The following is a 57,671-nucleotide window of genomic DNA, read 5'->3' as shown; positions in this document are numbered from 1 at the left end:
TCGACCGACGCCCGTGCGGTTATCGCGTTGGTGTGCGCCCTCTCGAGCTCCTCCAGCGCGATGCAGTCGAACGACACGCGCGCGTCGTGGATGGCGGCTTCGAGTTGACGTGCCGCTTCGTCCAGGCTCATGTTCTCCCCTTCGCTACGACCGGCAACGTCCGGCGGGAAGCAGGCGCCTTACCTCGGCTTTCCCCTCGCTTCCCTTCGCGCACTAACTCGCGCGTTAGGGGGGTCTACCCGAGTGCACCATATCCCATGTCAGGGGCGGAGAGCCGACTTCGTGCCTTGACTTCCTCCCCGGCCTAAAGGCCGGGCCATCCTCCGGGAGGAATCGGTGACAGCACGGTTCGCCCTGGTGCGCGGCCGGCACCATCACGCCGTGGGCGACGTTGTAAGCGGTACGCGCCTGTACTGTCACAGGCCACACCTATGATTACCGCGAGCGAGGAGATACAGGGGGCGCGCCCATGCGCAATCGCTATCCCGGAACCTGCACCACCTGCGGTGCCGACGTTGCCGTCAGGACCGGCGCGGTGCTCAAGGAGGACGGGCGCTGGCGCACCTACTGCTCCGAACACGAACCCCGCCCGGCTCCCCCGCCACGCGGTGACCACCCCGGCTGGCACACCCGGCCCCTCTTCGGGTACGACTGCGAGACCTCGTCGAACGACCCGTCCGAGGCGTTCCTCGTTTCGGCGGCCCTCGTGGACGCCTCGGGCACCGCCCGTACCTGGCTCGTCGATCCGGGCGAGCGCGAGATCCCGGCCGAGGCCATCAGCGTCCACGGGATCAGCAACGAGTACGCCCGCTCCGAGGGGATCCCCGTTGAGGAGGCGCTGCAGGAGATCACCGAGACCCTCACCGGCCACCTGCTCGCCGGAGACGGGCTGGTCATCTTCAACGCGCCCTTCGATCTCGGCGTCCTCTCGGCGGAACTGCGGCGGCACGGAATGAAACCGTTGACCGAGTGGCTGTCCGGGCTGCCGAGCCCCGTTATCGACCCTCTGGTCATCGACCGCGGGATCGATCCCTACCGGAGGGGTCCTCGCAACCTCGCGGCGATGTGCGATTTCTACGGAGTCGAACTGACCGGCGCCCACACCGCGCACGGCGACGCGACCGCGTGCCTGGCGCTGGCGCGGGAGATCGGCGCGCGCCACCCCGGCATCGCCGGGCTGGCCCTGTCCGAACTGCACGACCGCCAGGTGGAATGGGCGCTGGCCTATGCCCGGAACCGCCAGGAGTGGCTCGACAGGCAGAAACCCGGTCACGGGACCGTGGTCGACGGATCCTGGCCGTGCTCGCCCGGGTAACCCCGCGATCTGCCTGTCCATCTGCGACCCCTTAGCCTTGGAGATGCCCGCAGCGCTGCTCCGGACCCATTGGTCTGCCCTGATCAGGGGTCCGGCCGGACGCCCGCCGGAGGCCGCGGTTTCCGCCGCGTCCGGAGCAGGCGAGCGCACGCGTTCATCGCCGCACCCCGAAACGAAACGGCGCTCTGTTCGCCCCTGCCCCACAACCGGAGAGCAGAGTAAGGAGGAGGCGCGCCTGAAAACGGGGCGTGGAAAACTGTGGCGGTAGACAACGGCAACTCCAACAACGGCGAGATCAGCACCGAGGACCTGCTCTGGGAACCTCCCGAGACGTCCAAAGCGGACCGTGCACCCAAGACCAACCGCACCGTCTTCGGAACCGCGGCGGTTCTCGGAATCGCCTTCCTGCTATGGGGCGCACTCCGCCGCGACTCGCTCAGTGACATCTCCGCCGGTGCGCTGGCGGTGCTCATCCACAACGGTGGCTGGGCGTTCGTCCTGGCCGCGTCCGGCTTCGTTGTGTTCGCCCTCTGGCTCGCCTTCAGCAGGTACGGCGGCATCAGGCTGGGACGCGACGACGAGGAGCCGGAGTTCAACTCCCTGTCGTGGATCGCCATGATGTTCGGTGCCGGCATGGGGATCGGCCTGGTCTTCTACGGGGTCGGCGAACCCGTCTCGCATTTCACCGAGTCTCCTCCGGGAACCGCGGGAGGGAGCGTCGAGCACGCCATGGCGACGACGCTCTTCCACTGGACGCTGCACCCATGGTCCATCTACGCCATCGTCGGCCTGGCCATCGCCTACGGCACCTTCCGCCGCGGTCGCGGCCAGCTCATCAGCGCCGCCTTCACCCCGTTGATTGGTGAGCGGCACGCCAACGGCGTCGCCGGATGCGTCATCGACGTCTTCGCGCTGTTCGCCACACTCTTCGGCACCGCGGCATCGCTGGGCCTGGGCACCCTGCAGATCGCCGGCGGCCTCCAGGAACTGGGCTGGATCGGCGGCACCAGCAACCCGGTGCTGCTCAGCATCATCGGCACGCTGATGTTCTGCTTCCTGCTATCGGCGGTCTCGGGCGTGGCCAAGGGCATCAAATGGCTGTCCACCACCAACCTGGCTCTCGCCTTCGCCCTTCTGGTCTTCCTGCTCACCATGGGATCCACCGTCTTCGTCCTCAACCTGATCCCGACCGCTCTCGGCGGCTACTTCAACCACCTGTTCGCCATGTCGTCCCGCACCGCCGGCCTCGGCGGCGCCGACACCGAGGAATGGCTGTCGGCCTGGACGGTCTTCTACTGGGCCTGGTGGATCTCCTGGTCCCCGTTCGTCGGCATGTTCATCGCGCGCATCAGCCGCGGCCGGACGATCCGCCAGTTCATCGGCGGCGTCATCCTGGTTCCGAGCACGCTCAGCCTGGTCTGGTTCTGTGTCATGGGCGGCTCGGCACTCAGGCTCGAACAGGGCGGCCACGCCATCTCCGCCGCCGGTGGCGGCGAGGCCGAGGCGCAACTGTTCGCCGTACTGCAGCAGTTCCCGGCCACCACGTTCGTGACCCTGGCGGTGATGGTGCTCATCGGGATCTTCTTCATCACCGGCGCCGACTCCGCGTCCATCATCATGGGGACCATGTCGCAGCACGGCGCCATCGAGCCCAATCGGCCGATCACGGTCTTCTGGGGGGTGATGATGGGCGGTGTGGCGGCCGTCATGATGCTGATCGGCGGGACCGACGCGCTCACCGGACTGCAGAACCTCACGATCATCGTGGCGGCCCCCTTCGCGATCATCATCATGCTGCTCTGCGCGGCCCTGGTGCGCGACCTCAGGCGCGACCCGACGGTGCTGCGTTCGGCCAAGGGCGAGGAGATCGTCACGGCAGCGGTCATCGCGGGGGCCCAGGACCACGACGGTGACTTCCAACTGGAGATATCGCCGGCGGACGAGTCAGGGGATCCGGACGGCGGCACCGAGAGCAGGCTCACCGGGACCTCCGTCAACGGCCGCAGTGCGCCTAACGGCAACGGGGCGGGCGACCGGAGCTCGGACAGCGCTGCCGCGAACGGCTGACCGCCGGCTTCAGCCGTGGGGAGGAAGTCGACAAGGGCATGTTCGGACTCGCCGTGGTCGCGGCCGTCAGCATCGGCTCCTTCATGCTGGTCAGCCGCTTGACGAACGCGGCGAAGCAGCGGCTCTAGCCGGCGCCGTGCCCCTCCTGCCGGTCGCATACCGCGGTCAACGGGAGGGTATGCCCTCCCAGAGCATGTCCTCCACCACCGGAAGGAGTCGCCATGCTCGGGTTCATCCTGTTCCTGCTGGTGCTCTGGCTGGTTCTGGCCGTACTGGGCATCATCGTCGAGGGCCTGTTCTGGCTCACAGTCATCGGTGTGATCCTGTTCCTCGCCACGGCCGTCTGGGGGTGGCTGAAGAGACAGCGCTCCTGACCGGACTCCGCCGCCCCGGCGGGACCGCCGGGGCCGTACCGGGTCGGCTAGTGCCGCAGCCCGATCGTCGCGCTAGCCCGCCGCTGCTCGGTGGGCAGCCACGGCATGGGCACGAGTTCGGAGAGGAACGCATAGTCCCGGGCCAGCCGCCGTTCGGACTCGCTCTGCCCGGTGTGGGCACGCACCCACCAAGCGGCGATGTCCGCCCACCCCGGGGCCGACAGTGAACCACCGGTGTGCTGCACAGACAGTGCCGCTGCCAGGTTGGCGAACCGCAGCCGCTGCTCCAGCGGCCATCCGGCGAGCGTCCCGACGATGAAACCGGCACCGAACACGTCGCCCGCCCCTGTCGTGTCGATGGCCTCCATGACGAGCCCTTCGACCTCGGCGCTCTCGTTGGTGAGCTGGTCGGTGGCGAGCGCGCCGCGCGGGCCGTCGGTAACCACCGCCACCGGCACGTAGTCCATGAGCCGCGCCAGCGCCGACGCCGGGCTCCCCGTCCGCGTGTAGGACATGGCCTCAATGGCGTTGGGCACGAAGGCGTGGCAGTGTTCCAACTGCTCCAGGACCGAATCGCACCACGTCTGGCTCTCGTCCCAGCCGACGTCGGCGAAGAGCTTCGCTCCGTTGCCCGATTGCGTGAGCGCCCATTCCGGCAGGTCGCGGTCGGGGCACAGGCTCACGAACGCCGCGCGGGCCTGCGGCAGTCCGCGCGCCATCTCCCACAACGGGATCGGCGACGGGTGCTCGTGCGTCACCAGGCTGCGGTCGCCCCGGTAGGCGAGCGAGACCGTGAACGGCGAGTGCCAATCCGGAATACGCCGGGACGCCGAGAGGTCCACCATCTCCTGCCGTTCAAGGGTCTCCCAGGAGAAATCACCGTAGACGTCCTCGCCGAACGCGGCGGAGACCGCCGTGCGCAGCCCGAGCCGCGACGCGGCGACGGCGAGATTGGCCACGCCTCCGGGGCACGACCCCATCCCCTCGGCCGGCACCTCGGTCCCCGACGCGGGTGGCGCGGTCAGTCCGGTGAGAACGATGTCGAAGAACACCGTGCCGCTGAGCACGAGGTCAAGAGCGGGGCTGTCCGGTTCCCGCGCACCCGCGAGCACATCGCGCGGTTCACCGACCAGCGGAGTGGACTCCAGCTTGTCGTATCCCTGCTCCGCCTCGTGCTCCTCCCCGTCCGCGCGCGCCTGAGTCGTCATGTCGAACCCCTGCCCCGATCGAAAGCGGTCTTAGAAGTGCAGGGTATGCAAAGAAGCCGGTGATGAGGCGTCCCGACGTGCACCGCTTTCCGGCGTACCGCGCGCACTAGGGTGATTGCACGGGGATCGACCGGGAAGGGGGCGGCCATGCGGCTGACGATCCTGGGCGGGGGCGGATTCCGGGTCCCGCTGGTGCACCGGGCGCTGCTCGCCGATACGCTGCGCGAGGACAGAGCCGAAGGCGGTGGCGCGGTCATCTCCGAGCTGGTGCTGTTCGATACCGACGACCGCCGGCTGCGCGCCATCGGCGCCGTACTGGCACGGCAGCGCGAGGCGCACCGCACCGCGCACGGTGAACCGAAGCTGGCGGTGCGCGTGGAGAGCAGTCTTGAGGCGGCATTGCACGGCTGCGCCATGGTCTTCTCGGCGATCCGCGTCGGCGGTGTGCAGGGCCGGGTACTGGACGAGCGCGTGGCGCTGGACGCGGGCGTGCTGGGCCAGGAGACCGTCGGCGCCGGAGGGATCAGCTACGGGCTGCGCACCCTCCCGGTCGCCAAGTGCCTGGCACGGACGATCGCCGAGCACGCCCCCGGCTCATGGGTGGTGAACTTCACCAACCCGGCCGGACTGGTCACCGAAGCGATGTCAGCGGTACTCGGCGACCGCGTCATCGGAATCTGTGATTCCCCCATCGGTCTGGGGCGGCGGGCCGCGCGCGCCCTAGGCACCGATCCGGCAGGCGCGCGCTTCGAATACGCGGGACTGAACCATCTGGGGTGGCTGACCGGCCTCTGGGCCGACGGCCGCGACCGGTTGCCGGAACTGCTCACCGATGAGAACTCGCTGACCTCGTTCGAGGAAGGCCGACTGTTCGGCGCCGAGTGGATACGCGCGATCGGCGCCCTGCCCAACGAGTACCTGCACTACTACTACATGGCGCGCGAGGCGCGCGGCGCAATCGCCGAAACGGTGGCCGGCGGCGGGCAGACCCGCGGCGAGCAGTTGGTCGCCCAGCAGGACTCCTTCTACCGGGAGGCCGCCGCACGGCCGATCGGGGCCCTGGACCTGTGGGAGCGGGCCCGCCTGGAGCGGGAGCAGAGCTACATGGCCGACAACCGGCGCGTCGCGGGAGATGTGCAGCGCGCCGAGAAGGACCTCGACGGCGGCGGCTACGAGGAGGTGGCGCTCGCCGTCATGCGGGCCATCGCGCACGACGAGCCCTCCCGGCTGATCCTCGACGTGCGCAACCGGGGCGCGATCCCCGGACTCGACGACGAGGCGGTCGTGGAGGTCCCCTGCCTGGTCGACGCGAGCGGAGCCCGCCCCCTCACGGCGGGGCCGCTGACCGGGCACCGATCAGCGCTGGTGCACGCGGTGAAGTCGGTGGAGCGGGATGTGATCGAAGCGGTGCGCGCCGGGTCCCGCACGCCCGCCCTCCGCGCGTTCGCCACCCATCCCCTGGTGGACTCCGTCACAGCGGCACGCACTCTGCTGCGGGGGTACATGAAGGCGTTCCCGGAACTCCAGGACGTCCTCCCCCGGCCGTGAACCGCACACGACGGCTGGGCGCTCCCGCTGCCGGAACCGGTTCAGAGCCGCCCGTCGCGGATCCAGGCCACGACCTCCCGGGCCCGCTGCACGTCCACACCGGTCTGCGCCTGCACGAACCTAATCGCGTCGAGTTCCTGCCCCTCGGCGACCAGTTGGCGCACGCGCGCGACGGTGGCCTCCGGGAGCAGAGGCGGCGGTTCCTCGGCGACCGCCCCCGAAAGCAGCGTGTACCCGCCGACCTGTGTCGGACCGTTCTCCGTGGCCGGAGGGGGCCTCTGCGGCCAGTCGACCTGCCGCGGCCCGCTCCCCTGCCGCAGGCGGTCCATCACAAGGGCTCCGAGGCCGAGCACGGCCACGGCTCCGATCAGCGCCAAGAGCATCAGCAGCAGGCTCATGTCGTGCCTCTACCCATATCTCCCTCTTTCCAGGCGCAGGGGGCCGCCATCCGCTTCCCGTCCACGAGGCCGCCGCGGGCCGACGGCACGCTTTTGTCGCCGCCGTAACGCAGGGGGCGGAGCCGCGAGGCGAGGGGTTCGCATGGGCCGGTGGGGTCGGTCAGGGGAGTGTACGTGATAACGTCCCTCCCTGGCGGAGGCTAGCCACGGCACCGCCTCACGGAGCAGAGTCGCCGAGCGTTCACGAGGCCACTGCATGGCTCCCAAGCACAAGGGCGTACTCAAGGCCCCTCAACAACCAACCAGGGGAGCATACCCAGCGTTTCGCCCTTTCTTGGTGCGGCAACGCGGTGACCGGTTGGAGGCATGAATGCACTCAGTGCATACTGACCACGTCCCTGAACTCGACTCGTTCGCTCCCGCCCCGCGCTACGACGACGGCTTGGAACAGCATGGCGGAGCAGGGTCGTGCGGAGTGTGCGCCGAACTGGCAGAGTCGTTCAGGGAACCGAGAGGAGCTGCTCCGGCGGCCGGGCTCCCTGGGGAGTCGCCATGTGGAAATCCCCCGACCGCCACGAGTAGTACGGCCCTGTCAGGCCGCCACAAGCTGACAAGCAAGGTCGGAGAACACTCCAGCCAGAACGGCGGGATCGCGCCCCGACCGGAGCCGCTTCGCGCTCACCGGCATCGACATGCTCGAGGGTGAGGTGGCTGAAACCAGGTCATCACGCCGGCGGGATATAAGGAACGCCGCCAGCCGCAACAACACAAATGTGTACTTTTTCCGCACCAATGACAAGAAGTCGCTATCGTGATCTTGTTGTCGACCGGGCCCTCACCTATCGAGGACGCTTATGTCTGAACTCCCCCCGACTTTTACCGCCGAACGCCGGCACGTCCGGCGGCATGGCAGGCGCTCCGCCCGATACACGCATACCCCGAGCGGCATACCCGCCCTCCATATGCGGGTTTCCGTGCTTCCCGCGGCCTTCATGGCGCTCCTGGGGGCGGCGGCGGTGGCGTTCCTCCTTCTCTCGCCCTCTTCCGCCGCTGCCACTGTGATACCGGCCGTGGCCGGAGCGGGAGCCGTGATCATCCTGCTCGTCGCCGTTTACGGCGCCAAGCGCGCCACCGCCCAGGTGCACGACCGGCTCGATGCCCTGAGGTTCTCCAGTGCCCGAGGCCAGGAGAACCTCCAGCGGCTGGTCGAGAGGGTGCGGAACGGCGAGTACTTCGCGCCGTCCAGCGTGGGCGCCCCGCCCGATGAGGAGAGCGAGCCGTTCGTGCTGCTCGAACACGAGCTGCAGAAGGGCCAGTGCGCCGCGCAGAACGCCGTCCTGCACGTAGCGGCCGTCAAACCCAACGGCGGCGTCGAACGGCGTGTCTCCGCCGAACCGCAGGAGTCCGGACAGCAGGAGTCCGGACAGCAGGTGGAGGTGTTCGTCAACGTCGCCCGGCGGATGCAGTCACTGGTCCACCGGGAGATCGGCCTGCTCGACGAGCTGGAGGCCCAGGTCGAGGATCCCGATCTGCTGAAGGGTCTGTTCACCATCGACCACCTCGCCACCCGTATGCGCCGCCAGTCGGAAAGCCTCGCTGTGCTCGGCGGTGCCGCATCGCGGCGGCAGTGGAGCAAGCCGGTGAGCCTGTACGAGGTACTGCGCTCGGCCGTTGCCGAGGTCGAGCACTATTCACGCGTCAAGGTGGTGCCCCCGATCGAGGGCACCCTGGACGGCAGTGCCGTTGTTGACGTCATTCACCTGATCGCCGAGCTCATCGAGAACGCCACCAAGTTCTCCCCGCCCCACACCCAGGTGCTGCTCCGCACCGACACCGTCACCGCCGGCGTGGTCATCGAGGTCGAGGACCGCGGCCTGGGGATGCAGCCCTCCGATCAGCGCCAGATGAACAACCTGCTCGCCGACCCCGAGCAGATCAACCTCAGCGAGCTGCTGCGCGACGGCCGGATCGGACTGTTCGTGGTCTCGACCCTCGCCCGCAAGAACGGCGCGAAGGTCCAGCTTCAGCCCAATGTCTACGGCGGCACCCAGGCCGTCGTCGTACTGCCGAAGAAGCTGGTCGGCTCCTCGCCCCAGGACCACGAGGTCCAGGCACGAACGCAGCCGGCTCGTTCGGAGCAGCCCGCCCGTCCGGAGCAGTCGGCCCGCCCGCACCTCCCCGCCCGTCCGGAACAACCCGCCCGTCCGGAACAACCCGCCCGTCCGGAACAACCCGCCCGTCCGGAACAACCCGCCCGTCCGGAGCCCGTTCCGGCCATGGCGGTCGCGGCACCGGCCGCCTCCGCCCACTCCGCCTCCCCTCCGCCACACTCGGCGGAGCCACCCCCCTCCTCCGTCTCCGGCCACAGCTCCGGCTCCGGACAGCCTCCGGCGAGGGACTACCACCAGTACGCCGCTGAGAACCGCACCAACGGGTCGTACAGCAACCACTCGGACCCCCCGTCGCGTCCCCCGCTGCCCGAACGGGAATCCGGCGCCCAGCGCCCGCAGAACCCCAACCAGACCGTCCGATCCGCTCCCGCGGCTGATCTCCCCTCCCACGATCGGACCGACCGCAGCGAACGCCCGCCGTTGCCACAGCGTCGCGTGCAAACGCACCTGGCGCCTCAGCTGCGTGATTCCCCCACATCCCGACGCGATGAAGCAGACACCGATCACTCCCCTGGTCTAATGGCCGCTTTCCGGGGAGGCGTCAGCCGCGCCGAGGAAGAGAAGGAGAACGAGAACGGCCCCTCGGGTCGTCCCGACAACACCAGCTGACCAAGAGCATTCCATGCCCCCGAAGGAGAGCCATCCACAATGGTGAGCGCTGTCCCCCCAAGCCAGGAATCAGACCTCGCCTGGTTGTTGAGCAACCTGGTCGAGCGTGTTCCGTATACCCGTAGTACCGTCCTGCTGTCCTCAGACGGTCTGATGAAAGCCGTCCACGGCTTGGATCGTGCCGACGCGGAGCAAATGGCCGCGATCGCCTCCGGGCTGTTCTCCCTTTCACGCGGCGCCGGAGCCAAGTTCGGCGGCAGTGACATCGTCCGGCAAGTGGTGGTGGAACTCGAGAACACCCTGCTTTTCATCTCGTCGGCCGGCTTCGGCTCGGTTCTGGCGGTGCTGGCAGACCGGGAGACCGACGCCGGCGTCCTCGGCTACGAGATGTCGCAACTGATCAAGAGCGTCCGTCCGTTCCTGGCCACTCCTGCCCGGACAATGACTACCTACTCTGGTGCCCATGGCGGTTCATGACGACGAGTTGTGGCTCGATGAGGACGCCGGACGCTTGGTGCGCCCCTATACGGTAAGCAACGGACGCACGAGCCCTACCAAGAGTCTGGATCTGCTATCCCTGGTGATGGCCACCGGCCAGATCGCCACGACGCAGCTGGCCCCGGAACATGCTCAGGCGCTTGGTCTGTGCAACGGTCCGACTTCGGTGGCGGAGGTCGCGGCGCATCTGCGACTGCCCGCGATGGTCACCAAGGTTCTCCTTTCCGATCTGGTCGACTGCGGAGCGGTGACCACGCGCTCCCCGCACGCCGCGGCCAGCCCCACTGACAGAAGTGTGCTAGAGGCGGTGCTCGATGGCCTACGAAAACGACTCTGACCTGTTCCCCACTGCGGTCAAAGTCCTGGTCGCGGGCGGCTTCGGCGTCGGGAAGACGACCTTCATCGGATCGGTGAGCGAGATCGAGCCGTTGAGCACCGAGGAGCTCATCACCGCGGCCAGCATCGGCACCGACAACCTGGCGGGGGTAGAGAACAAGGCCACCACCACCGTGGCCTTCGACTTCGGTCGTCTCACCCTCGATCCCCGGTACGTCCTCTACCTGTTCGGAACACCCGGCCAAGACCGTTTCTGGTTCATGTGGGATGAACTCTCCACGGGGGCACTGGGTGCGGTCATCCTGGTCGACCCGCGTCGCCTGGAGACCAGTTTCGAAGCGGTCGATTTCTTCGAACGCCGGGGCATCCACTTCCTCATCGCGATCAACGAGTTCGATGGGGCCTTCCGATACGACTCCGAGGAGGTGAGAGCCGCCCTTAAAATCGGGCCCCACGTGCCCGTCGTGCTCTGCGACGCGCGTGGCGACCGTTCCGCGACCTCCGTACTGGTCTCCTTGGTCCAGTATCTGCTCACCGCCATGTCTTCTCATTCCGCATAGTCCGATCGAAGATCTGCCAGATATGGAGCTCCGTCGTGACCCAAGACTCCCAAGGCCACCTACTGACCCCTATGGACCGCGAGGTGCCCCAGCGCATGGCGCGGCTGCGTGAGCTCGGCCTGGGGGAAACCCCTGACCAGGAATTCGATCAGTTCGCGCGCGACCTCGCCCAGACCACAGGCGCCCCGTTCGCGATGGTCAACTTCATCGACGAGGAGCGCCAGTACTTCGCCGGACTGCACGTCGGCCCCACACAGGCCAATTCCGCACTGGCGGACTCCGCCCCCAGCGTGGAACCGGACCGGATGATGCCTCGCGACCACGGCTACTGCCCGCATGTGGTGGCCCGGCGCCTCCCGCTGGTGCTGGACGACGTCTGCGACTATCCCCGGTTCGCCGGCAACCCGGTGGTCGACAAGATCGGCATCCGCTCCTACCTGGGCGCCCCTCTCATCGACCGAACGGGGACGACTCTCGGCACGATCTGCGTCGTGGACCGCGAGGTGCGCCCTTGGGGCCGCCCCGGCCTGGAGCTCATCAAGGAGAGGGCCGCCGAACTGATCGATCTTGTCCACCGGCGTGAAGGACGCGCGGAGTAGTACCGCCGGACGGTGCCATGAAAAAGAGGAACGCGGAATTGCGACCGCGTTCCTCTTTTTTGTGGCTGAGGACTTGTGGGAGGGGGTCACCGGTTCCGCTCAAACCGCGAGCGGTGCACCGCCCGACCACTGGGTGTCCCTGGTCAGGGGACGGGAGCGAATTCACTCTCGGCTTCCAGGGGAGCGGCGAACCGCTGCGACCACTGCCTCTTCTCCGTCCCCAGCGCTACTTCGCTGAGCCGGAGAAGCTGGACGTCGGAGGTACCGGCAGGGGCGAAGATGTGGTGCGCGTCGCGCAGGTACCGTTCGATCGGCCGATCGGTGTAGAGCCCGCAGGCGGCGTGCGCCTCCATCGCGTTGCGCGCGGTGTCCAGGGCGTTCTCGACGTTGATGAGCTTGGCGTTCATCAGCTCCGCGTCGCAGGGCAGTCCCTGGTCCAGTAGGTGTACTGCATGGTAGAGGGCGAGGCGGGAGATCATCAGCCGAGACTGCATCTGACCCAGCTTCAGCTTGATCGAGGGGAGTTCGCACAGCGGCTCACCGTAGCGGTGCTGCGTGGTGACGTACTTGCTGGTCTCGTCCAGCAGCGCCTGGTGGATACCTAAGGAGACCGCCGCGAGGTTGGCTCTTCCGTACAGGATGCTGGAGGAATAGGCCACCGCCAGACCGTCGCCCTCGGACCCGAGCAGGTTCGCCGCGGGGACGCGGCAGTCGTCGAAGATGAGTTCGCCGAAGCTGAACCCGTGCAGGCCCATGGTCCCGGCGTGCGGACCGAGCGAGAAACCGGGGCGGTCCGCCTCCACCAGGAACGCCGATAATCCCTTGGAGCCGGGCCCGGTGCGGACGACGACACCGTGCAGGTCGCCGACGTGGCTGTTTCCGACGAACACCTTGCGGCCGTTGATGATGTAGTCGTCACCGTCGCGCACCGCACTCGCCGTCATACCAAGGACGTAACCACCGGACTCGCGCTCGGTCACGGCGATCGTAGGCAGGCAGTCTCCGTCGGATATGGCGGGCAGCCAGGTCTTCTTCTGCGTCTCGTTGCCGTAGTGCAGGATCTTGGCCACACCCAGCTGAGAGGCCTGCACCATGGCCCCCATGGCACCGCTGACCCGCGCCAACTCTTCGATGATGATCGTCTTCGACAGGTGCCCCAGGCCCATCCCGCCGTGCTCGCGACCGATTGTCACGCCGATCCAGCCCTGCTGGGCGATCAGCCGGGCCAACCGGTGTTGGATGGCGCGCGACCTTTCCATGTCCGGTACTCGGGGGAGCACCTCACTCTCGGCGAAAGCCCGCACCTCCTTCCGTAGACGCTCATGACGCTCCGTGGTGATCGCACCGACCATGCGGATTTCCTCACGATTCGTTCGCTAGTTCGGGGACGGCCTGCACATGATGCGCCAACGCCCCTCTCGTCCCGCCCTTAACGACCTGCATGATCATGGTGAAGACAGCAATCCTAAAACTCAAGTCACGTTTGGCTTACCTTGATCAGCCACAGGCGTGATAGGAGCCACTTCCAGACAGAGAGGTCGATGACCTGCACGATAACCGAGATGGGAATCGTTCCGCCTTCGGCAGACTACAGGCGTTTGCTCTCGCCGAGAGCGGGAAACCTGCACGTTCTCAGCGTTGAATGGGGGAGCGCAGCGCCGATATTCTGGCAATCACATAAAGTAGCTTTGCCAACACGTAAAGGATTCGGAAACTACTCCGGAGACGAGGTGGCATCGAAAGAGGATCGCACGGTCGTGGACGGCCGGCAGCGCTCCCCCGGTCCGTCAGGAGAGCACGGAGCCTCGCCGGAGCTTTCCGAGGCCGGGAAAGCCGGCACGGCGCCGAGTCCTCACACCCCGTACCGGACACCATCAAGGCCGGTCAGAGCCACGGTCTCGATTTCGGAGCCCTCCAGGCGACTCCCTCTCCCAGACGAGGAAGCGCAAGGGCGCCTGTGGCGACGACCGCTTGCGGGCGGAGCGTTCCGGAAAAGACCGGTCTCGTTTTGAGACACTCCGCGGCGAAGCGGAAACCGCGCGGCACCGCCGTACCGGGGCGAAGAACCTCGAGACCTCATCGTCGAAAAGGAGGTCCGCGGGGCCCTGCCCTAATCGGCGCGGACTCGCGGAGATCCTGGAAATCCGCTTTTCGGAAGCCGGGCGCCGACGAACCCGGAAGGCTTTGCCGCCCGCGCGTCCATTGGACGTTTTTCATCGTGATTCGAGTGGGAGGAGACGGAACAGATGGGAGAACTCGTCGCACGGTGCCCGCGAAGGCCCCGGTCAGGTGCCGACGTAGGCCGCGAGGTGCTCGCCGGTGAGGGTGGAACGGGCGGCGACGAGGTCGGCGGGTGTGCCCTCGAAGACGATCCGGCCGCCGTCGTGGCCGGCGCCGGGGCCGAGGTCGATGATCCAGTCGGCGTGCGCCATGACCGCCTGGTGGTGCTCGATGACGATGACCGACTTGCCGGAGTCGACGAGCCGGTCGAGCAGGCCGAGCAACTGCTCGACGTCGGCGAGGTGCAGACCGCTGGTCGGCTCGTCGAGGACGTAGACGCCGCCCTTCTCGGCCATATGGGTGGCCAGCTTGAGTCGCTGCCGCTCGCCGCCGGACAGCGTAGTGAGCGGCTGGCCGAGGCTGAGGTAGCCGAGCCCGACGTCGGCGAGCCGGTCGAGGATCTTGTGCGCGGCCGGCGTGCGCGCCTCGCCGACGCCGAAGAACTCCTCGGCCTCGGCCACCGACATCGCGAGCACCTCGCTGATGTCGCGGCCGCCGAGGTGGTATTCCAGCACCGATACCTGGAAGCGCTTCCCCTCGCACTCCTCGCAGGTGGTGGCGACGCCAGCCATCATCGCCAGGTCGGTGTAGATGACGCCGGCGCCGTTGCAGTTGGGGCAGGCGCCCTCGGAGTTGGCACTGAACAGGGCCGGCTTCACGCCGTTGGCCTTCGCGAACGCCTTGCGGATCGGGTCGAGCAGTCCGGTGTACGTCGCCGGGTTGCTCCGTCGTGAGCCGCGGATCGCGCCCTGGCCGACCGACACCACACCCGCGCCGGCGGGGATCGACTCGTGCACGAGCGAGCTCTTGCCGGAGCCGGCGACGCCGGTGACGACGACAAGCACCCCGAGCGGGATGTCGACGTCGACGTCGCGCAGGTTGTGCGACATCGCGCCGCGCATCTCCAGCGTGCCGGTGGGCGTCCGCACCGTCTCCTTGAGGGCGGCCCGGTCGTCAAGATGGCGGCCGGTGAGGGTGCCGCCGGCCCGAAGCTCCTCGACCGTGCCCTCGAAGCAGATGGTGCCGCCCGCCGTACCGGCGCCGGGGCCGAGGTCGACGACGTGGTCGGCGATCGCGATGGTCTCCGGCTCGTGCTCCACGACGAGCACTGTGTTGCCCTTGTCCTGCAGCCGCAGCAGCAGGTTGTTCATCCGCTGGATGTCATGGGGATGCAGGCCGATGGTGGGCTCGTCGAAGACGTAGGTGACGTCGGTGAGCGAGGAGCCGAGGTGGCGGATCAGCTTGGTGCGCTGCGCCTCGCCGCCCGACAGCGTGCCCGACGGCCGGTCGAGCGAGAGGTAGCCCAGCCCGATCTCCACGAACGAGTCGAGCGTGTGCTGCAGCGTCGCGAGCAGCGGCGCCACCGTCCCCTGCGCGTGGCTGACGCCACCGTACGCGCGGGCGGTACCCCCCGGCTCGTCGAGGCCGCGAACCCACTCGGCGAGGTCGCTGATCTGCATCGCGCACGCGTCGGCGATGTTGATCTTCTTGATCTTCGACGACCTGGCCGCCTCGCTGAGCCGGGTGCCGCCGCACTCGGGACAGGAGGTGAAGGTGACCGCCCGCTCCACGAACGCCCGGATATGCGGCTGCAGCGCCTCCTTGTCCTTAGACAGGAACGACTTCTGGACCTTGGGGATCAGCCCCTCGTAGGTGAGGTTCACGCCCTCGACCTTCACCTTGGTCGGCTCCCGATAGAGGAAGTCGTGGCGCTCCTGCTCGGTGTAGTCACGGATCGGCTTGTGCGGGTCGAGGAAGCCCGACTCGGCGTACGTCCGAACCGTCCACCAGCTGTCCGACTTCCAGCCGGGGATGGTGAACGCGCCCTCGGCGATCGACTTGGAGTCGTCGTAGAGCTGGGTGAGGTCGATGTCGGAGACCGCGCCCCGGCCTTCGCAGCGCGGGCACATGCCGCCGGTGCGGGTGAAGGTCTGCCGCACGGTCTTGCCGGCACCGCGTTCGATGGTGATCGCCCCGCTCGCCCGGACCGAGGGGACGTTGAAGGAGAACGCGTTGGGCGAGCCGATGTGCGGCTTCCCGAGCCGGCTGAAGAGGATGCGCAGCATCGCGTTGGCGTCGGTGACGGTGCCGACGGTGGAGCGGGGGTTGGCGCCCAGCCGCTCCTGGTCGACGATGATCGCCGTCGTCAGCCCCTCCAGCAGGGCCACCTCCGGCCGCGCCAGCGTCGGCATGAAGCCCTGCACGAAGGCGCTGTAGGTCTCGTTGATCATCCGCTGCGACTCCGCGGCGATCGTGCCGAACACCAGCGAGCTCTTACCCGAGCCGGAGACGCCGGTGAACACCGTCAGCCGGCGCTTCGGGATCTCGACGCTGACGTCCTTGAGGTTGTTCTCGCGCGCGCCCTGCACGCGGATCAGGTCGTGGCTGTCGGCGACGTGCAGCGCGGGCGACTGCGTGTCCGTCCTCGTGGCCGTGCTCATCGTTTCTCCATCTGTTGGGCGGGGGCCGCCTGCGCGGTCTCCGTCGGCGTCGCCTGGCTCGATCTAACCAGCTTCGAGCAGTACGTCCGGTTCTCCTTCGTCGGCGCGGTCGCGGCAACGGTCCGCTGTCCACCTGATCGGCGGGTGTCGGCCGGGGTGACGCGGCCCCGTCCGGCGCAAGAACCAGGCGTCCACACCGCTTCGGCCCGTGGCGTCTCTGGCCGCCGGCCACGCGGCGCGCCCTGCCGAGGCGTCAGACCAACCAGCGGCCGCCGCGCATCAGCTCGCGGCCGGGCATCTCGTTCACCTCGCGCCAAGCCTGGATTCGGCGCGGAGAGACGCGGAACCAGCGGTACGGCGTGGCCAGCGCACGCGGGTCGAAGCCGGTGTGCGCGACGAACCGGTCACCCCGCTCCCGCGGCAACGCGTCGATCTCGATGACCTCGACTTCACCCTCGATCATGGACACGTCGCGGGTGTGGCCCAGCCCCAGCCGAACGGCCCGGGTGGCGGCCAGGTTCCTGCCGGTCGGGCTGTCGGCCGGCGTGGCCATCAGCAGTGCCTCGCCGTCCCAGTCGAAGGACAGCGGCACCAGGTACGGCGCACCGTCCGCCGAGGCACTGGCCACCCAGACGTCTTTGTCGTGGGTGAGCCGATGTTCGGTGTCACGACGGCGCTGAGCACGGGAGCGGGGGTCGGTACTCATCGGTCCTGAATCAGCTCGGGGACGTTGCCATCGGGATCGGTGACGGTGGCCCCCCGGGCGGCCGCCACCGGCGTCGCGTGGGCGCCTTCACAGCGCCGTCTGTGCAGTTCATTGCCGCGATCGTCGGACGGGCTCAGTGCCGCTCCTGGATGCGGATCATGTTGCCCGCGGGATCGCGGAAGGCGCAGTCGCGAACGCCGTACGGCTGTTCGGTCGGCTCCTGGACGACCTCGGCGTCGCCGGCCTGCAGCCGCGCGAAGACGCCGTCGAGGTCTTTGGTGGCTAGGAGGAGCATGGCGTAGGTGCCCTTGGCCATCATCTCGGCGATGGTGCGGCGCTCGTCCTCGGTGACGCCGGGGTCGGCGAACGGCGGGTGCAGGACGACGGACGTCCCGGGCTGGTCGGCAGGACCGACCGTGATCCAGCGCATCCCGCCGTACCCGACGTCATTGCGGACCTCGAAGCCGAGGGTGTCACGGAAGAAGGCCAGGGAGGCGTCCGGGTCGTCGTGCGGAAGGAAGCTCGCGTGAATGGTGATGTCCATGCCAGTCACGTTAGGTGCGGCGCGGGGGCCGGTGCTTCTCGATTCCTGATCGGTCTGGTCACCTGCTTCGCCACACACGACGGCATCCCCGCCGTCGCGTGCGCCGCCTGGCGCCGGTAGACGCTGGGCGGCACACCGACCAGCTCGGTGAAGCGACTGCTGAAGGTGCCCAGCGACGAGCAGCCGACCGCGAAACAGACCTCGGTGACGCCGAGGTCGCCACGGCGCAGCAGCGCCATCGCGCGCTCGATGCGCCGCGTCATCAGATAGGCGTACGGCGACTCGCCGTAGGCGAGCCGGAACTGGCGGCTGAGGTGCCCGGCCGACATGTTCACGCCTCGGGCGAGCGCCTCGACGTCCAGCGGCTGCGCGTACTCCCGGTCGATCCGGTCGCGGACGCGGCGCAGCAGCGCGAGGTCACGCAGATGCTGCGCTGCGGCGGGTCTGCTGGTCACCTGCACGATCGTGCCATGTCGCGCCGACGTTGCCTAGTGCCGCCGGCGTCCCACCCCACTTCGCGGCCGCCGGGAAAGGAGGGAACACCCGGAAGTCCCATCGGACTCGCGGAGGCCGCGCTCCCCGCACTACTCCTCTCCGAGGAAGTCGCCGAGAAGGGTGGCGACCTGTACGGGGGCGTCCTCTTGAACCAGATGCCCGGCCTCGGCGATCATCTCCAGGCGTGCGCCCGGAATCTGCGAGGCCAGGGCGCGGCCGCGCTCCGGCGGAAGCCAGGTGTCATCAGACCCCCACCCCACCAGCACAGGCAGGCCCAGCTCGCCGTACCGTCCCTGGATCTCGTCGGTGTAGCGCTGGTCGTTCTGGGCGATCTGCCGGTAGAAGGCCGACTGCCCGAGTTCGCCGAGCCACGGCTCGACCAACCGGTCAAGGACGTCCGGCCGCAGACCGCGACTGCTGGCCGAGGTCACGTACTCGCGCACCAGCGCACGATGCAGCGCCTCCGGCAGTTGGCCGAACACGTCGGCGTGCTGCGCGACGAGCCGGAAGAACGGGGAGCCCCAGGGAGCCACCGCCACCGCGTCGAGCAGGGCCAGGCGCGCATACAGCACGCCGTGCAGCAGGTGTGCGCGCAGCGCGACCGCGCCCCCGAAGTCGTGCGCCACCACCCGCGGCCGGTGCAGTCCCCAGTGCGCCAGGAGATCGACGAAGAGGCGCCCCTGCGCCGCCAGGGAGACGTCCTGGTCCCGACGCATCTCCGACTGGCCGTAGCCGGGCATGTCCCAGACGAACACCTGGTAGCGGGTGGCGAGCGCCGCGGCGATGTCGCGCCACACGTACGAGGAGAACGGCGTTCCGTGCAGAAGTACGACAGGGCTTCCTCCTCCCCAGCTCTCCCAGCGCACGATCCCCTGCGCGGTCTCGTGGCGCTGCCCCAACGTCCAGTCCATGCCGCACCCCTCTCATTGTTACCAGTAAACCGAGCTTGATAGTAACCACTCCGGTTACCGGCGTAAAGCATCTGGGGGTAATCCACAGGGGCGGCGATCCGCGACCGCCGTGGGGCAACGGCGGACCGAGGAGGCCGGAGTGTTCCGCGGCAGCTCGCGGCACGACCGCGCACACGGGTATCCGCCGGCCGCGGCTGAGGTGTCAGGCTCCCGAACGCGCCACAGCGGTCCCGCCCAGCGGGGAGCGGTATACGAAACCACCCGGCTCCTCGCCCCTCATGCGGGAAAGGGCCCACTCGCGGTACGGGATGGTTTCCCGCCCACCTGCGCGTCCTCAGCGGCCCTCGGCTCGGCCGGCTCCTCCGGGCCGGTCGCGAGGCCCACGGCGCACGGGCCCAGGGTTGGTACCGAACGCGAACGGAGTGTTCTCGTCCAACTCGCTCAAACTCGTGCCCGAGCTCGATCGAGGCGGGCCCCAGCAGCATCACGTGGGAGCAGCCGTGGTCCTCACCCGATACGTCCCCGTGCCCGCGGTCCAGGTCGCACTTCCGGCGAAACCAGCCGTCCTAAACGCGGCCGGTCACAACAACACAACGTGTACCTCCGCGTCTCCGCGGGCGTACCGCCGCCTTCGGAGCTCGGACAACACCTGCCGTCCCTGCAGATGCCCGGCACCCATCGGTACACCATCGCGCGCTTCCCGCCCCGGTGCACCACGATGATCCGCGGAATACGAAAACGGACAACAAGAAATACAAAGGCCTTCAAGGGCCGGGCAGCCCATTTAAACCCTGTCCAGAATCTGTCAGGGGGTCATCCAAAACTCGTGGACAACAGAGCTGGGAATTCTACTCTTTTGCCAGCGTACCGCCACTGAAGGGCTCTTATGAGGGAAAACGGCACGACACCGATAAATGTTGCGTATCGCCGATGGAATCCGAGGTGAAAGGGGTTTGATGCCGCAACCCCCGAGGGACGACATTTGAGGCTGTCTGGTTTGGGACAGCTTGTGGCGTGCCCAACACACAGGAGGTGGCAGATGGGAGGGGCCGACGATCATGCTGTGGTCCTCGGAGCCGGTATGGCGGGGCTACTCGCCGCACGGGTACTGGCCGACACCTACGAGCGGGTGACGCTCGTCGAGCGAGATCGACTCCCCACGACAAGCGAACACCGGGGAGGCGTTCCCCAAGGAAAACACACGCACGGAATGCTCCCTCGGGGATCCCAGGCTCTCGACGAGCTCTTCCCGGGGCTGCTGAGCGACCTCGCGGCCGGAGGAGCTCCGGTCGTCCACGACTACCGGGAATTCCCCTTCGCGCCATCCGGTCAACTGCTGTCCACCGACATGCAGCCCGGTGTACCGACCTATCTGGCCACCCGCCCCTACCTGGAACACCACATTCGCACCCGGGTGCGGACGGTGCCCAATATCACGATCGCCGACCAGTACGACGTCGTCGACCTGGTCACCACCGAGACCCGCGACCGGGTGACCGGGGTCCGGGTCCGGCACCGCGCTGACGGCAGTGAGGAGGAGGTCTTCGCCGCCGACCTCGTCGTCGATGCGATGGGACGCGGCGCCCGCACACCCGCATGGCTCGCGGAACTCGGATACGAGCGTCCGCAGGAGGAAGAGCTGGTTGTCAAGGTGGCCTACGTCACCGAGCCCTTACGACTGCAACCGAATGCCCTGCAGGAAAAGTCGATCATCGTCGGCGCGACACCCGACCGCCCGACCGGTGGGGCACTGATCCGGCAGGAGAACGACACGTGGCTGTTCACCACCTATGGGTGTGTGGACCACGATCCGCCCGCCGACTTCGACGCCAGGGTGGCTTTCGCCGCGGAGTTCCTGCCGCCGCACGCCATCGAGGCGATCCGCAACGCGGAACGACTCGATACGGTGTCGATGTTCAAGTTCCCGGCGAACCGGTGGCGACGCTACGACCGGCTGCGCCGTTTCCCCGAGGGACTGCTCGTCGTCGGCGACGCACTGTGCAGTTTCAACCCGATCTATGGGCAGGGAATGTCGCTCGCCGGGCTTGAGGCCTTGGCGTTGCGCGACTGCCTGAAACACAGCAAGCACAACCTCCCGCACCGGTTCTTCCGGGCCGCGGCCACCCCGATCGGAGTGGCATGGCAAAGCGCGGCAGCCGCCGACCTGGCGCTGCCCGGGGTGGAAGGGTCTCAGCCGCTGTCGATGCGGGTCCTCGCCCCCTACCTCCGCCGCCTGCAGGCGGAAGCCTCGCATGACGCCGTCCTCGCCACCCAGTTCATCCGCGTCGCGTTCCTGCTGGACCCGCCCGCGCGGCTGTTGCGGCCGGCCATCATGCTGCGCGTCCTGACCGCCGGGTGGCGCCGTCCAGCGGCGTCCACCGTCACTGACAGCACGTCCGGCGCGATTCTGCACAAGTGAGACCTGCGTGACGGTCGTGTGAGGCCTTCGGTCGAGCACACCGGAACACCGCGCTCCACCAGACCCTTGGAAGGTTCCATGGCGCAGGAAACTCCCCACGATGCGACCCCCAACCCCTCTCAACCGGATGCTTACGCCGGCGCCGCCATTTACAGCAAGCTGCTTCTCGCCATCTACGACCTTTATGTGCTCCGGTTCTCCATGAGCTGGATCTGGCGCTGCCCACGCCGCAATATCACTGCCCAGTACCGGCGCAACGTCGGAGACCGGCACCTGGACATCGGGGTGGGAACCGGATACTTCCTGAAGAAGGCTCAGGTCGACAAACGGAGCTCCGAGATCCATCTGCTGGATCTGAACCCGGTTCCGCTGGCCCGGGCGAGCCGCCGGGTCGCCGGACATCCAACGAAGACCTACGAGGCCAACGCACTCGAAGAATTCCCGATCCCCGAAGGATCACTCGATTCGGTCGCGATGTCGCTGTTCCTGCACTGCGTCCCGGGCGACTTCACACAGAAAGGCGTGATTTTCGACCACATCAACCGTGTGCTCCGGCCCGGAGGCCGCTTCTTCGGGACCACGGTTCTCGCCCACGGCGTGCCGATCACCTCCCAGGCCCGCCGTCTTATGGCGGCGTATCAGGGGAAAGGTCTGTTCAACAACGCCGGCGACTCTCTTTCCGACCTCCGGAACGAATTGGCGAAGCGCTTCGACGACTTCACGCTCACGACCCGCGGATGTGTCGCGCTCTTCGAAGGAACGGCCAAATGACCGCACCGGATCACCGGAATCCAGGTGATCCACCTGCCGGACCCCTCAGGCGTTCACTGAGGGTGCGGCACCTGCCCGGATCGCCGGCTCCCGTGTAGTTCACCTCTCAGGGGCCTTCGGGAATCTGGACGGCTCTCCGCCGCCGACCACCGTATCCCTCGTGGTCCCGGAGCCCGGTCGCGATCTTGCGCTCCTTTCCGGCGTGCGCCACGTCAGGTGGCCAGGCCCGGGCAAGGAGCGCAAGATCGCGACGAAGAGTTCACCGTTGTTCGAGCCAGGTGTGCAGCGCCAGCGCGGTCGACTCGGCGTGCTCCTCCATCATGGTGAGGTGGTCCCCGGTGACCTCGAGCGTCAGATGCGGCAGGTCCCAGGTGAAACGCCAGTCGTCGCCGCCCGGCAGCAGCCCCGTGTGGTCGCGGACCGGTTCGTCCGGGAGGATCATCAGCGACGGGGCCGAGACCGGCTTCGGCGACCATTCCGCGAACAGCCGCAGGTAAGCCCCCATCGCGTTGACGCCGTCCAGGTCCATGGAGCCGAACTGCCGCTCCCGTTCGAGCATGCCCGCCCCGAGGACGGGGAGAACGGCCTGGTCTTCGGGCAGCGGAGTGTCCACCAGTACCAGCACCTCGGGCCCGACTCCCGCCTCCTCAAGCCGCTCGGTCACGGCATGGGCGACCCACCCCCCGGAGGAGCGGCCGACGAGGACGAACGGTTCGCCCGCTGCGCAGGCACAGAGTGCTCGCACCTGTACGTCCACGACCGCTTCGATACTGGCCGGGAGCGGTTCGCCGGGGGTGAACCCCGGTTGCGGGATGACCTGGACCTCCCGCAGGTCGCGCAGCCCGGCGGCGAAGCGCGCGTACTCCTGCACCCCGGAAAGCATCACCAACGACGGCAGACAGATCAGGTGCGGCCGTGCCGGGCCCTCTGAGAGGCGGACCGGGCGGGGCGGCGCCCCGAACCCGGCCGCGTCGGTGAAGGTCGGCCGGAACCGGGACGCCGCCTGGATGAGCTCGATCCCTTCGCCGATCCTGCCTGTGCGGCAGGATCGCCGAAACAGCTCGACCACTCCGTCCGCCGCCTCGTCCGGGGAAGTATCCGCGATCTCGGGCTCCCCTGGTTCGGTACGGAGTCGTTCCTGAAGCTCACCGTCCAGGTGCCGGGCCAACTCGGCCGGTGTGGGGTGGGAGAAGGCCGCGGCCGCGGGCAGGCGCAACCCGGTGACGGTGTTCAGTTCGTTGCGGAGTTCGAGCGCGGTGAGGGAACTGAAACCCAGCTCCAGGAAAGTCTGGTCCGTGCCGATATCCTCCGCGGCCGGGCGTCCCAGTACCCTGGCCGCCCCGGTGCGCACCAGGTCCAGCAGGACGGCCGTGCGCTCGGCGTCCGGGCGTCCGGCCAGGCGCTCCGTCAGCGCTGAACCGGCTGCCGCCGGATCCGCTGTAGACGACGGGTCCGGTGCGCGGATCGCTGCGGTGGGGTACCCCGTGGACGCGAGCGGCTCCAGCCAATAGCGGCGGTGCTGGAAGGCATACGTCGCAGGTCGACCCGCCGTGCGCCGTAGGGTGCGAAGACCGGTTTCCAGCCTACCGGGAGGCCACGCACGTGTGCCTCGGCGAGCGAGGTCAGAAAGCGCACCGGGCCGTCCTCGTCCCGGCGCAGTGTGCCGAGAACGGACGCGTTCTCCCGGCCTGCCGCCTCCAGTGTCTGCTCGACCCCGTAGGTCAGGATCGGATGTGGGCTCACCTCGATGAATGCGCTGCTTCCGTGCTCGTGCAGTGCGCGGATGGTCGGCTCGAACAGCACGGTGTTGCGGAGGTTGCGATACCAGTACTCGGGGCCGAGACTCCGCCCTTCGACACGTCCGCCGGTCACCGTCGAGAAGAACGGGACCTCGGCGTGCTGCGGGCTGATCCCGGAGAGTGCGTCCACGATCCGTTCCCGCAGCTTTTCCACCTGCGGAGAATGCGAGGCGTAGTCGACATCGATGCGGCGCGCGTGCACCCCCTCCGCCGAGCACTGCGCGAGCAGGTCCTCGATAGGCTGCCGGTCACCGGAGAGCACCACCGTGTCGGGCCCGTTGACCGCGGCGATCGTCACTTCGGCGGCGATGCGCTCCAGTCGGGCCGCGGCCTGTTCCGCGGACAGCGCCAGCGTCATCATGGCACCCGCACCGGACAGGGCCGAGGCAAGGCGGCTGCGTAGGGCGACGATCCGGGCGGCGTCCTCGAGGGAGAGCGCACCGGCCACACACGCGGCGGCGATCTCCCCCTGGGAGTGCCCGACCACCACGGAGGGGTGCACCCCGTGGAAGCGCCACAGTTCGGCCAGGGACACCATCATCGAGAACAGCACCGGCTGGACGATGTCGGCCCGGTCGAGTGCGGGCGCGCCGGGCTCCCCCCGCAGCACGGCAGTGAGCGACCAGCCGACGTAGGGCGCCAGCGCCTTCTCGCACGCAGCGATGCGGTCGGCGAACACCGGCGCGGTGTCGAGCAGTCCCAGTGCCATCCCGGCCCACTGGGAGCCCTGTCCCGGGAAGACGAAGACCGCCCGCTCCCCCTCCCTCGCCTTCGCACGCGTGACCCCGGAGGCACGTTCTCCGGCGGCGACCGCTTGCAGACCTGCCAGGAATTCCTCTGTGCTGCGACCGATCACCACCGCGCGGTGCGCGAGGTCGGTCCGGCCGGTGGCCAGGCTGTGCCCGATGTCGGCCGCGTCCGTATCCGGTGCGGCCCGCACGTGCTCGTACAGCCGCAGCGCCTGGGCACGAAGCGCCTCCTCGCTGTGGCCGGACACCATCCACGGCAGGGCCGCGGCTCCGGCAGGCGCCGGGGGACTCCCACCTTCGGACGGGTCGGTGTCGGCGGGCGTCTCCTCCAGGATGGCGTGGGCGTTGGTCCCGCTCATACCGAATGAGGAGACCGCCGCCCGGCGCGGCCGACCGGTCTCGGGCCACGGTGCCGCCTCGGACAGCAGTTCCACCGATCCCGCCGACCAGTCCACGTGCGGAGTGGGCGCGTCGATGTGCAGGCTCCGCGGCAGGACGCCGTTGCGCAGGGCCAGCACCATTTTGATCACACCGCCGACTCCGGCGGCCGCACTGCTGTGCCCGATGTTGGACTTGAGCGAGCCGAGCCGCAGCGGCCGGTCGGCGGGGCGATCCCGCCCGTAGGTCTCCAAGATCGCCTGGGCCTCGATCGGGTCACCAAGGGTGGTGCCGGTGCCGTGCGCCTCCACCGCATCGACATCCTCGGGGCCGATCCGGGCATCAGCCAGCGCCTGGCGGATCACACGCTGCTGCGAGGAACCGTTCGGAGCGGTCAGGCCGCTGCTCCTGCCGTCCTGGTTGACCGCGCTGCCGCGGATCACCGCCAGGACCGGGTGGCCGTTGCGGCGGGCGTCGGAGAGGCGTTCGACCAGGAGCATCCCCACGCCCTCGGACCAACTGGTCCCGTCTGCCGCCGCGGCGAACGGCTTGCACCGGCCATCGGGTGCCAGACCGCGCTGCCGGCTGAAGGCGACGAACGGCCCGGGGTCGACCATCACGGTCACACCGCCGGCCAGCGCCAGGGAGCACTCATCGCGGCGCAGGGCCTGGCACGCGAGGTGGAGTGCGGTCAGGGACGAGGAACAGGCGGTGTCGACACTGACCGCGGGTCCTTCCAGCCCCAGGGTGTAGGACACCCGCCCGGCGGCGACGCTGGCGGCGTTGCCCGTCAGCAGGTAGGTCTCCATTCCCCCCTCAGCCTCGTGCATCCGGGGCCCGTAGTCCTGGGCCACTACCCCGACGAACACCCCCGTCTGGGAACCGGACAACGAAACCGGATCAATACCACCACGCTCAACCGCCTCCCACGACGTCTCCAACAACAACCGCTGCTGAGGATCCATCGCCACAGCCTCACGCGGACTCACACCAAAAAAATCCGCATCAAACTCCCCCGCCCCATAAAGAAACCCCCCCTCACGCGCATAACTCCTGCCCCCCACATCAGGATCAGCATCGAACAACCCCGCCAGATCCCACCCCCGATCGGCAGGAAACCCCGAAACCGTATCCACCTCCGCACACAACAACTCCCACAAACCCTCAGGAGAACCAACACCCCCCGGAAAACGACACCCCATCCCCACAACAGCAATCGGCTCGTGTTCCCTCTCGCTCATCTCGTGCACGCGGTTGCGCGCGTGGCGCAGATCGACGGTCATCTTCTTGAGGACGTCACGGAGTTTCTGCTCGTTGGTCATCTGTACCTTCGGGGCGGCTCGCCCGCTTCGGGCGGATGCCCCTTCCTCCGTTCTGCTGCGGGATGTCGTTGCCTGGCACCTGCCTCCGGGCGGCTGAGGACACACGGGTTCGGCCCTTGCGGAAGTGCGAGCAGTGCGACGGAGCTCAGGAGATCCCGAACTCCTCATCGATGTAGTCGAGAAGCTGGTCGTCCGTGGCGTGCGTGAGGTCGTCGGCCGTCTTGTAATGGTGGGTCGCGGGATCGTCGAATTCGGCCAGGACCTTGCGCATACGCTCCACCACTCTGTTCCGGGCGGCATCGCTCATGGCGGGGTCGGAGAGGGCGGCGTGCAGCTCGTCGAGTTCTGCCAGTGCACGTGCGGATGAGGATTCCGCTTCGATGTCGGTGATCTGGGTCGTGAGGTAGCCGGCGAGCGCGAACGGGGTGGGGTGGTCGAAGACCACAGTGGTCGGCAGCCGCAGGCCGGTGGCGACTTCCAACCGATGGCGGAGTTCGACCGCGGACAGTGATTCCACTCCCATTTCCATGAACCCGCGGCCGGCGGCGACCGCGCTCAGGTCGGAGTGGTCCAGTACCGCCGCGGTGTTCGTCCGGACCAGGTCCAGCAGTACGTGCTCCCGCTCGGCTTCGGACAGGCCGGTCAGGGTCTGCCGCAGGTCCGACGCGGCGGACGCGGGGTCATTGGACTGCGCCGGGACCGGCGCGAGGATGTCCTGAACCTCGGGAAGATCGTCGAGCAGCCGACAGCGCCGTACCGCGGTCCAGGCGACGGCGAACCGCTCCCAGTCCACATCGGCCATGGTCAGGAAGGCCTGCCTCTGACCCGCGGCCTGCAGCAGCGCCGTGAGCGCCGGATCCGGCGGCATCGGGGTCAGCCCTGATCGGTGCAGCAGCTTCGCCCTCGCCGGGTCGTCCTCAGCGGTGTCCTCCTCGCTCCACGGTCCCCACGCGACCGAGGTCGCCGCCATTCCCCGGGCCCTGCGGTGCTGGGCGAGCGCGTCCAGGGCCGCGTAGGCCGCGGCCTGACCCCCCTGGCCTTCGGCTCCGAAGACTCCCGCCATGGAGGAGAACAGCACGAACGCCGACAGGTCCAGGTGCTCGGTGAGTTCGTGGAGGTTGAGCGCACCGCCCACCCTCGCCCGCATCAGCCGGTCGAGGCGTTCGAGTGTGAGTGGGGAGAGGTCGCCGTCGTCACTCGTCCCAGCGGCGTGCACCACGCCTGTCAGTGGCTGGTCAACGCTGCCGGAAAGCGTGCCGAGCGCCCGTGCCAGCGCATTCCGGTCGGCAGGGTCGCAGTCGAGGAAGGTGACAGCGGCGCCCAGGCCGGCCACATCGGCGGCGAGCGTGCGCGCCCCCTCGGCCTCGGCTCCCCGGGGAACGACCAGTACGAGGTTTCTGGCGCCGTCGCGTGCCAGCCGGCGTGCGGTATGCGCACCCAGGGGTTCGGTCGCGCCGGTGATCAGCACGGCCCCCTCTGGCTGCCACGGCGTGCCGTTCATCGCCTGCGCGGCTCGGGCGATGCGGCGGTGGAACACCCCTGACGGCCGTACGGCCACCTGGTCTTCGCCGGCCGCGTTCGCGAGCACGCCTCCCAGCAGCCTCCGCGTCCGTCGATCGGGGGTGTCGGGAAGGTCGACCAGCCCGCCCCACCGCTCAGGGTGCTCTACGGCGATGACCTGCCCCAAGCCCCACACCTGTGCCTGCGCCGTGCCGGATCCTCGATCGGAATCGGTCACCCGCATCGCGGCACAGGTGGCGCACCACAACGGTGCCTCGACCTCGGCCTCGTCGAGGGCCTGGACCAGGGCCAGCGTCAAGGCGAGACCGCGCGGTGTCGACGGGCGCTCGGGGTGCGGGCTCTCCGCCAACGCCAGCAGCGACAGCACCCCGGTGGCCGCGTGGCCACCCGCCGAAGCGCTGCGGAGCGCGTCGTACACCTGCCCGGCGAGCGCATCATCGTCGACGTCGCCCAGCGTGATCTCTTTAACACGGGCGCCGTGCCTGGTCAGCACCGCGGCGCATCCCGCCACCCACGGGTGTCCGGCGTGTTCACGCGGAACCACGAGCACCATGTGCCGGACAGCGGTTGTTCGAGGGCAGGGGGCGCCTGCCGTCCGGGCTTCCACTCCATGGCGTACCCCCAGTCGGCCACCTGCGACCGCTCGTCAGATCGCCGATGCCAATCGGACAGCGCCCCGAGCGCCGTCTCCAGGGCCGGGCGCAGGTCCTCGCGATGGCCGCTGATCTGCGTGGCGGCCATCAGCGCATCGAGATCCCGGCGGTCGACGGCCTCCCAGAACCGCTGCTCCGCGGCGTCCCGCCCGCTCAGCGCCGGTTCCGGGGACGGTTCCGCCGGTACCAGCCAGTAGCGCCGGCGTTGGAACGGGTAGGTCGGCAGGTCCACGGTGCGGGCCGCGCGGAACAGGGGGGTCCAGTCGACCGGGACGCCGTGGACGAAGGCCCGCGCCAGCGCGTCGATCAGGGAGCTGGACTCTGAGCGGTCACGATGCAGGACGGGGATGAGCGCAGCGGCGCCGTCCGCTCCCTCCGGTCGGCCCGGCGCGGTCTCGGCCTGCTCGGCGAGGCAGTCATCGACCATCGGGGTGAGGACGGCGGCAGGGCCGAGTTCCACGAAGGTGCTGACCCCCTGGGCGTGGAGGCCGGTTATTCCGTCGCTGAAGCGAACGGTGTGCCGAACGTGCCGGACCCAGTACTGGGGATCCGTCGCTTCCTCCGCGGTGAGAGGCTGACCGGTGAGGTCGGATATGACGGGGATACGGGGGGCCTGGAAGGAGAGCTTCCCGCAGACGCGGTGGAAGTCGTCGAGCATCGGGGCCATGCGCGGCGAGTGGAAGGCGTGGCTGACCCGAAGGCGTTTGGTCCGGTTTCCCCGCGCCTCCCATTCGCGGGCGATCTCCGCAACGGCATCCGCGTCACCGGAGATCACGGTCGATGCGGGATCATTGACAGCGGCGACCGCGGCATGGTCGCCGCGCCCCTCCAGGGACGCCTGGACCTTGTCTTCGGGCGCCTGCACGGCGATCATCGCACCGCCGGGCGGCAGCTCCTGCATGAGCCGGCCCCGGGCTGCGACCATGGTGCAGGCGTCGGGCAGTGTCAGTACACCGGCGACGTGAGCGGCCGCGATCTCACCGATGGAATGCCCGAGCAGGACGTCGGGAGCCAGGTCGTGCTGCTCCAGCAGCCGGTAGAGCGCGACCTCCAGCGCGAACAGCGCGGGCTGAGCGAAGGCGGTCTGATCGAGCAGGTCCGCGTCTGGTGTGCCCGCCGGAGCGAACATGACCTCACGCAGTGGGCGGTCCAGATCGGGCTCGAAAAGCGCGCAGATCTCGTCGAGGGCGCCGGCGAAGACGGGGAAGGCCGCGTAGAGTTCCCGGCCCATCCCCGGACGCTGGCTGCCCTGACCAGTGAACAGGAAGGCGGTCCTGCCCGGCTGCGTACCGGGGCCTTGGACGGCACTGGGCGCGGATTCGCCCCTGGCCAGCGCTTCCAGGGCGAGGAGGTACTCCTCGCGATCGCGGGCGACCACCACCGCACGGTGTTCGAAGCGCGAACGTGTGGTCGCTAGCGAGTACCCGATGTCGGTCGTGTCCAGATCGGGACGATTCCGGACATGCTCCCGCAGCCCCAGGGCCTGGGCTCGCAGCGCCTGCTGGGTACGGCCCGAGAACGCCCACGGCACTGCGGGCACGGATCCGCCGCTCCGCTCCGGGGTATCGTCGTCCGTCTCGTGCTGGGGCGGGGTGCCGATGCGACCGGGGGCCGCCCCATCGCCGTCCTGCGCCTCCTCTTCGGGCGGCGCGCTCTCGACGATCATGTGGACGTTGGTGCCACTGATGCCGAATGAGGAGACCGCCGCCCGGCGCGGCAGGCCGGTCTCGGGCCACGGCGCCGCCTCGGACAGCAGCTCGACCGCACCGGAGGACCAGTCGATATGGGGTGAGGGCCGGCCGATGTGCAGGCTCCGCGGTAAGACGCCATTGCGCAGGGCCAGCACCATCTTGATGATCCCGCCCACCCCGGCGGCGGCCTGCGTGTGTCCGATGTTGGACTTGAGCGAGCCGAGCCGCAGCGGCCGGTCGGCGGGGCGATCCCGCCCGTAGGTCTCCAGGATCGCCTGGGCCTCGATCGGGTCACCAAGGGTGGTGCCGGTGCCATGCGCCTCCACCGCATCGACATCCTCGGGGCCGATCCGGGCATCGGCCAGCGCCTGGCGGATCACACGCTGCTGCGAGGAACCGTTCGGAGCGGTCAATCCGTTCGACGCGCCGTCATGGTTGACCGCACTGCCACGGATCACCGCCAGGATCGGGTGGCCGTTGCGGCGGGCGTCGGAGAGCCGCTCCAGCAGCAGGACGCCCGCGCCCTCTGAGAAGCCCGTGCCCTGCGCGTCCGCCGAGAAGGACCGGCACCGGCCATCCGGTGACAGCCCCTGTTGCCGCGAGAACTCGAGGAACAGCCCCGGGCTCGACATCACGGTCACACCGCCCGCCAACGCCAGAGTGCACTCCTGCCGCTGCAGTACCCGGCATGCCTGGTGTACGGCCGTCAGCGAGGACGAACACGCGGTGTCGACACTGACCGCGGGTCCTTCCAGCCCCAGGGTGTAGGACACCCGCCCGGCGGCGACGCTGGCGGCGTTGCCCGTCAGCAGGTAACCGCCGTGGTCGTCCCGCGTCTGGTGCATCCGTGGTCCGTAGTCCTGGGAGATCACCCCGACGAACACCCCCGTCTGGGAACCGGACAACGAAACCGGATCAATACCACCACGCTCAACCGCCTCCCACGACGTCTCCAACAACAACCGCTGCTGCGGATCCATCGCCACAGCCTCACGCGGACCCACACCAAAAAAACCCGCATCAAACTCCCCCGCCCCATAAAGAAACCCCCCCTCACGCGCATAACTCCTGCCCCCCACATCAGGATCAGCATCGAACAACCCCGCCAGATCCCACCCCCGATCAGCAGGAAACCCCGAAACCGCATCCACCTCCGCACACAACAACTCCCACAAACCCTCAGGAGAACCAACACCCCCCGGAAAACGACACCCCATCCCCACAACAGCAATCGGCTCCGGCGACGCTTCGATAAGTTGCTCATTCTGCTTGCGCAGGCGTTCGGTCTCCTTCAGAGACGAGCGCAGCGCCGTGACGAGTCGTTCGTGGTCCATCGTCATCTCAGTCTCCGCTGTCGGCGTCGTCGTTGTGCAAGGCGAGCTTCAGCAGGTCCTCGACCTCCATCTCGTCGATGGATTCGTCTTCGTCCGGTGGTTGCGCACGTCCCTTCTCGTCCGAGGAGTTGTCGGCGAGTTCCAGAAGCGCATCCAGCAGGCCCGCCTCCCGGAGCCGGTCCAGTGGGATGGAGTCCACGGTTCTGCGGAGCTCCTCCTCGTCGCGGGCGGGCTCGGTGCTCGCCGGCGGGCCGGGCAGGAGATCGTCCCGCAGTCGCGCGGCGAGCGCGGTCGGTGTCGGGTGGTCGAAGAGCAGTGTGGCGGGGAGCCGTAGACCGGTGGCCGCGCCAATGCGGTTGCGCAGTTCGACGGCAGTGAGTGAGTCGCATCCGTTCTCGACGAAGGAGCGGCCGGGCTGGACGCTTTCGGGGTCGCCATGGCCCAGGACGCGAGCGACATGGCCGCGGACCAGGTCCAGCAAGAAACGATCGCGGTCGGTTTCGGGCATGTCACCGAGTCGTTGGGCCAGGTCCGGTCGGTCGTCGTCGGCTCCGGTGGCCGATGTGTGCCGGCTGGGAAGGAGGTCGCGCAGCACGGAGGGCTGCGGACCGGGGTCCGCACTCAGGGCCGCCGCGTCCAGCCGCGCCGGGACCAGGAACGGGCGGCCGAGTACCAGAGCGGTGTCCAGCAGGGCCAGGCCGTGTTCGGCGGGCATGGGTGCGAAGCCGCCGCGCCGCATTCGGGCCAGATCGGCATCATCGAGATGGCTGATCATGCCGCTGGACGGTTCCCACAGCCCCCAGGCCAGCGATACAGCGGCCAGACCGTGTGCGTGGCGGTTGTGGGCCAGCGCGTCCAGGAAGGCGTTGGCCGCCGCGTAATTGCCTTGCCCTGCCCCGCCCACGATGCCCGCTGCCGAAGAGAACAGGACGAACGCCGACAGGTTCCGCTGCTCGGTGAGCTCGTGCAGGTTCAACGCCGCGTCCACCTTCGGGCGCAGGACCCGGTCGACCTGCTCTGCGGTCAACGAGAGGAGCGGGGCGTCGTCGAGGACCCCCGCGGCGTGCACGACCGCCGTCAGTGGGCGCCCTTCGGGAACTGAGGCCATGAGCTCGGCGAGTGCGTCGCGGTCGGCGGCATCGCACGCCTGCACCGACACTTGGGCGCCCAACCGGAGCAGTTCGTCCGCCAGCTCGGCCGCGCCGGGAGCATCGTGGCCGCGCCGGCCGGCCAGGAGCAGATGCCGGACGCCGTGTTCGGTCACGAGGTGCCGGGCGACCAGACCACCCAGCGTTCCGGTCCCGCCGGTGATCAGCACGGTGCCGTCGGGGTCGAGTGGCGGCGGCAGGGTCAGGACGATCTTGCCGACGTGGCGGGCCCGGCTGAGAAACCGGAGTGCCTCCGGCGCGTTGTGGACGCTCCACGTACGCAGCGGCGGCAGCGGCAGGTCGCCGCGCTCGACCAGTCCGAGCACCTCGGCCAGCATCTCCTCGACACGCTCCGGGTGGACGCTGGGGAGGTTGAACGCCTCGTAGCTCCTACCGGGGTACGTGGCGGCCACTTCACTGGGTTCGCGAATGTCGGTCTTGCCCATCTCGGCGAACCGGCCGCCCCGGGCCAGCAGACGCAGCGAGGCGTCCACGAACCGCCCGGACAGCGAGTTCAACACCACGTCCATCCCCCGGCCGCCGGTGGCGTGCAGGAACCGCTTCTCGAAGTCCAGGGACCGGGAGGAGGCGATGTGGTCGTCGTCCAGTCCCAAGGCCCGCAGCGAGTCCCACTTCGCGGGATGGGCGGTCGCGAAGACCTCCGCGCCCAGGTACCGGGCCAGTCGGACCGCGGTCATCCCCACACCGCCGGCGGCCGCGTGTACCAGCACCGTTTCGCCCGGCCGCAGCCCGGCCACGTCCACCAGGCCCTGATAGGCGGTCAGCGCAACGATCGGCAGCGACGCCGCCTGCGCGAACGACCACCCTGCCGGGATCCGCGCGATCGTGCGGCGATCGGCGACCGCGAGAGGACCGAACGCGCGGGAGAACAGCCCCATCACCTGGTCCCCGGGGGCCAGATCGCTGACCTGCGGCCCGACCTCGACGACCACGCCCGCGCCCTCACTGCCCATGGTGTCCTCGGTGGCGACCATGCCGAGCGCGACGACGATGTCCCGGAAGTTCACGCCGGCCGCGCGCACCGCGATCCGCACCTGGCCGGGCGCGAGAGGGGCGGTCGCCTCCGGGCAGGGCAGCAGTGCCAGGTTCTCCAGAGTCCCCCCGCTCGTGACGTCCAGTCGCCAGGCCGAGCAGTCCGGCGGAGGCAGCAGGACCCCGTCCGCGGCGACCCGGGCCACGCGCGGGGCGTAGGGGATACCGTGCCGCAGCGCCAACTGCTGCTCTTCCGAGGCCAGCACCGCCCGCAGCACACGGTGGGACTCCTCCGCACCGTCGATGTCGAGCAGGACGAACCGGCCGGGGTGCTCCGCCTGGGCCGAGCGAACCAGTCCCCACACCAGCGTCTGCGCCGGGTCGGTCACCTCCTCCCCGTCCGATGCCGACACCGCCCCCCGAGTCACCACGATCAGCCGCGAGGAGGCGAAGCGGTCATCGGACAACCACTCCTTGACCAGGGCCAGTCCGCGGTGCGCGGCCGCGTGCGCGGCCGCCGCGCCATCGGCGGCGGGATCGGACGGGCACGCGGCGAGCACCGCATCGGGGACAGGTGCTCCCGCATCGATCGCCGTGTCCAGTGACACCAGATCCGGGTAGGTGTTCGCCGCTCCCACCGCAACGCCGACGGCGCCCACCGCGGCCCACCGATCCGTCCTCGCCTCGGGCGGTACGGGCACCTGGACCCAGTCCGGTTCGAACAGTGAGTCCTCGATCGCGGAACCGTGGCCGGCGCGCGACCGCTGGGATGCTTCGGGTTGCATCACCAATCTGTCGACCGACATCACCGGGGTGTCCGCGGTATCGGTCACCATCAGTGCCACACCGTCGGGACCGGCCGGGGACAACCGCACACGCACAGTTGACGCACCCACCGCGTGGAGGGACACCCCGGCCCAGGAGAACGGCAACCGGATCCCGGTGTCGGCGGCGGACGGACCCGCCGACAGCACGTGCAGCGCGGTGTCGATCAGCGCCGGATGCGCGCCGAACGCTGCGGCGTCGGCCCGGACCTCCTCGGCCAGGGTCACCTCAGCGAAGAGGTCGGTACCGCGCCGCCACGCGGCCCGCAGTCCGCGGAAGGCGGGGCCGTAGGAGTAACCGCGCTCGGCGAGTTCCGCATAGACGCCGTCCACGTCGACCGGTACCGCCCCGGTGGGCGGCCAGGCGCCGATGCCCGGCGTCGGTTCCTGCTTCGTACTGCTCAGCACACCGGTGGCATTCCGCAGCCACGGCTCGCCCTCCTGATCGGCCGGGCGAGAGTACACGGTCACGGACCGCTGACCGGACTCCTCCTCAGCGCCCATGATGACCTGCAGTTGCACACCCTCCTGCTCCGGCAGGGCCAGTGGGGCCTCCAGGACCAACTCGTCCAGCCGGTCGCAGCCGACCTGAGCACCGGCCCAGGTGGCCAACTCGACGAACCCTGTTCCGGGAAACAGAACAGCGCCGGATACGGCATGGTCCGCGAGCCAGGGATGCGTCCGTATCGACAGCCGGCCGGTCAACAGGGTGCTGTTGTCCCCGGCCAGTTCGACGGCGGCGCCCAGAAGCGGATGCCCGGCGGGTGCCAAACCAAGGGAGCCCGCATCGCCCGCGCTGCCGGGAGGGGGCAGCCGGTGGCGCTTGCGCTGGAAGGCGTAGGTCGGCAGATCGACCAAGTCGGCTTCGTGGCCTGCATAGACCGCCCCCCAGTCGAGCGCGGCCCCGTGGACGTGCGCCTGCGCGGCCGAACGCAGTAGCCGCGCCCAGCCGCATTCGCCACGGCACGGCGATCCCACCGCGGCACCTGTACCGCCGGCGGCGTCGAGAGTTTCGATGATCCCATCGGTGAGAACAGGGCTCGGGCCGACCTCGACGAAAATTCCGTGGCCGTCGTCGATGAGGGCACGTGTGACCTGCTCGAACCGCACGGTGCTGCTGAGATTGCCGTACCAGTACTCGGCGTCCATACGCGCGGCGCTGTCGAGGCGTGCGCCGGTGACCGTCGAGTAGAGGGGGGTGGCCGGCGCCGCGGGGGTGACGTCGCCGAGCTCGCCGAGGAACCACTCCCGTACGGCCTCCATCTCGGGAGTATGGGCCGCGTGGTCCGCGTCGGTTCTGTGTGCGTCGATTCCCTCGGCTCGGTATTCGGCGACCAGCTCTTCCAGGGCACCCGGTTCGCCGGCGACAACGCAGGACATGGGACCGTTGACGGCCGCGAGATGCAGGCGGCCGCCGCGGAGCGCGGCGTGCCGGTTCACCCGTTCGGCGGGAAGGCGCACGGAGGCCATCGCACCCCTGTCCGCCGCTGAGGCGACCGCCCGTCCGTACACCGCGACGACTGCGGCGGCATCCTCGCGCGACAGGGCGCCGGCCACGTAGGCCGCCGCGATCTCGCCCCCCGCGCAGCCGGTCACGGCCGCCGGTTCGACACCAAGCGAGCGCCACACCGCCGCCAGCGACACCATGGTCGCCCACAGCACGGGATGGGCGATGTCCGGGTTTTCCACCGGAGGAGCCTCTGGGACCCCTCGCACGACGTCGTTCAGCGACCAGCCGATGTGCGGGGCGAGGGCGTCGGCGCACGCCGCCATCTCCTGGCGGAACACTGGGGAGGAGTCGAGGAGTTCGGTGGCCATACCTGTCCACTGCGACTCCTGGCCGGGGAAGACGAACACGACCGCGCCCGCGGCGCGCGCACTGCCGCGGAGTACGTTGGGCGCAGCGGCGCCCCGGGACAGTGCGGTCAGGCCCTGGAGCAGGCCGGCGCGGTCGTCGGCGAGGACGGCGGCACGCTCGTCGAAGAGCGAACGGGTGGTGGCCAAGGAGAGTCCGACGTCCACCGCACGGATTCCCGGATCGTTCTCAACGGCATCGTGGAGCCGTGCGGCCTGTGCACGCAGTGCGTTCCCGGTTCGGGCCGAGACGGGTAGCACCAGCGGGGACCGCGTTGCCGGGGCGGACATACCTGCGCGGTCGCCCGGCCGCGCGCCTGCGCGCTCGGCAGCCGGCGACTCGGCCAGCACGAGATGACAGTTGGTCCCGCCCCCCATGCCGAAGGACGCGACCCCGGCGAGCAGCGGACGCCCGGTTTCGGGCCAGGAGCCTAGATCGCGCTGTATCCGCAGACCTGGTTCCGGCGGCGGAATCCGCGGATCGAGGACCGCGGAACCGGAGCTCGGGGGAAGCTCTCGGTGCGCGATGCTCAGGGCCGTCTTGAGCAGTCCCGCGATCCCCGCGGCCCCTTCCAGGTGTCCCACGTTGGTCTGGGCCGATCCGACCGGCAACGGCGAATCCGCGGGACGGCCTCGTCCCAGTACGGCACCCAAAGCGGCGGCTTCGGCGGGATCGCCGTCTCTTGTCCCGGCGCCGTGGAGTTCGACGTAGGCGAGGTCGGCAGGGGCGATCCCGGCCTGTTCGCAGGCCCGCCGAAGGACGTCCTCCTGACCTCGCCGATCAGGCGCGGTCCGCTCTTCGGAGATACCGTCGTTGTTCACCGCGCCGCCCCGGATCACGCATATGACCCGGTCGCCGTCTGCCAGCGCCTGCGGCAGGGGTTTCAGCGCCACCGCCCCGCCGCCTTCACCGCGGACATAGCCGTTGGCACGGGAATCGAGGGTGGAGCAGCGTCCGTCCGGGGCGAGTGCGCCGAACTTCACCGCCCGCATCGTCGACTCGGCGGTGATGTTCAGGCTCACTCCGCCGGCGATGGCTGTCGTGCACTCGCCGCGCCGCAGGCTTTCGCATGCCATGTGCACAGCGACGAGTGAGGAGGACTGCCCCGAATCCACAGTGAGGCCGGGCCCTTGCAGGCCGAGGGTGGCGGAGACCCGGTTGGCGATGGAACCGCGGTTCAGCTTCGTCAGGTTGTGCGGGGCGATGGCTTCAGCCCCATACTCCTGGCGGAGGGCCGCGTAGTCGTCTGCGACGGCTCCGATGAACACGCCGGTCCGCGTCCCGCGGAGGTCGGCCGCGACGATGCGCGCGTTCTCCAGTACCTCCCAGCTCAATTCGAGCATGAGCCGCTGCTGGGGGCCCATGGCGGCGGCTTCTCCCGGTGAAATGCCGAAAAAGTCCGCGTCGAAGCGGTCGGCGTCGTTGAGCAAACCGCCCGCAAAAACGCCTGGCCCGGTGCTTGAGCCCGTGTCCCACCTGCCATGGGGAACCTCCGTGACGGCGCTTGTCCCGTCACGCAGGAGTTTCCAGAAAGCGTCGGGGTCAGCTGCTTTCGGAAGGCGGCAGGATAATCCGATTACCGCGACGGCGTCGGCCGCTTCGACCCCCACTCCGGACATTTTGGAAAAATGCTCACTAGGCATTATTTCCCTCATTCCATTTGCTCACGGCGCCGCAGTGCTTCTCCCTTGGACCCTGCATCCGTTTCCGCTCCGATTAATCCGACAACCAGGGACTCGCTGGTATGCATCATGGCCGCAATGCAGCCGAGACGGGTATGTCTAATCAGAATGAGGTGGCGTGACACGTTTCCGTTCTTGCGTCGAAGCGTTACTCGGGGGGTGATCGAAAATGCCGTGTTGCCCGGATGACACAGTCGATGATTTATGGCTTATGTCACACAAGACGCGATATAGTCCTCATAGGGTAAGTGTCTTCGCGAGCGTAACTCTCGTCCCCATACCTGGGCAATGGACACTTTTGTTTCGGGCATGCAGTTATGCCCTACAACCTGACAAATATTGTCGAGTTCTGAGAAAACGCAAAGAAGCGCTGTTGGTTTCCCGGGAAACCACCGCGACGCGCGCTGCACTGCCCAGAGACCGGCTGACCTGCACCGGAATCCGCAGACGCGTGGTCGCGGCGGGCGCTCCGGCGCGCGCATGGGGGCAGAGCCCCACTGGGGCATACTCGTAGCGGGATCAGCAGCGGTGAACTACTCCGTGATTCGGGCATACGTCAATACCGGACAGTTCTGATGTTCAGGTTTACTGAACTGCCTGCACACCGCCTACACAGACACGGCCCGGTTGCTCTCCGTGAGAGCAACCGGGCCGCAGAACTTCTCGCTACCGCACCGCGCCTTCAGGACTCGTGGGCGGCCTTGACCTCGGCCAGGTATTTCCGGGCGAGCTCGGGGTCGTAGAGCCACTCCTGGTAGTCCGGCGGGTAGTCCCAGGCCTGGATCCAGCGGTCGGCGATCTCCGAGTAGGTCAAGGCACCTTGGAGGATCTCCTGGAAGTGCGGGGGAGGCGGCTCCTCACCGAAAGAGGAGATGATGTTCGCCCATTTCTCGGCGTGTTGTCCGTACTCCCAGAACCGGGCGAACATACCCGAGAGAAACTCCTCGTCGATGGGCTTGTTGCCATGTTCGAGGATGCTCTCCAGGTAGCTCTTGGCGCACCGGGTGGAATTGTTCCAGCCCTGTCCCGCGAAGGGATCCGAGGTGATAACGACATCGGCGATTCCCAGGACGCGCCCGCCCGAGGGCAGGACGCCCACCGGCTTGCGCACCTGCGGGGAGACCGTCTCGATCAGCCGACTCCTGCCGTCGACCAGTTCCGCGTCCTCGCATCGCTCGTAGAACTGCGGCATGTAGGTCTGCAGCGCCTCCTTCATCAGGGCCCACTGCTCTTCCGGCTTGGTCCGGCCGCGCCACTGGTCCATCGGCCCGCCCGGCTTGTCCACGAGGAACAGCGAGTGGCAGGGGCCTTCCGCGGTGAGGATCGGCACGAAGAAGATGCTGTAGGCGTCGGAGGACGACCCCACCCACGCGATCGAATCGCTCTCACCGGGTTCGGTCGCGACATTGTAGATGTGCGCCTGGGCGAGCACCCGGTCGCACTGGCCGATGCCGCGTGTGCGGTCGACGTCGAACAGCGCCCCCAGTTCGCCGCCCCCCACGGCGATGATGACGAGGTCGAACATCCGGGAGAAATAGTCGAGGTCGCTGACGGTGACCCCGTGGATGACGACCTTGCCGCCGCGGTCCTCGAAGTACTCGAGCCAGTCCGCCATCTTCACACGGCGGTCGATCGAGATCGCGTACTCGTCGAAGCCGCCGGAGAAGGCCATGGGAGTGGTGCCTCCGGGCGGATAGGCGTGGACCTTCGCCCTGTCGATCTTCGGCGCCTGAACACTCCAGAAGTCGAGGCCGAGTTCGCGTTCGTAGCCCAGGACGGTCGGATAGGTGATCTGGGTGATCGCCGGTCGTCCGGTGCGGATCTCGGCCGAGGATTGGCTGGTGATCAGGGTGACGTCGTATCCGTAGGTCAGCAGACCATGGGCCAGATGCAGGCCTGATTGGCCAGCGCCGACAATGAGGATTTTACGCATCAGAAATTTGCTTTCTGCCAGGTTACAGGGGGACTGGCGCCAGCCTCGAGGCGTCAGCCAACGAGCTCGGTGTTCTTCGGACGCTCCGCCGGGTGGCGCAGCAGCGTGGTGAGTACACCGCCGCGTGACTTCTCGTCTGGGCGTCGAAACCAGCGATCCGCACCTTCGAGTCGACCTCCAGAGCTTCGCGTACCTGCTCGACGGAGTGGCCGAGAAAACCGCCGGGTCTGTTCAACGCCACGATGGGGGGAATCCGCCGATTCGTCGCAAAATAGTCGACGGCCTCGAAGTTATCAGCTCGGCACCTCGGCTGCCCGGGAGTAACGAACATGGAGGAGATCAGTTCCTGGTCAGGGGGAATGCCACTGAACTCCATGGCGATGGCGGTCTTCTCGAACGGCGTGTCCGACGTCTCGCCGTGTTCCACGCTCGCCTCCGTCACGAAGGTCTCGGTCATCACCGGCGGGATTTCAAAGACCGTGCTGACCAGTACGATCCTGCCAACGCCAAACCTCTGTGACGACGATTGTGGTCGACAGCGCTGACCTGCTGTCGGCATCCGCGCCATACGCCGGATAGCCCAGGCAATGTCATGGGCAGAAGGAAATACGCCATGGCAATCCCTACCCGCCGAACCTTCAACCACGCGACCTCGGAGTGGCAACTGCTGCTACGCCGGGCAGGCGTGTCCGCCTCAATGTGACCGAGTAACTGGTCGGTCGTGGGTCCGGGATTCTGACCTGCCGTGTCTCGGGCCATGAACCCGTGCGACCTTCCAAAACAACGATCTGACCGGGTTACTGTACCAGCGGAAGATGGTATGTGCGGCCCTGTTCTTGAGGATTCCGGCGCTCTGAGGCAACGGGCACATGCCCTTCACCACCGCACTCCGCGTGGAGGTCGGCGCCGGACCGGAAGAGAGCCGTACGCGGGCGCCCGCTTCGGCGGAACCGCGCCCCCTCGGGCCTGTCAAGGGCGTCCTCAGTGGCCGGCTCGGTCCACAGCATGTCCGGGTGTCGTGCGCGCAACTCGGGAATGCCATCACCGGGCCGCGTGTGTTACCGGACGCCTCGCCGGTTCGCGGGCGTCGGCAGGCCGGCCATGGTGCGGGGCCCCTGGAAACCGAGCACCGCCCGTCGACGGTTTCGGCGTCCGGGACTCCCCCGTCTGCTCAGTCCGGCACTTGTCGGGCCCCGGACGCAATTCACGGCTGCGCTCGGCCCTCCCCGGACCACCACGCGGCGCCGGCACCGCGTGTCCCGAGCTTTTCCCGCACCCATCGCGCGCCCTCGACTCCACCATCCCGTTCGAGGCGCTCTTGCAGCAGGTCGGCGGTGCTTCTCGCCGCGGTGGGCACCTGCCGTCCCCCACGGTCGCGGGCGGAGGCATTTGCGCAGACCGCCGGAATTCGCGAGGCTAAGGAATGCGACCGGTATCGGCAGCGCGTCCCGCACGAACGGGATAGTCACCTCGCGCCGATGGGAACGTCGAATAACACAGAACGACCCGGAATCCGGCAGTCGCCGGCCTATTTCGGATACCCTCTTCGCTGTTATGCGATAGCGGCGAATTGAGGAAAGAAAGAGCGTGTCTCCATCATACGGAAGTCACAGAAGAGGTTCCGAATGCAATGCGACGGTGACCGGACTCACACGGAGATGATCACGGGGATGACATGTTGGTTGTTGTATGCTGTAGGCAGTCGACGATGACTGTTGATAGGCGCTAATCGCTGATAGTCAGCAGCGGAGACAGCGCCCCCGAGCTTTGGAGTCCACATGCAGTCGACCGAGTTGGCCCAGGATGTGCTGGGACGCCGGATCGATCGACCGGCCCCGCTCCGAGAGCGCGTCTACGAGGCCATGCAAGAGCTGATCATCTCGGGCAACCTGGCGCCCGGGCAGCACCTGGTCGAGAGCGAGCTGGCCGAGACGCTTGGCGTGTCGCGGCAGCCGGTCCGCGAGGCGCTGCAACTACTGAACTCGGACGGCTGGGTGGATCTGCGCCCCGGCTACGGCGCGTTCGTGCACGCACCGACCGAGCAGGAGGTCGACCAGCTCCTGGCCGTACGTTGCGTCCTGGAGGGTGAGTCGGCCCGGCTCGCCGCCCAGTCGGCGGACGCTGACGGGGTCGCGCGGCTGCGCGAGCTCTGCGACCAGGGCGAGGCCGCGGTCGCCTCCGACGACATCGACGGAATGGTCGCCGCCAACGCAGAATTGCACCGGTATGTGACCCAACTGTCCGACAACAAGGTGCTACTCGACTTCGTGACGCAGGTCGACCGCCGGGTGCGCTGGTACTACACGCCCATCGCCCGACAGCGGGGCGAGCAAGCCTGGCAGGAGCACCGGCAGCTGGTCAACGCGATCGAGAAGGGCGACAGCGAGGCCGCCTCTCGGATCATGCGCGAGCACACGGAGCGGACCCGGCTGTCCTATCTGGAGCAGCTCAAGGCCGAGCCGAAGAACGAAGCGCCGGCGGTGCCGCTGCGCCGGCGGAGGAGAACCGCTCCGCGCGGCTAGGGATCCGCTGATAACCGCGCATATTCAACCCCGGCAGTACACCGCTTGACCGGCCGGGCAAATACCAAATCGGCCAGCGCTGGGGGCGGTAGCACTGGCCGATCCGGCGCCCGTTCCCTTCCTCCGCTTTACCACACTGGCCTCCGCCACCGGCGTTCACAACGCCAGATCCAGATGGTCGTCACCGAGGGGTACGGACGTTTGGAAACTCAACTCGCCCAATGGCGGGCTCTTATCACCCTATAGAATACCCGAATTTCATCTACGCGTACACAGGTAACCTGAAATCATTCCCGACTTTACCTAATAGACGCGCCAGGACTTTCTTGTTGACAGAGCGTAGACATTGGACACGCAAGCGATATGGGGTTGTAGCGGGAGCGGACGCGCACCGGTCTAGAACAGTGCGTACTTTCCTCTTTCCCATTGGAATTGCCTTCGGTCTTTCCGCCCGAAAGCGACCGGGGCCCGACGCGGATCTGCTTTGCGCCCCTGCGTAGCACGCACATGTCCGGAGGGAGGACCAAGTAGCCGGATCACGGCGCGGCTACGCAGGGGGCGCCAATGGTGAGGCCCGACGCGCCTAAGAGTTCGCTCCAGGTGCCCGCGCACCGTCGCCGAGGCCGTTTCAAGCCCCGGTGACGGTGCGCGGACATCCTCGCGCGACGGTGTCCGCCTCGCCCGCCGCCGGCATGCAGCACGGCACGCCGATGACGGTGCCCGCCGGGGGCGGCCGCTGGCAGAGGGCGTGAGTCGTCGTTCGCATCGGTCCTCACCCTTCCACGGGTTTTGCCTACAGTATGCGCTGATCTTCCTGCCTCACAAGGGGGAACGACCAGGTGATCGCTCCTGGGTTCCGGCCAGGCGGCACCACCTAGTCGTGGGAGGCGTTCGTTCCAGCGGCGTCCAGGTCGTCGTCCCTGTCCGACGGGTCCGAGGGTGTCGTCTCCTCCCGAGTCCGTGCCGCGCTCTCGTCCGCTTCGCTCTTGGCCAGGCCGCTCTTGGCCAGACTGGCCACCGCCGTGATGGTGAGCGTCACGAGGATCACCACGAGGGAAACCAGGGTCGGAATCTCCGGTACATGCAGGTCGGTGGTCTCGTGCAGGGCGTGCAGGACCAGTTTGACCCCGATGAAACCGAGAACGACCGCGAGTCCCTTACTCAGGTAGATGAGCTTGTCCAGGAGACCGCCGATGAGGAAGTACAACTGGCGTAGCCCCATAAGCGCGAACGCGTTGGCGGTGAACACGATGTAGGGCTCCTGGGTGATACCGAAGATCGCCGGGATCGAGTCGAGGGCGAAGATGATGTCGGTCAACCCGATCGCGATCATGACGAGCATCATCGGAGTGAAATATCGCTTGCCGTCGATCCGCACCGTGAGCTTCGCTTCGTGGTAGCGGTCGGTGGTCGGCAGCACCCGGCGCACCAGGCGCACCGCGGCGTTCTCCTTGTACTCCTCGTCCTCCTCCTCGTCGGCCGTGACCAGTTTCCAGGCCGTGTACAGCAGGATCGCGCCGAAGAGGTAGAAGACACCGGCGAACGCCTCGACCGCGGCCGCGCCGAGCGCGATGAAGATACCGCGGAAGAGCAGCGCGAGCACGATACCGACCAGCAGTACGCGCTGGCGGTGCCGTGGAGGTACCGCGAACCCGGAGCCCAGGATCAGGATGAAGATGAACAGGTTGTCGACACTCAACGAGTACTCGACGATCCAGCCGGTGAAGAAATCGATACTCTGATCGCCCCCGGCCGCGAAGCCCAGGCCGATGCCGAACGCGATCGCGAGCGACACGTACAGGGAGACCCAGAGCGTCGCTTCACGCATCGACGGTGCACGAGGGTTGCGAACGACGACGAAGAAGTCGACCGCGATCACAGCGATCAGGACGGTTAACGTCGCTCCCCAAACCCAGGGTTGGACATCCATGCGCGGTTCTCCTCAGGGTTTTTGCGCAAGTTGGTAGGTGCCCGGGCCGGTTCTGCCCGGGCACGAACGTCATCGGGTTAATCAGCGCGAGGGTGAGCGTTTCTTGTCCGCTCTCTTCTCCTCCCTACGCCGTAGCATGGTGCTCGCGTGCGCCGAATAGCGGTCGAGCAGCGCATTCGCGAGCGGGTTGTGAACCTGGATGCGCAGAAGCCACCGCGGCGCGATTCGCTCGTGCAACCAGAGAAAACCGATGGCGAAGCCGACGCTCAACATCGCCTGGAACAGCAGGAACGACCACAGGGGCTCCCGCAGGACCGTGTCGTAGTCGAACGTGTAGGCCATGGCGAACTCGTGGACCAACCGCGCGAGCGGGAAGCAGACCGCCCAATAGGCCGCCATGGGACCAACGGTTCCGATCTGGAACCACCCCAGAGCGAGGAGGACGCAGTAACCGCCCCCTGCGATGGCCATAGGCACGCCCATGGCCATCGCGGAGGTCGCCATGAACCCCAGCGACAGTCCGCCAAGGGTGGATATCAGCGCCGCGAACAGGCCGCACAGCAACCCGATCGCGATTCCCGGAACGGCGAGCTCGACGAGCCCTAACGGAGTGATCGGTGACGGAGCGCGGGATCTCGATGTCGTTCCCATTAGCTCACCACAACCCCGAAGGCGAACAGCGAGTAGAACAGCGCACCGAGGTAGAACAACGCGCCGAAACCGATGATGGCGTTCGACACGATCCCCGGTCGGATCTTCTTCGGCAGCATCATGTTGTTGACCAGCAGCAACACGACGCAGTAGGCCCCCATGGCGAAGGTGGACAGGAACGCCAGGGTGTCCAGAATCCCCGCCGGGCCGTCAGCCGGACCGAACAGCAGGATCAGGATGCCGAAGGCGATGACGCCCCACAGGAACATGGCGTACAGCTTCGACAGGCTGAACCGCTGGGCGCCGGGGATGAAGTAGTACGTCATGTCCGCCTGGCCGCGCGAGAACGAGTCGAACAGGCCGAGGGTGGCGTTCAGCCCGATCAGCGCGATGAAGCAGAAGAAGATCGTCCCGAGGAGCGGGCTTCCCGCCGAGGAGAACGCGCCGGCCATGGCCTGGAGCGCGGCGTCCTGCTCGCCGTCGCGGATGACCGTCCCCACGTTGGGGTCGAGCCGGGCGGAGGCCTGCGCGATGACGGTGAACGCGATGGTCACCAGCATCGTGATGCCCCAGAAGAGGACGATGGCGTCGAAGGTGACCCACTTGCGCCACCCCTTCCACTTCTCCATCTCCTCGGGGTCGTCGGTGTCGAACATGAAGCCCCGCGACGGCATGGCCTCCTGCTCGTTGGCGTTGGCCAGGCCGCGGATCTGCGGGATGTGCGCGCCCATGCCGGCCTGCTTGTCCCGCAGGTGGAGGGTGTACCACATCTGCTGCATGCCTGAGGGGCCGGCGAACGCGATCGAGCCGACGATGACCGGGAACCACGCCGCTGTTACCGCTTCGTCGGGCATGTAGCCGAAGGCGAACATGCCCGTGATCGTGGAGAGCACGTCCTCGAAGCTGCCGACCAGCGCGGCGACCACCGAGGTGCCCACGACGAGCGTGCCGATCAGGAGCGACAGCACGTTCTCCAGGAGGTTGTAGATCACCTTGGCCAGTGTGAAGACCACACCGACCAGGATCATCCCCGTGATCGCCGTAATCTGCCACGGGATGCCCGTGACATTCTCGAACGCCGCGGCTCCCGCTGAGAGGTGGCCCGGCCAGATATAGACCAGTATGGCTGTGGCGAAGAAGAACCACATGAGCGGCTTGAACACGCGCGCCGCGCCCATGAAGATGCTCTCGCCGGTCGCCATGGCGTAGCGCGCCATCTCCAGCATCACGAAGGCCTGAAGGCTCACGCCGATCAGGAAGAGCCAGCGAATCTCCGGTCCGAAGACCAGGACGAGACGCGGCCACATGTAGGACTCGCCCATCCCCACGCCGAGCGCGACGAGGAACATCGTCGGCCCGAGAATGTGGATCGACGGCGGTGCTTTCGGCAGCTTGCGTATGGGCATCGCCTCAAGCCCGCCGGCGTGCCAGTAGCGCTCTTCCGTGGCGCCCGCATCCTGCGTGGAAGGCGTCCCCTTGCCACCGCCCTCCGCCGAGGCGGAGTCGGAAGAATGAGAGGGTACCGGGACCGGCGGCGGCTCGTTCTTGGAGCGTGCGTCCCTACTCGGCACGCCGCCGGTGTTGGTTTCAGATGGGTCCATGACTGGAGCTCCCTGGCTGGGTGTGCGGATGTGAGCTGCTGACCCCCATCGCCCCCTTGATTTCTCTGCCTATCGCCTCCTTGTTCTCCCCGGGCCGTTCGGCCTGCGGCTAACTGCGGTCGTCGCCGTGGCGACCGCTGGCGGTGCGGTCATCCACCGCGGTGCCCGGTGGTCCGTTAGTGGCGGCTGCGGGACCACCGGGTGTGGCTGGTGTCAACGGATGGCTTCCGGAGGGTGGTGGTCCCAGGTCAGAGCAGACCCGCGGCACGCGCCCAACGGTACTTCGCCCCGAGCACCGCGACCGGGCGCTCCGTGGTGTACGGATGCGCGATGATGCGGTGCTCGAAGAGGTAGTCGCTCGCCTTCTCCACCTCGGTGTCGCCGGCGAGCGAAGCGACCACCGGCTTGTCGATCCCCTTGGCGCGCGCTTCGTTGACCACGCGTGCGGTCAGTTCCGCGAACACCATCGGCGGGGTGACGATCGTGTGCCAGTACCCGAGGATCAGCGCGTGGATCCGCGGGTCCTCGAGCCCGAGCCGGATGGTCGCCTCGTAGGTCGACGGCGGTTCGCCGCCGGTGATGTCGATGGGGTTGCCCGAGGCCCCGAACGGCGGGATGTAGCGCCGGAACTCCTCGTCCAGGTCCGGCGGGATGTCCATCAGGGACAGCCCGGCCTCGACGCAGGCGTCGGAGAGCAGCACACCCGAACCGCCCGCCCCGGTGATGATCACGACGTTCTCACCCTTCGGGGTCGGCATGAGGGGGAGCCCGCGAGCGTAGTCCAGCATGTCGTTCAGCCCGGGCGCCCGGATGACGCCGGCCTGGCGCAGCACGTCGTCGTAGACCTTGTCGTCACCGGCCAGGGCACCCGTGTGCGAGCTGGCGGCACGCGCACCCAGTGCGGTGCGGCCGGCCTTGAGGACCACGACCGGCTTCTTCTTGGTCATGCGCTTCGCGGTCTCGACGAAGGCCTTGCCGTCCTTGAGGTCCTCCAGGTGCATCGCGACGCACTGGGTGTTCTCGTCCTGCTCGAAGTAAGTCAGCAGGTCGTCCTCGTCGATGTCGGACTTGTTGCCGAGCCCCACGATCGCGGACACGCCCATCTTCGTCGTACGGCTGTAGCCCAGGATGGCCATGCCGATCCCGCCGCTCTGCGAGGTGAGCGCGACACCCCCGCGCACGTCGTAGGGCGTGCAGAACGTGGCGCACAGGTTCTGCGGGGTGTAGTAGTAGCCGTAGATGTTCGGGCCGAGCAGGCGGACGCCGTGCTGCTTGGCCGCGGCGACGACCTCCTCCTGGAGCTCCACGTTGCCGGTCTCCGCGAAACCCGAGGGGATCAGGACCGCGGTGGACACCCCCTTGGCCCCGCACTCGGCGATGGCGGCGAGCACGAACTTGGCCGGCACGGTGAAGATCGCGACGTCGATCTCACCGGGCACGTCGGTGATCGACGGGTAGGCCTTGTATCCGAGGATCTCGGTGGCCTTCGGGTTGATCGGGTAGATCCCGCCGGCGAACCCGCCATTCTGCAGGTTCTTCATCACCGAGTTGCCGATCTTGCCGTCCTCCGCGGAGGCGCCGACCACCGCAACCGACCGGGGGTTCATCATCCGGTTCATCACCTGCAGGATGTCCTGCTGGGAGTACCGGTCCGGTTCGGTCACCTCACCGTCGTCGAGCAGGATCCGGATGTCGGCCGCGCACGCGCCCTCGGCGGTGGCGAACACCGGGTTGAGGTCGAACTCGCTGATCTCGGGGAAGTCGGTCACCAGGGCGGCGACCTGCTGGATCACGTCAGCGAGCGCCTCGCGGTCCACCGGTTCGGCGCCGCGCGCCCCCTGGAGGACCTCGGCGGCCTTGATGCCGTCCACCATGGAGCGGGCCTCGTTCCGGTCCAGCGGCGCGAGGCGGAAGGTGATGTCCTTGAGCACCTCCACGAGGACCCCACCGAGCCCGAACGCGACCACCTTGCCGAAGGTCGGATCGGTGACCGACCCGATGATGACCTCCTGCCCGCCGCCGACCATCTGCTGCACCTGGACACCGGTGATCGTGGCCGACGCGTCGTACTTCTTCGCGTTGGCGATGATCTTCTCGTAGGCGTCCTTGGCGTCGGCTTCGCTGTCGACACCGACGACGACACCGCCGGCGTCGGTCTTGTGCAGGATGTCCGGCGAGACGATCTTCATCGCCACCGGCGTGCCGATCTTCTTGACCAGTGATACGACTTCGTCCTGGCTCGTGGCCAGGCCCTCCGCCGGCGTGGGGATGCCGTAGCGTCGCATACCAGCTTGCCTTCGGGCCCGGTCAGCGCCTGCCGGCCTTCGGCGCGCGCTTTGGCCACCACTTCACGGACGGCCGCCTTGTCAGCGTTGCCTCCGGTCATACTCAGATCACCCCGTTCGCTTTGAGCTCAGCGAGCTCGGTGGCTGATACACCCAGCTCGCCGACATAGACGTCCTCGTTGTGCTCGCCGAGCAGCGGTGAACGGTGGACATCCACCGTGGAGTCGGAGAGTTTGATCGGATTGCCCACCGTTGAGAAGGCTCCCCGATTCGGGTGGTCGACGTCCACGATCATGTCGTTGTCCACGAGGGAGTCGTCCTCGATCAGTTCCTTCGTGGAGAGGATGGGGCCGCACGGGATGTTGTGCTCGTTCAGTTTTTCGAGCACCTCCCACTTCCCGTGGTTGATCGACCATTCCTCGATCAGCTGGAACATCTTGTCCAGTTTCGGGAGCCGCGCCTCCGGCGTACTCCACTCCGGGTCGTCCGCGAGCTCCGGGCGGCCGATCAGTTTGGCGATCGGGCCCCAACCGACCGGCTGCACGATGACGTAGACGTAATCGTTGGGCCCGCCCGGCTTGCACCTGACCGCCCAGCCCGGCTGCCCGCCACCGGATGCGTTGCCCGAGCGGGGAACCTCGTCACCGAACTCCTCGTTCGGGTACTCGCGAAGCGGCCCGTGCGTGAGGCGCTGCTGGTCGCGCAACTTGACGCGGCACAGGTTGAGCACCGAGTGCTGCATGGCGACGGTGACCCGCTGGCCGGCGCCCGTGTGCTCCCGCTGGTACAGCGCGGCGAGGATTCCCGCCACGGTGTGGATCCCGGTACCCGAGTCGCCGATCTGCGCACCGGTCGCGAGCGGCGGACCCTCCTCGAAACCGGTGGTGCTCATCGATCCGCCCATGGCCTGGGCGACGACCTCGTAGGCTTTGTAGTGCTTGTACGGGCCGTCACCGAACCCCTTGATAGAGGCATAGATCAGCCTGGGATTGATCTCCCGCAGCCGCTCCCAGGTGAAGCCCATGCGGTCGACCGCCCCGGGCCCGAAGTTCTCGACCAGAATGTCGGACTTCCCGAGCATCTTCGTGAACAGCTCTTTCCCCTGTTCACTTTTCATGTTCAGCGTGATGCTGCGCTTGTTGCAGTTCAGCATCGTGAAGTAGAGGCTGTCCACATCGGGCAGATCACGAAGCTGACTGCGCGTGATGTCCCCGGTCACGGACTCGACCTTGACCACATCCGCGCCCAGCCACGCCAGGATCTGCGTACACGACGGCCCGGACTGGACATGGGTCATGTCGAGGACGCGGACACCTTCGAGTGCCTTACCCATCCTGTTTCTCCCTCGTGGGCGGTCACTTGTACATGGTCTGGTTCATGGTCCCGGGCGCGTAGACCTCCGGATCCACCCAGACGTTGATCAGTGACGGCTTGCCGGACTCGCGGGCGCGCTCCAGTGCGGGACGGATCTCCGCCGGGTCGGAGACGTCCTCGCCGTAACCGCCGAGCAGGCGGGCGAACTCGCCGAAGCGGACGTTGCCGAGCGTGTTGCCGACCCGTCCGCGGTCCGCGCCGTACTTCTCGATCTGGCCGTACCGGATCTGGTTCATCGACGAGTTGTTGCCGACGATGCCGACGAACGGCAGGTCGAACCGGACCAGCGTCTCGAAGTCCCAGCCGGTGAGGCTGAAGGCGCCATCACCGAAGAGGCAGACGACCTCCTTCTCCGGCAGGGCCTGCTTGGCCGCCATGACGAAGGGGACGCCCACTCCGAGGGTCCCGAGCGGCCCCGGGTCCATCCAGTGGCCCGGCGCCTTGGGCTGCACGACCTGGCCGGAGAAGGTGACGATGTCACCGCCGTCGCCGATGTAGATCGAGTCCTCGGTCAGGAACTCGTTGATCTCGTGCACCAGGCGGTAGGGGTCGATCGGCGAGGCGTCGGAAAGCTGGCGGGGGAGCCGCTTCTGGTACGCCTCGTCCTCCACGGCGCGCAGCTCCTCGAGCCAGGCCTTGCGCTGCGCGGAGTGGTTGGTCGACCGGCCGGAGTTCGCTTCGGTGACAGCGGAGAGGATCCGCCCCGCGTCCCCGACGATCCCGAGGTCGACGTCCCGGTTGCGGCCCACGGTCCGGTAGTCGAGGTCGATCTGGACCACCGTCGCCGACTTCGAAAGGCGCTTGCCGTAGCCCATCCGGAAGTCGAAGGGGGTGCCGACCACGATGATCAGGTCGGCGTTCTGGAACGCGTACCTGCGGGACAGCTGCAGGTGGTGGGGGTCGCCGGGCGGAAGCGTTCCACGCCCGGAGCCGTTCATGTAGGCCGGTACGTTGAGCGTGCGTACGAAGTCGATCGCGTCCTCGGTGGCCCGGCAGGTCCAGGTCTGGCTGCCGAGCAGGATGCACGGCTTCTCCGCCTTGGCGACGAGGTCGGCCAGTTTCTCGACGGACTCCGGGTCGCCCGCGCTGCGCGTGGACGCGCGGTAGTGCCCCGCCTCGGGGATCCGGGCGTTGGCCGCCGGGACCTTCGCGTCCAGTACGTCCCGGGGGATCTCCAGGAACGACGGGCCCGGTGCACCATGGTGGGCCTCGCGGAACGCCATCGACACGATGTCGGCCACGCGTTCGGTCGCGGGGACGCTCGCGGCGAACTTGGTGATCGGCGTCATCATGTCAACGTGCGGCAGGTCCTGCAGCGACCCCATCTTGTGCTGGCTAAGCGAGCCCTGCCCGCCGATCAGCAGCATGGGGCTCTCCGCGCGGAACGCGTTGGCCACACCCGTCACGGCGTCCGTCGTCCCGGGACCCGCGGTGACGACCGCACACCCGGGGCGTCCGGTGATCCTGGCATAACCATCGGCGGCGTGCGCGGCAACCTGCTCGTGCCGGACATCGACGACGTCGATGCCCTCATCGACGCACCCGTCGTAGATGTCGATGATGTGCCCACCGCAGAGGGTGTAGATCACTTCTACGCCCTCCGCTTTCAAAGCTTTCGCCACCAGATGCCCGCCGGAGATGAGCTCGGGGTCACCGACCTCTTTCGCCGCACTGGACTGGGTGGCGCTGTCAGGCGTGGTATTGGCCAGCTGCGCCATTTGTGCCCTCAACTCCTCACATCTACCGTCTAGCGGCTACCGCATACTGCATACCATATGGGCTAATACTGGACTCCAATCGAGTTGGTTGTCCAGAGCGCTTATGCGGTGACCTGGATGCCGAATCCGCCCGCAGGCACGCCGATCGATTCCGCGCCGGCATGTCCACGGCGTATTCCCTCCCGACTGTGGACCTCGACCCGTTGACCGAGTCGCTTCATACTGTATACTGCATACAACATCAGCGCAAGAACGGAGACATCGTGAGAGTTGCTGTTCTTGGCGCCGGCGCGATCGGCGCATACGTGGGTGCCTGCCTTCAGCGCGCAGGGGTCGAGGTGCACCTCATCGCACGCGGGCCACACCTACAGGCAATTCGCGAATCGGGAGTGCAGGTTCGCAGCCCTCGCGGCGATTTCGTCGCCCACCCGTACGCCACCGACCGACCCGACGAGGTGGGGCCGGTGGACCACATATTCCTAGGTTTCAAGGCGAACCAGTACGCCGCCGCCGGGCCGATGGTCCGGCCGATGCTGCACGAGAAAACAACGATCATCGCCGCGCAGAACGGTATCCCGTGGTGGTACTTCCACGGGGTACCCGGCAAGTTCAAGGACCGCCGGATCGAAACCGTCGACCCGGGCGGCGCGGTCAGTGCCGCGCTGCCGGTGGAACGGGCCATCGGCTGCGTCGTCTACGCGGCCACCGAGATAGCGGCTCCGGGACAGATCCGGCATCTGGAGGGCACCCGGCTCTCCATCGGTGAGCCGGACGGAACGCAGTCCGCACGCTGCCACGAGTTCGCCGACGCGATGGTCGCAGGTGGCCTCAAGTGCCCGGTCGAACCGGACCTGCGCCACGACATCTGGGTCAAGCTCATGGGCAATGTCGCCTTCAACCCGATCAGCGCGCTCACCCGGGCGTCGATGATCGGCATCTGCCAGAACATGAACACCCGGGAACTGGTCATCGAGAGCATGCGCGAAACCCTCGCGGTGGCGGCGAGTCTCGGTGTCCACCCGGAGGTCTCCATCGAGCGCCGGCTGGCCGGCGCCGAACGGGCCGGCGACCACAAGACGTCGACCCTGCAGGATCTGGAGAAGGGCAAACCCCTCGAACTGGACGCGATCCTGGGCGCGGTCGTCGAACTCGCCGATCTGACGGGGACCGAGATCCCGGCACTCCGGGTGGTCCACGCGCTCGCCGATCTGCTCAACGCGCAGATCGAGCCCGCCGCCTGAGGAACGCACAGAGCTGTGGACACGTACGGCGCGACTTCGCCGAGTAGGAGGTTTGTTCAATGCCCCTTGACGTCAAGCCGGGAACCGAATGGGCAGCCGTGTACGGTCGCTGCCAGCGCGCCGCGCCCGAAGCCTTCCACGATGACAGGCTGCTGAACTACTGGAACGCCGGCTGGACTCGGGACGGTGCGCCGGAGCCCGCCATCTCGCCGGTGGACGGGAGCGCTATCGCCGGCCCGCCGCGCCTCAACAGCGCCACAGCGGAACGCGCCGTGCGTGCCAGCGCTGAGCAGCACCGCGACTGGGCCATGGTCCCGGTCGCGGAACGCAGGACGCGCGTGGTCGAGACCCTCGACGAACTGGCCGAACACCGGGACCTGCTCTCGCTCCTGCTGGTCTGGGAGATCGGCAAGCCCTGGCACAGCGCGACCTCGGACGTCGACCGGTGCATCGACGGGGTCCGGTGGTACGCGGACGAGATCGAGTCGATGATGGACGGCCGGGTGCCTCTGGAGGGCCCGGTGAGCAACATCGCGAGCTGGAACTACCCGATGAGCGTGCTGATGCACGCAATGCTGGTGCAGGCGCTGGCCGGCAATGCCGTGATCGCGAAGGCGCCGACCGACGGGGGCGTGAGCTGCCTGACGCTGGCCACCGCGATCGCCGCACGGCACGGGCTGCCGTTGACGCTGATCAGCGGAAGCGGCTCCGAGCTCTCGCCGGCCCTGGTGAACTCACCGGAGCTCGGGTGTGTGTCCTTCGTCGGCGGACGGGGTGCCGGAAGCACGGTCGCGGCGAGCGTGCTGGAGTCCGGCAAGCGGCACATGCTGGAGCAGGAGGGGCTGAACTGCTGGGGTGTCTGGGAGTTCAGCGACTGGCCCACCTTGGCCGGACATATCCGCAAGTCCTTCGACTACGCGAAGCAGCGCTGCACAGCCTACCCGCGCTACGTCGTGCAGCGGTCGCTGTTCGACAAGTTCCTCGCCACCTACCTTCCGGTTGTCCGCGAGATCAGTTTCGGCCATCCGCTGGCCGTGGAGTCCGCGGACGACCCACTGCCCAAGCTCGATTTCGGGCCGCTCATCAACGACGCGAAGGCCAAGGAACTGCGGAACGCTGTGGACGACGCGATCGCCCGGGGAGGCGTTCCGCTCTACCAGGGCGATGTGGCCGAGGGGCGGTTCATCCCGGAACAGCAGACCTCGGCGTACTTCGCCCCCGTGGCGATTCTCGAGCCGCCGGCGCCTTCTCCGCTGCACCACGCGGAACCGTTCGGTCCGGTGGACTCCATCGTGCTCGTCGACACCGAGGCGGAACTGCTCGCCGCGATGAACGCCAGCAACGGAGCACTGGTGGCCTCGCTGGCGTGCGACGACCAGACGATGGCCACCCGGCTCGCCTCGGAGGTCCAGGCGTTCAAGGTCGGCATCAACAGGCCGCGTTCCCGCGGGGACCGCGATGAGTTCTTCGGCGGCAAGGGGGCGTCGTGGCACGGCGCCTTCGTCGGCGGAGAACTGCTCGTGCACGCTGTCACGCAGGGACCGGCCGGAGAACGGCTCTACGGGAACTTCCCCTCGTACAGCCTGTACCCGCAGGCCTGAGTCCGGGTCCGCGGTACCGGGTACGGGAGGTTGGTCGGCGTGCTGTTCAGCCAGCTCGAATATCTCGTCGCACTGGCGAAGGAAGGCCACTTCAGCCGGGCTGCGGAGGCGTGCCATGTCTCCCAGCCCGCGCTGTCGGCCGGGATCCGCAGGCTTGAGGCGGAGTTCGACACCCAGATCGTCCGCAGGGCCAACCGTTTCGAAGGACTCACCGCGGAGGGCGAGAAGCTCGTGGCGTGGGCCCGCCGGATCCTCGCCGACCGGCAGGCGCTGACCGAAGAGCTCCAGACCATGCGCGGTGAGCTGAGCGGGACACTGCGCATCGGCGCGATCCCGACGGCGCTTCCCGCTCTGTCCATGCTCACCCAGCCGTTCCAGCAGGAGCACCCACAGGTGCGGCTCACTCTGCTGTCGCTGTCGTCAACGGACATCCGCCGTTCCCTCGGCGAGTTCGACATCGATGCGGCGGTGTCCTACCTGGACGCGCCGTGCGGCAGCGGGATCCGGGCACTGCCCCTGTACCGGGAGCGGTACGTCCTCCTCGCCCCATGGGAGTCGACCCCCCGGACACAGGAGGCGGTGACCTGGGCGGAGGCGGCGACAATGCGGTTGTGTCTGCTGACCGGGGACATGCTCAACCGCCAGTTCCTGGACAGGACGTTCGAGTCGGTGAATACGCGGCCGCGCGTGGAGCTGGAGACGAACTCGATCTCGGCGCTGTACGCGCACGTGCTGGACGGCTCGTTCGCCACGATCATGCCGCACACATGGCTGCGGACCTTCCGGGTGTCGGAGGACATGCGCGTGATGCCGCTGGTGGAACCGCACGTCACCCAAAGTGTCGGACTGCTCGTCCCGAACCACGAGCCGGAGTCCCTCCTGTGCAGGGCGCTGGTGAAGGTCGCGGATCAGCTCACGATGGCCGGCCGGCTGGACAGTCTGCTCCGCGAGCGGCTGCGCGGGCTGCCCCGCACCGGCTGAGCGCCGTGAGAGAGGGCTTCTGCCCGGCCCACTGCCGGGCAGAAGCCCTTCACGGTACGGCGGCGTGTGCTATCTGGCACCCGCGGTGTAGGAGTGCGCGCCCGCGCCGGCGAGCGCACCTCCCTGCACGATGAGGTACTCCTCCCTGATCGGGCGCTCCTCGAACCAGCACTCCAGGATCTCCCGCGTGCCGGCGGCGTAGCGCGCCTGGGCGGACAGCGAGCTACCCGAGATATGCGGAGTCATGCCGTGGTGCGGCATGGTGCGCCACGGGTGGTCGGGCGGGGCCGGCTGCGGGTACCACACGTCGCCGGCATAGCCGGCCAGCTGGCCGCTCTCCAGGGCGCGCACGATCGCGTCCCGGTCGCAGATCTTGCCTCGCGCGGTGTTCACGATGTACGAGCCGCGTTTCATGGTGTTGATGAGCTCGTCGTTGAACAGGTGCTCGGTCTCCGGGTGCAGCGGCGCGTTGATGGTCACCACGTCGCAGACCGGCACCATGTCCTGCGTGGTGGGGTGGAAGGTCACCCCCAGCTCCTCCTCGACCTCCGCGGGCAGCCGGTGCTTGTCGGTGTAGTGCAGGTGCACGCCGAACGGCTTGAGCCGGCGCAGCACGGCACTCCCGATGCGCCCGGCGGCGACCGTCCCGACGTGCATGGCCTCAAGGTCGTAGGAGCGCTTCACGCAGTCGGCGATGTTCCAGCCCCCGTCCAGTACCCACTGGTGGGACGGGAGGTAATTGCGGACCAGGGACAGGATCATCATCACGACGTGTTCGGCGACACTGATGCTGTTGGAGTAGGTGATCTCGGCGACGGTGATTCCGCGCTCGATCGCCGCGTCCAGATCAATATGGTCCGAACCGATTCCCGCGGTAATGATCAGTTTGAGGTTCTTCGCCCTTTGAATACGCTCCCTTGTCATATAGGCCGGCCAGAACGGCTGTGAGATCACCACTTCGGCGTCTTCGAGCTCGCGGTCGAGTACCGAGTCGGGGCCCTCCTTGTCGGAGGTCACCACCAGGGTGTTCCCCTGCGACTCAAGGAAGTTCCGCAGCCCCAGTTCCCCGGAGACACAACCGAGGAGCTCGCCCGGTGTGAAATCGATCGCCTTCGGGCTCGGTGTGGTCTGCCCGTCCGGATACCTTTCCACGGTGGGGATTTCATCTCGGGCGTAGGCCGGCGGGTAACCATCGACGGGATCGTCATAGAGGACACATACGATTTTCGACATGGCCGACTCCACAATCCGCGATAGGCGGTTTTGTTCAAGCCGAATGGCTCTGAAACCATCCTTATGGCACGTTGTGCGCAAGTCAAAGCACTTCTATTGACAACGCTATAAGCATCGCCTATCGCACGCTCTTGCCGCGCCATCGCGCGGTAGTCCGCCCGCTACCCGATTCCCGCGCGCACCACACCCCCGCGGTCCTATTACCGCCGAACGCGTTCATGCCGCCATCGCCGTGCGATGGCGGCATGAACGGCGCACGACCGGCCGCGGCCACTCAGGGACGCGGCACGGGTCACCCGCTGAGTGCGGTACGGACGAGTTGCGCGGCTTCGCTGGGAGTCTTGCCGACGGTGACGCCGGCCGCTTCGAGGGCGCGCTGCTTGGCGTCCGCGGTACCGCTGG

Annotated in this window: 37 protein-coding genes and 1 pseudogene (1 of these 38 running past the window's edge); 16 read left to right on the top strand and 22 right to left on the bottom strand. The window is 67.9% G+C overall.

All coding sequences use genetic code 11. The features are described 5' to 3' along the window. Positions 1–131, bottom strand: the 5' portion of a protein-coding gene (locus VS93_RS03650) for a hypothetical protein (RefSeq protein ID WP_046468597.1). Its footprint begins 91 nt before the window's first position; 131 of the gene's 222 nt are visible here — the first part of the coding sequence; the start codon lies at positions 129–131; the stop codon falls past the left edge of the window. Positions 132–469: 338 nt separating this feature from the next. Here VS93_RS03650 and VS93_RS03645 point away from each other — a divergent pair, with 338 nt between their 5' ends. The 3 genes from VS93_RS03645 (at position 470) to VS93_RS28870 (ending at position 3,756) form a co-directional block, all read left to right on the top strand. Beyond that, entirely contained in the window at positions 470–1,315 is an 846-nt protein-coding gene (locus tag VS93_RS03645; RefSeq protein WP_046468596.1) for an exonuclease domain-containing protein, read from the top strand. A 258-nt stretch (positions 1,316–1,573) separates the two neighbouring features. Continuing rightward, positions 1,574–3,382: a BCCT family transporter gene (locus VS93_RS03640; RefSeq protein ID WP_046468595.1), complete on the top strand. Its 1,809-nt coding sequence runs from the start codon at positions 1,574–1,576 to the stop codon at positions 3,380–3,382. Between the two features lie 221 nt (positions 3,383–3,603). Further along, positions 3,604–3,756 (top strand): LPXTG cell wall anchor domain-containing protein, encoded by a 153-nt coding sequence (locus VS93_RS28870; protein ID WP_046468594.1) that lies wholly within the window; start codon positions 3,604–3,606, stop codon positions 3,754–3,756. A gap of 47 nt (positions 3,757–3,803) precedes the next feature. Here the strand turns inward: VS93_RS28870 and VS93_RS03630 are convergent, their stop codons facing one another. Next, positions 3,804–4,964, bottom strand: a complete 1,161-nt coding sequence (locus tag VS93_RS03630) for a carbohydrate kinase family protein (RefSeq protein ID WP_046468593.1) — start codon at positions 4,962–4,964, stop codon at positions 3,804–3,806. A 147-nt stretch (positions 4,965–5,111) separates the two neighbouring features. On the opposite strand from VS93_RS03630, the gene VS93_RS03625 reads away from it, so the two are divergent. Continuing rightward, positions 5,112–6,512, top strand: a complete 1,401-nt coding sequence (locus tag VS93_RS03625) for a 6-phospho-beta-glucosidase (RefSeq protein ID WP_046468592.1) — start codon at positions 5,112–5,114, stop codon at positions 6,510–6,512. 41 nt (positions 6,513–6,553) lie between these two features. Here VS93_RS03625 and VS93_RS03620 read toward each other — a convergent pair whose 3' ends face one another. Further along, a complete protein-coding gene (locus VS93_RS03620) occupies positions 6,554–6,910 on the bottom strand; it encodes a hypothetical protein (protein WP_046468591.1) in 357 nt (118 codons plus the stop codon). Positions 6,911–7,884: 974 nt separating this feature from the next. Here VS93_RS03620 and VS93_RS03615 point away from each other — a divergent pair. The 5 genes from VS93_RS03615 to VS93_RS03595 are packed head-to-tail and all read left to right on the top strand — an operon-like array spanning position 7,885 to position 11,683. Next, a complete protein-coding gene (locus VS93_RS03615) occupies positions 7,885–9,690 on the top strand; it encodes an ATP-binding protein (RefSeq protein ID WP_201776546.1) in 1,806 nt (601 codons plus the stop codon). A 39-nt stretch (positions 9,691–9,729) separates the two neighbouring features. Beyond that, a complete protein-coding gene (locus tag VS93_RS03610) occupies positions 9,730–10,167 on the top strand; it encodes a roadblock/LC7 domain-containing protein (protein WP_046468589.1) in 438 nt (145 codons plus the stop codon). Next, positions 10,154–10,525: a DUF742 domain-containing protein gene (locus VS93_RS03605; protein ID WP_046468588.1), complete on the top strand. Its 372-nt coding sequence runs from the start codon at positions 10,154–10,156 to the stop codon at positions 10,523–10,525. Before VS93_RS03610 ends, VS93_RS03605 begins: the two co-directional genes overlap by 14 nt. After that, positions 10,503–11,084: a GTP-binding protein gene (locus tag VS93_RS03600; RefSeq protein WP_046468587.1), complete on the top strand. Its 582-nt coding sequence runs from the start codon at positions 10,503–10,505 to the stop codon at positions 11,082–11,084. Before VS93_RS03605 ends, VS93_RS03600 begins: the two co-directional genes overlap by 23 nt. Before the next feature lie 35 nt (positions 11,085–11,119). Next, positions 11,120–11,683, top strand: a complete 564-nt coding sequence (locus VS93_RS03595) for a GAF domain-containing protein (RefSeq protein ID WP_046468586.1) — start codon at positions 11,120–11,122, stop codon at positions 11,681–11,683. A gap of 143 nt (positions 11,684–11,826) precedes the next feature. Here the strand turns inward: VS93_RS03595 and VS93_RS03590 are convergent, their stop codons facing one another. The 6 genes from VS93_RS03590 to VS93_RS03565 all read right to left on the bottom strand — a co-directional run bounded on the left by VS93_RS03590 (position 11,827) and on the right by VS93_RS03565 (position 19,060). Beyond that, on the bottom strand, positions 11,827–13,035 hold the full coding sequence (locus VS93_RS03590) for an acyl-CoA dehydrogenase family protein (protein WP_046468585.1): 1,209 nt from the start codon (positions 13,033–13,035) through the stop codon (positions 11,827–11,829). A 933-nt stretch (positions 13,036–13,968) separates the two neighbouring features. Next, positions 13,969–16,404 (bottom strand): ATP-binding cassette domain-containing protein, encoded by a 2,436-nt coding sequence (locus tag VS93_RS03585; RefSeq protein ID WP_046468584.1) that lies wholly within the window; start codon positions 16,402–16,404, stop codon positions 13,969–13,971. A 253-nt stretch (positions 16,405–16,657) separates the two neighbouring features. Continuing rightward, on the bottom strand, positions 16,658–17,110 hold the full coding sequence (locus VS93_RS03580) for a pyridoxamine 5'-phosphate oxidase family protein (RefSeq protein WP_046468583.1): 453 nt from the start codon (positions 17,108–17,110) through the stop codon (positions 16,658–16,660). A gap of 133 nt (positions 17,111–17,243) precedes the next feature. Beyond that, complete coding sequence (locus VS93_RS03575) at positions 17,244–17,654, bottom strand: VOC family protein (RefSeq protein ID WP_046468582.1); 411 nt, start codon at positions 17,652–17,654, stop codon at positions 17,244–17,246. Positions 17,655–17,659: 5 nt separating this feature from the next. Further along, the gene (locus tag VS93_RS03570) at positions 17,660–18,109 is read right to left on the bottom strand and encodes a helix-turn-helix transcriptional regulator (RefSeq protein WP_046468581.1); all 450 of its coding nucleotides are present in this window, start codon (positions 18,107–18,109) and stop codon (positions 17,660–17,662) included. A gap of 129 nt (positions 18,110–18,238) precedes the next feature. Further along, positions 18,239–19,060: an alpha/beta fold hydrolase gene (locus VS93_RS03565; protein WP_046468580.1), complete on the bottom strand. Its 822-nt coding sequence runs from the start codon at positions 19,058–19,060 to the stop codon at positions 18,239–18,241. A 1,039-nt stretch (positions 19,061–20,099) separates the two neighbouring features. Between VS93_RS03565 and VS93_RS03560 the strand changes: the two genes are divergently transcribed. Next, positions 20,100–21,479 carry an FAD-dependent oxidoreductase gene (locus VS93_RS03560; RefSeq protein WP_046468579.1) on the top strand — a complete coding sequence of 460 codons (1,380 nt, stop codon included), beginning with the start codon at positions 20,100–20,102 and terminating at the stop codon, positions 21,477–21,479. 78 nt (positions 21,480–21,557) lie between these two features. Next, positions 21,558–22,250: a class I SAM-dependent methyltransferase gene (locus VS93_RS03555; RefSeq protein ID WP_046468578.1), complete on the top strand. Its 693-nt coding sequence runs from the start codon at positions 21,558–21,560 to the stop codon at positions 22,248–22,250. Positions 22,251–22,509: 259 nt separating this feature from the next. Here VS93_RS03555 and VS93_RS30985 read toward each other — a convergent pair whose 3' ends face one another. From VS93_RS30985 to VS93_RS03535, 6 genes are all read right to left on the bottom strand, one after another. Next, complete coding sequence (locus tag VS93_RS30985) at positions 22,510–23,601, bottom strand: thioesterase domain-containing protein (protein ID WP_052745500.1); 1,092 nt, start codon at positions 23,599–23,601, stop codon at positions 22,510–22,512. Positions 23,602–23,657: 56 nt separating this feature from the next. Continuing rightward, entirely contained in the window at positions 23,658–26,498 is a 2,841-nt protein-coding gene (locus VS93_RS27610) for a type I polyketide synthase (protein ID WP_394298786.1), read from the bottom strand. 145 nt (positions 26,499–26,643) lie between these two features. After that, on the bottom strand, positions 26,644–28,512 hold the full coding sequence (locus VS93_RS29990) for a type I polyketide synthase (protein WP_173434248.1): 1,869 nt from the start codon (positions 28,510–28,512) through the stop codon (positions 26,644–26,646). Beyond that, a complete protein-coding gene (locus tag VS93_RS29985) occupies positions 28,506–31,697 on the bottom strand; it encodes a type I polyketide synthase (protein WP_338022668.1) in 3,192 nt (1,063 codons plus the stop codon). Before VS93_RS29985 ends, VS93_RS29990 begins: the two co-directional genes overlap by 7 nt. Before the next feature lie 7 nt (positions 31,698–31,704). Next, on the bottom strand, positions 31,705–38,136 hold the full coding sequence (locus tag VS93_RS03540; protein ID WP_201776547.1) for a type I polyketide synthase: 6,432 nt from the start codon (positions 38,134–38,136) through the stop codon (positions 31,705–31,707). A 745-nt stretch (positions 38,137–38,881) separates the two neighbouring features. Continuing rightward, on the bottom strand, positions 38,882–40,132 hold the full coding sequence (locus tag VS93_RS03535) for a styrene monooxygenase/indole monooxygenase family protein (protein ID WP_046468576.1): 1,251 nt from the start codon (positions 40,130–40,132) through the stop codon (positions 38,882–38,884). A 329-nt stretch (positions 40,133–40,461) separates the two neighbouring features. Between VS93_RS03535 and VS93_RS28865 the strand changes: the two genes are divergently transcribed. Then, complete coding sequence (locus VS93_RS28865) at positions 40,462–40,677, top strand: hypothetical protein (protein ID WP_156184658.1); 216 nt, start codon at positions 40,462–40,464, stop codon at positions 40,675–40,677. Positions 40,678–41,910: 1,233 nt separating this feature from the next. Then, a complete protein-coding gene (locus VS93_RS03525) occupies positions 41,911–42,654 on the top strand; it encodes a GntR family transcriptional regulator (RefSeq protein WP_046468575.1) in 744 nt (247 codons plus the stop codon). 874 nt (positions 42,655–43,528) lie between these two features. Here the strand turns inward: VS93_RS03525 and VS93_RS03520 are convergent. The 6 genes and pseudogenes from VS93_RS03520 to VS93_RS03495 form a co-directional block, all read right to left on the bottom strand. Beyond that, complete coding sequence (locus tag VS93_RS03520) at positions 43,529–44,584, bottom strand: TerC family protein (protein ID WP_046468574.1); 1,056 nt, start codon at positions 44,582–44,584, stop codon at positions 43,529–43,531. 81 nt (positions 44,585–44,665) lie between these two features. After that, positions 44,666–45,235, bottom strand: a complete 570-nt coding sequence (locus tag VS93_RS03515) for a hypothetical protein (protein WP_046468573.1) — start codon at positions 45,233–45,235, stop codon at positions 44,666–44,668. Then, a complete protein-coding gene (locus VS93_RS03510) occupies positions 45,235–46,836 on the bottom strand; it encodes an Nramp family divalent metal transporter (protein ID WP_173434246.1) in 1,602 nt (533 codons plus the stop codon). The genes VS93_RS03515 and VS93_RS03510 overlap by 1 nt, the downstream gene beginning before the upstream one ends. 248 nt (positions 46,837–47,084) lie before the next feature. Further along, a pseudogene (locus tag VS93_RS03505) lies at positions 47,085–49,222 on the bottom strand (acetate--CoA ligase family protein). Between the two features lie 2 nt (positions 49,223–49,224). Beyond that, positions 49,225–50,454 carry a formyl-CoA transferase gene (gene frc, locus VS93_RS03500; protein WP_046468572.1) on the bottom strand — a complete coding sequence of 410 codons (1,230 nt, stop codon included), beginning with the start codon at positions 50,452–50,454 and terminating at the stop codon, positions 49,225–49,227. Positions 50,455–50,476: 22 nt separating this feature from the next. Beyond that, positions 50,477–52,213: a thiamine pyrophosphate-binding protein gene (locus VS93_RS03495; RefSeq protein WP_046468571.1), complete on the bottom strand. Its 1,737-nt coding sequence runs from the start codon at positions 52,211–52,213 to the stop codon at positions 50,477–50,479. 263 nt (positions 52,214–52,476) lie between these two features. Here VS93_RS03495 and VS93_RS03490 point away from each other — a divergent pair, with 263 nt between their 5' ends. The 3 genes from VS93_RS03490 to VS93_RS03480 are packed head-to-tail and all read left to right on the top strand — an operon-like array spanning position 52,477 to position 56,036. Next, the gene (locus VS93_RS03490; RefSeq protein WP_046468570.1) at positions 52,477–53,454 is read left to right on the top strand and encodes a 2-dehydropantoate 2-reductase; all 978 of its coding nucleotides are present in this window, start codon (positions 52,477–52,479) and stop codon (positions 53,452–53,454) included. Between the two features lie 59 nt (positions 53,455–53,513). Further along, positions 53,514–55,055 (top strand): aldehyde dehydrogenase family protein, encoded by a 1,542-nt coding sequence (locus VS93_RS03485; RefSeq protein WP_046468569.1) that lies wholly within the window; start codon positions 53,514–53,516, stop codon positions 55,053–55,055. Positions 55,056–55,094: 39 nt separating this feature from the next. Beyond that, positions 55,095–56,036 carry a LysR family transcriptional regulator gene (locus VS93_RS03480; protein ID WP_046468646.1) on the top strand — a complete coding sequence of 314 codons (942 nt, stop codon included), beginning with the start codon at positions 55,095–55,097 and terminating at the stop codon, positions 56,034–56,036. Positions 56,037–56,105: 69 nt separating this feature from the next. Here VS93_RS03480 and VS93_RS03475 read toward each other — a convergent pair whose 3' ends face one another. Continuing rightward, on the bottom strand, positions 56,106–57,269 hold the full coding sequence (locus VS93_RS03475; protein ID WP_046468568.1) for an NAD-dependent formate dehydrogenase: 1,164 nt from the start codon (positions 57,267–57,269) through the stop codon (positions 56,106–56,108). Positions 57,270–57,671: the final 402 nt, after the last annotated feature.

It is taken from the genome of Allosalinactinospora lopnorensis, assembly GCF_000981225.1.
GTDB lineage: Bacteria > Actinomycetota > Actinomycetes > Streptosporangiales > Streptosporangiaceae > Allosalinactinospora > Allosalinactinospora lopnorensis.
Note: the sequence above shows the minus strand (reverse complement) of the source record. Positions and strands in the feature narration are given on the sequence as shown.

What these genes read in the sequence shown, in the direction of transcription:
- VS93_RS03645 (WP_046468596.1), top strand. Translation starts at nt 470, where the DNA reads ATGCGCAATCGCTATCCCGGAACCTGCACCACCTGCGGTGCCGACGTT.
- VS93_RS28870 (WP_046468594.1), top strand. Translation starts at nt 3,604, where the DNA reads ATGCTCGGGTTCATCCTGTTCCTGCTGGTGCTCTGGCTGGTTCTGGCC.
- VS93_RS03630 (WP_046468593.1), bottom strand. Translation starts at nt 4,964, where the DNA reads ATGACGACTCAGGCGCGCGCGGACGGGGAGGAGCACGAGGCGGAGCAG.
- VS93_RS03625 (WP_046468592.1), top strand. Translation starts at nt 5,112, where the DNA reads ATGCGGCTGACGATCCTGGGCGGGGGCGGATTCCGGGTCCCGCTGGTG.
- VS93_RS03620 (WP_046468591.1), bottom strand. Translation starts at nt 6,910, where the DNA reads ATGAGCCTGCTGCTGATGCTCTTGGCGCTGATCGGAGCCGTGGCCGTG.
- VS93_RS03610 (WP_046468589.1), top strand. Translation starts at nt 9,730, where the DNA reads ATGGTGAGCGCTGTCCCCCCAAGCCAGGAATCAGACCTCGCCTGGTTG.
- VS93_RS03605 (WP_046468588.1), top strand. Translation starts at nt 10,154, where the DNA reads ATGGCGGTTCATGACGACGAGTTGTGGCTCGATGAGGACGCCGGACGC.
- VS93_RS03600 (WP_046468587.1), top strand. Translation starts at nt 10,503, where the DNA reads ATGGCCTACGAAAACGACTCTGACCTGTTCCCCACTGCGGTCAAAGTC.
- VS93_RS03590 (WP_046468585.1), bottom strand. Translation starts at nt 13,035, where the DNA reads ATGGTCGGTGCGATCACCACGGAGCGTCATGAGCGTCTACGGAAGGAG.
- VS93_RS03585 (WP_046468584.1), bottom strand. Translation starts at nt 16,404, where the DNA reads ATGAGCACGGCCACGAGGACGGACACGCAGTCGCCCGCGCTGCACGTC.
- VS93_RS03580 (WP_046468583.1), bottom strand. Translation starts at nt 17,110, where the DNA reads ATGAGTACCGACCCCCGCTCCCGTGCTCAGCGCCGTCGTGACACCGAA.
- VS93_RS03575 (WP_046468582.1), bottom strand. Translation starts at nt 17,654, where the DNA reads ATGGACATCACCATTCACGCGAGCTTCCTTCCGCACGACGACCCGGAC.
- VS93_RS03565 (WP_046468580.1), bottom strand. Translation starts at nt 19,060, where the DNA reads ATGGACTGGACGTTGGGGCAGCGCCACGAGACCGCGCAGGGGATCGTG.
- VS93_RS03560 (WP_046468579.1), top strand. Translation starts at nt 20,100, where the DNA reads ATGGGAGGGGCCGACGATCATGCTGTGGTCCTCGGAGCCGGTATGGCG.
- VS93_RS03555 (WP_046468578.1), top strand. Translation starts at nt 21,558, where the DNA reads ATGGCGCAGGAAACTCCCCACGATGCGACCCCCAACCCCTCTCAACCG.
- VS93_RS27610 (WP_394298786.1), bottom strand. Translation starts at nt 26,498, where the DNA reads ATGACCAACGAGCAGAAACTCCGTGACGTCCTCAAGAAGATGACCGTC.
- VS93_RS29985 (WP_338022668.1), bottom strand. Translation starts at nt 31,697, where the DNA reads ATGGACCACGAACGACTCGTCACGGCGCTGCGCTCGTCTCTGAAGGAG.
- VS93_RS03540 (WP_201776547.1), bottom strand. Translation starts at nt 38,136, where the DNA reads ATGTCCGGAGTGGGGGTCGAAGCGGCCGACGCCGTCGCGGTAATCGGA.
- VS93_RS03535 (WP_046468576.1), bottom strand. Translation starts at nt 40,132, where the DNA reads ATGCGTAAAATCCTCATTGTCGGCGCTGGCCAATCAGGCCTGCATCTG.
- VS93_RS28865 (WP_156184658.1), top strand. Translation starts at nt 40,462, where the DNA reads ATGGAGGAGATCAGTTCCTGGTCAGGGGGAATGCCACTGAACTCCATG.
- VS93_RS03525 (WP_046468575.1), top strand. Translation starts at nt 41,911, where the DNA reads ATGCAGTCGACCGAGTTGGCCCAGGATGTGCTGGGACGCCGGATCGAT.
- VS93_RS03520 (WP_046468574.1), bottom strand. Translation starts at nt 44,584, where the DNA reads ATGGATGTCCAACCCTGGGTTTGGGGAGCGACGTTAACCGTCCTGATC.
- VS93_RS03515 (WP_046468573.1), bottom strand. Translation starts at nt 45,235, where the DNA reads ATGGGAACGACATCGAGATCCCGCGCTCCGTCACCGATCACTCCGTTA.
- VS93_RS03510 (WP_173434246.1), bottom strand. Translation starts at nt 46,836, where the DNA reads ATGGACCCATCTGAAACCAACACCGGCGGCGTGCCGAGTAGGGACGCA.
- frc (WP_046468572.1), bottom strand. Translation starts at nt 50,454, where the DNA reads ATGGGTAAGGCACTCGAAGGTGTCCGCGTCCTCGACATGACCCATGTC.
- VS93_RS03495 (WP_046468571.1), bottom strand. Translation starts at nt 52,213, where the DNA reads ATGGCGCAGCTGGCCAATACCACGCCTGACAGCGCCACCCAGTCCAGT.
- VS93_RS03485 (WP_046468569.1), top strand. Translation starts at nt 53,514, where the DNA reads ATGCCCCTTGACGTCAAGCCGGGAACCGAATGGGCAGCCGTGTACGGT.
- VS93_RS03475 (WP_046468568.1), bottom strand. Translation starts at nt 57,269, where the DNA reads ATGTCGAAAATCGTATGTGTCCTCTATGACGATCCCGTCGATGGTTAC.